At 37.3% G+C, this 49,999-nt stretch carries 23 protein-coding genes (1 of these 23 running past the window's edge); 17 read left to right on the forward strand and 6 right to left on the reverse strand.

Going from position 1 to position 49,999, the window contains the following annotated elements; translation table 11 throughout:
- The 3 genes in view from Q0486_RS13705 to Q0486_RS13715 are tightly spaced (at most 47 nt apart) and all read right to left on the reverse strand, a layout consistent with a single transcriptional unit that may run on beyond the window.
- On the reverse strand, window positions 1-237 hold the beginning of the coding sequence (locus Q0486_RS13705; RefSeq protein ID WP_299234539.1) for a peptidylprolyl isomerase. It extends 582 nt beyond the left edge of the window; the window shows 237 of its 819 coding nt (coding positions 1-237); its start codon is at window positions 235-237; the stop codon falls past the left edge of the window.
- A gap of 47 nt (window positions 238-284) precedes the next feature.
- Window positions 285-2,609, reverse strand: coding sequence for a BamA/TamA family outer membrane protein (locus Q0486_RS13710; protein WP_299234479.1), 2,325 nt, complete (start codon window positions 2,607-2,609; stop codon window positions 285-287).
- Between the two features lie 38 nt (window positions 2,610-2,647).
- The gene (locus Q0486_RS13715; RefSeq protein WP_299234482.1) at window positions 2,648-7,291 is read right to left on the reverse strand and encodes a translocation/assembly module TamB domain-containing protein; all 4,644 of its coding nucleotides are present in this window, start codon (window positions 7,289-7,291) and stop codon (window positions 2,648-2,650) included.
- Between the two features lie 129 nt (window positions 7,292-7,420).
- On the opposite strand from Q0486_RS13715, the gene Q0486_RS13720 reads away from it, so the two are divergent.
- A complete protein-coding gene (locus Q0486_RS13720; RefSeq protein ID WP_299234485.1) occupies window positions 7,421-8,326 on the forward strand; it encodes a nucleotidyltransferase in 906 nt (301 codons plus the stop codon).
- A 60-nt stretch (window positions 8,327-8,386) separates the two neighbouring features.
- Here the strand turns inward: Q0486_RS13720 and Q0486_RS13725 are convergent, their stop codons facing one another.
- The 3 genes from Q0486_RS13725 to Q0486_RS13735 form a co-directional block, all read right to left on the reverse strand.
- Complete coding sequence (locus Q0486_RS13725; protein WP_299234542.1) at window positions 8,387-9,451, reverse strand: choloylglycine hydrolase family protein; 1,065 nt, start codon at window positions 9,449-9,451, stop codon at window positions 8,387-8,389.
- Window positions 9,452-9,591: 140 nt separating this feature from the next.
- A complete protein-coding gene (locus tag Q0486_RS13730) occupies window positions 9,592-10,875 on the reverse strand; it encodes a voltage-gated chloride channel family protein (RefSeq protein ID WP_299234488.1) in 1,284 nt (427 codons plus the stop codon).
- Window positions 10,876-10,967: 92 nt separating this feature from the next.
- Complete coding sequence (locus Q0486_RS13735) at window positions 10,968-14,963, reverse strand: two-component regulator propeller domain-containing protein (protein ID WP_299234491.1); 3,996 nt, start codon at window positions 14,961-14,963, stop codon at window positions 10,968-10,970.
- 428 nt (window positions 14,964-15,391) lie between these two features.
- Between Q0486_RS13735 and Q0486_RS13740 the strand changes: the two genes are divergently transcribed.
- From Q0486_RS13740 to Q0486_RS13815, 16 genes are all read left to right on the forward strand, one after another.
- Complete coding sequence (locus Q0486_RS13740; protein ID WP_299234494.1) at window positions 15,392-16,591, forward strand: L-serine ammonia-lyase, iron-sulfur-dependent, subunit alpha; 1,200 nt, start codon at window positions 15,392-15,394, stop codon at window positions 16,589-16,591.
- A gap of 26 nt (window positions 16,592-16,617) precedes the next feature.
- Window positions 16,618-18,954: a glycosyl hydrolase 115 family protein gene (locus tag Q0486_RS13745; protein WP_299234496.1), complete on the forward strand. Its 2,337-nt coding sequence runs from the start codon at window positions 16,618-16,620 to the stop codon at window positions 18,952-18,954.
- Between the two features lie 13 nt (window positions 18,955-18,967).
- Window positions 18,968-20,269: a DUF6055 domain-containing protein gene (locus Q0486_RS13750; RefSeq protein ID WP_299234499.1), complete on the forward strand. Its 1,302-nt coding sequence runs from the start codon at window positions 18,968-18,970 to the stop codon at window positions 20,267-20,269.
- A gap of 440 nt (window positions 20,270-20,709) precedes the next feature.
- Window positions 20,710-23,898: a TonB-dependent receptor gene (locus tag Q0486_RS13755; protein ID WP_299234545.1), complete on the forward strand. Its 3,189-nt coding sequence runs from the start codon at window positions 20,710-20,712 to the stop codon at window positions 23,896-23,898.
- 11 nt (window positions 23,899-23,909) lie between these two features.
- On the forward strand, window positions 23,910-25,931 hold the full coding sequence (locus tag Q0486_RS13760; protein ID WP_299234502.1) for a RagB/SusD family nutrient uptake outer membrane protein: 2,022 nt from the start codon (window positions 23,910-23,912) through the stop codon (window positions 25,929-25,931).
- A 145-nt stretch (window positions 25,932-26,076) separates the two neighbouring features.
- Complete coding sequence (locus Q0486_RS13765) at window positions 26,077-28,461, forward strand: hypothetical protein (protein ID WP_299234505.1); 2,385 nt, start codon at window positions 26,077-26,079, stop codon at window positions 28,459-28,461.
- A 315-nt stretch (window positions 28,462-28,776) separates the two neighbouring features.
- Complete coding sequence (locus Q0486_RS13770; RefSeq protein ID WP_299234508.1) at window positions 28,777-30,732, forward strand: family 20 glycosylhydrolase; 1,956 nt, start codon at window positions 28,777-28,779, stop codon at window positions 30,730-30,732.
- A gap of 175 nt (window positions 30,733-30,907) precedes the next feature.
- Entirely contained in the window at window positions 30,908-33,529 is a 2,622-nt protein-coding gene (locus Q0486_RS13775; protein ID WP_299234511.1) for a glycoside hydrolase family 3 protein, read from the forward strand.
- 32 nt (window positions 33,530-33,561) lie between these two features.
- Complete coding sequence (locus Q0486_RS13780; protein ID WP_299234514.1) at window positions 33,562-35,874, forward strand: glycoside hydrolase family 3 N-terminal domain-containing protein; 2,313 nt, start codon at window positions 33,562-33,564, stop codon at window positions 35,872-35,874.
- Window positions 35,875-36,000: 126 nt separating this feature from the next.
- On the forward strand, window positions 36,001-38,196 hold the full coding sequence (locus Q0486_RS13785; protein WP_299234517.1) for an alpha-galactosidase: 2,196 nt from the start codon (window positions 36,001-36,003) through the stop codon (window positions 38,194-38,196).
- Window positions 38,197-38,226: 30 nt separating this feature from the next.
- A complete protein-coding gene (locus tag Q0486_RS13790; protein ID WP_299234519.1) occupies window positions 38,227-39,720 on the forward strand; it encodes a trehalase family glycosidase in 1,494 nt (497 codons plus the stop codon).
- 108 nt (window positions 39,721-39,828) lie between these two features.
- Window positions 39,829-40,704, forward strand: coding sequence for a DMT family transporter (locus Q0486_RS13795; RefSeq protein WP_299234524.1), 876 nt, complete (start codon window positions 39,829-39,831; stop codon window positions 40,702-40,704).
- Between the two features lie 25 nt (window positions 40,705-40,729).
- Window positions 40,730-43,537, forward strand: coding sequence for a sugar-binding domain-containing protein (locus tag Q0486_RS13800; protein WP_299234527.1), 2,808 nt, complete (start codon window positions 40,730-40,732; stop codon window positions 43,535-43,537).
- Between the two features lie 264 nt (window positions 43,538-43,801).
- The gene (gene bglX / locus Q0486_RS13805) at window positions 43,802-45,967 is read left to right on the forward strand and encodes a beta-glucosidase BglX (protein ID WP_299234548.1); all 2,166 of its coding nucleotides are present in this window, start codon (window positions 43,802-43,804) and stop codon (window positions 45,965-45,967) included.
- Window positions 45,964-47,031 (forward strand): hypothetical protein, encoded by a 1,068-nt coding sequence (locus Q0486_RS13810; protein ID WP_299234530.1) that lies wholly within the window; start codon window positions 45,964-45,966, stop codon window positions 47,029-47,031. The genes bglX and Q0486_RS13810 overlap by 4 nt, the downstream gene beginning before the upstream one ends.
- 12 nt (window positions 47,032-47,043) lie before the next feature.
- Window positions 47,044-49,047 (forward strand): glycoside hydrolase family 97 protein, encoded by a 2,004-nt coding sequence (locus Q0486_RS13815; protein ID WP_299234533.1) that lies wholly within the window; start codon window positions 47,044-47,046, stop codon window positions 49,045-49,047.
- Window positions 49,048-49,999: the final 952 nt, after the last annotated feature.

The raw sequence follows: 49,999 nt of genomic DNA on the forward strand, positions 1-49,999 counted from the left end.
GCCTGCCTGAATCATGAAGTTTTTTATGACACGGTGGAATAGAGTACTGTCGTATGCACCTTCTTTTACTAGTTTGATGAAGTTTTCCTTGTGCTTAGGTGTCTCGTCATACAGTTTCACTGTGATGTTGCCCATAGTTGTTTCCAGGCGTACCAATGTTCCTTTTACATTTTCCATATTGATTATTTTTTCTGATTTGCTGTTTCCTGTACATGCCATAATGATTATGGCGGTCATTAATGTAATAAAAGTTTTTTTCATGGCTTTCACTGTTTCTTGTGTTTTTAAAACGGATATCCTATGGCAAAATGCAATCCCATTCCGTCTTTGAAGCGCGGGATATTATAGTAACCTTTCTTTCCGGTATCGTACGGTACATGAAGGGCAATACCCAAGTCAAGACGAAGAACAAGAAACTCCAGGTCATAACGTATTCCGGCTCCCGTTCCGAGAGCTATACTATCGAAAAAACGGTTGAATGTGAATTGTGCGTCAGGGCGTGCAGGATCTTCTCTGAGAAGCCATACATTTCCGGCATCCAGGAAGACTGCTCCATTCAGATTTCCGCCTGCAAATTTAGACAATATTCTGAAACGATACTCCATGTTGGCCTCAAGTTTTATATCTCCTGTCTGGTCAACGTACGAATAAGTGTTGTCGGCCGATGGCTTATAGCGTCCAGGACCTATGGAACGAATGGTGAAAGCACGTATACTGTTGGCTCCACCCACATAGAATTGTTCAGTATAAGGAGCTATAGTCTTGTTACCGTAAGACCATATAATACCTCCCATAGCTCTGAATGCCAACTGATGCATATCATTGAACCATACGGTATTTCGTACCTCAGATGAATATTTTAGAAATTGAGCGAAAGGAGTACCTAATAGTTTTTTGTCTTTCTCGGTGAATTTCTGTCCGAATGCCGCATACACTAGCGAAGTGATGTTTCCGGCGCTTGTTAACGAGTTTTCCCACCACACACGATTCTTACGCTTTCGGAAAGAATTGTCGAATGTCACGGTGTACGACTGCGAGGGAATAAACTGGTCGTTCAAGCTATAAAAAAGCATAGGGTTCTGTTCCGCTATCTGATTGAACTCCTCAGTCCTGTTCTGCAGCGTGTTGAATGCCAGATTTAGTGGTGTTACGGAATGTTTCATGCTTCTCTTTGGTTGAAAACTGTAAGATACTGTTCCTCCGAATGACAGCATCTTGAAGTACCTGGCACGGTTAATCTGTTCTGCATAAACCTTAAAGTTCGTATTTGACGGGAAACGGAACGGGTCTATTCTGTCTTTAAGCCAAGGCAGGATGATGCGTGGAAATTGCAATGACAGCGCGGCTCCCAGTTCATAAGAATTCATCACCGAACTACGGCCATCTACTGTCGAACTTGTCTGCCATTCATACGAGCCCTTAAGCTCCAGATTAAGCGATGCCCCCATACGCATGAAATTCTTTCTCGAAAGATTGAATTTTGCTCCCGGACCTGTTTGTTTTGTATCTTTAGTAGTAAGATTGAATTCAAGTTCACTGTCGTATGGCAGGTCGAACATGGAGTTTACCTTTATGTCCAAAGTGTCTGATCCGTTTCTTGGAGTATACTGGAATTCATTGAATTTGAATACTCCCAGTCGTGCAAGAGCCTCCTGAGTATAGTTCTGCCTTGTAAGCGAATAAGTTTCTCCGCTCCTGTAAATGAATCTTTTCCTTAGAACCCCATATCTCAGTTCTGGCTTTTTCCCGAAGTAGTGAACCGTGAAGTCCCTTGCACATATAGAATCTTCCGGTTGTTCTCCATTGTGACCAATCAGCCGCACTTCTGTTTTCCCTATAACGTATTGAGTTTTTGCTTCTTTAGGTATACTACTTCCAGGCACTATTTTCAGTTTGACGTATCCCGGTCTCGCAATAGTATCTGCCAAAAAAGAAATATATTCTCCACGGAAGAAATAGTATCCGTTGTCTTTGAAAAGATTTACAAGTCTTTCACGTTCGCTGTTCAGACGAGTTACGTCGAAATTTTCATTACTGTGTATTATTCTTTCGTCAAAATGCTTCATTATAATGTCTTCCGCATTTTCCGGAAAGCCCTCGTACGTCACAGTGTCTATCAGATACGCCCGTCCCATACTGATGTCATAGCTCAGTTTTACAGCCCGTGGATTTTTCGTACTGTCTACGGAATATGTAACGTTTCCGTTGAAATATCCATAATCTTTAAGCAGATTGGATGCAATTTTTGAACGGGTCTCAGGGTTTACAGACGATACTGTTACCGGTTTGGCTGCCAGTCTGCGGAAAATCCATCTGCCAAGTCCTTTCTCATATTTTTGGAAACTGTTGTATATCCACAGTCCGAATGGGAAAGGAATACGATGTTTCGCACTTCCCAGTACAGAGTTGTTCGGAGCCACACTCACTGCAGCTGTAACCTCGTCCAGAGTTTTTTGTCCATGCTCTGATATGTCCTTATCCTCTATATTGATATTTTTTATACCTGTATACAGAGTCTCGCCTTCAGGAAGATTCTTTGTAGTGGAACATCCAGAAAGCAGCATTCCAGTCAGGAGAATGATATATAGTATGTTTTTATATTTGAACATAGGTATCTTTTAGTTGTCCATTTTTAATTATAAATTAATTATTGTTCTTTTTCTTTCTTTTTCTTTTTCCTTTGGAAAATGAACAGATCCTTTATCCGTGCCACTTTCTTTTTCAGCACAATACCAGCTCCGGTTTCAGTCACTTCACCTTCCAGCACATTGGCATATTTCTTGTCGTGGAAAAGCTTTACGTACCTTGTACCGCTGTTATCTAGTCTGTATTCCAGCGATATATTGTCTATGAACGACTCATCCCTTACTGCGGCATTACCTGTAGAAATCTTGCCACCTATAACCACACGTACTCTGTTGTTCCAGAAACGTTTTGCAAACTGGAAATTGTAGTCTGTACGCTGGTCGCCTGTTTCAGTAGCATTTGTTGTCTCCATACCTACACTCAGGTCAATGGTTTTCAAGGCATTTCCAGCTATATTGTTAATTTGTCCCTGCAGATATGAGTTCAGCGCACTGTTTGCGTCCAGTTTGGCTGTCGAACTGTCCGAAATGTACATACCGGTAACCAACATAGTCACTGCCGCCTTGTTTTTCTGAGAAGCAGACATTGCAGCCAGTTCATTTTGCATTGACCCGTCTTCTGGTGCATCAAGGGTAAATGCAAATCCCAAATCACTCAGTCTGTTTGTTATACTTACACCGACATCAAACCCTACCATTCTTGCTGCCTGGCCTTCTTGGGTAACAGATGTTCTTGTTCTTTCGTATGCCTGGATGTTCAGTCGTGGATCCATCACATTACCTGTCCATTCTATGTAGCTACCCTCACGAATACGGAATGTCTTGAGCGGGATGACAGGCATTTCATATTTCATTTCACCACTCATAAGTTGATAGCGTCCATTCAGCAGCATGTTCCCATCCGGTGTGTATTGGAAAGCAAGGTCTCCACCTCCTTCCACACGCATATAGTTTGAGCCGCTTTCGTTTATGTCCACTTTGCACTGCACAGCTTGGTCTATATGAAGGTTTACCAGCATGTCTATACCTCCTGGACGCATTTCTTGAAGAGGCTTTCTCCGTATGGCGGCAGTATCCGCAAAATTAACAAACGTCACAGTTCCTGCCAGTCTGTCCTCAACTGTCAACGGCGATTCCCTCAAAATGTATGTAAAGTCGCTGCTTCCAAGAATATTTGCGTTACCTTTAACAGAAATGGCGTCCGGTGTTCCCTTAATGGATGTATTCAGGTCTATATACATCTTTCCGTATACCAGCGACGTACGGTTCTTCTTAGAGTTGAACACCTCAAAATTTCTGGCGGTCATCATCAGATCCATACGCATGTTTGCCATGTCTGAGAAATCTACGGTTCCGTCTATTATGTATGGATTTTTTCCTTTTGAAAAAATGCTGTATTTGTCAAACAGCAGTTTGTTGCCTTTCACTGTTATAGGCTTGTTTTCAAACCTCAGATTCATCGATGTCATTGGAATGAAAACGTTTACGCTGTCGGTCAGCATATTACCGTTTATCACAGGCGAAGATGTAGACCCACTTACAGAAACTTCTGCGCTGGCATATCCTGATAACGATGCCAGATCTTCCGGTATAAATGCGCCGGCAAGTTTAAGTGGAAAACGTTGCATGTTAAGTTGTGCGTTAATGTTGTCCTGTTCACCTTCTTTTCCCGCAGATTTATATTGTCCGTTTATTTCAGCCAAAGTGTTACCATTGTGTGTTACGAATCCATCTACGTGATGCCCGCCATTATCTGTAGGAAGATATACACCGCTCATGCTCCAGTCTCCAAGAGGCGTTCCCGCGTATGCCAGATTCTCTATTCCTGTCTCAAGTGCAGTCATAAACGATTTTTCGTTTTGTTGCACATAATGAGCTTCTGCATTGATAATACCTTCTACTGGTGGCATATAAGGAATTATTCGCTTGAATTCACCTATATCAAGACGGTTTATAGCAACTGTTATATCCTGTAGTGAGGTTGAATCAGGTACGGAATAAATCTGAAGTCCGGTTCCATTATTGTCCAGCAAGCGCATGTCTGCCAGTATCCTTCCTTGGTCGGCAAGGAAAATGTAATTTTCAGGACTCAGATTAAATTTGCGGTATACTAAAATAGGTTTTTCAGGCAATACGTGCAGACTGATTCCTTTCTTGCGCAGCACAGCCTTCATTCCTATAAGAGCTCCGGTTTCACCTTTTTCATTATCATATCTGGCCATTAGGCTGGCATTGGCTTCGCCGATTTGGCAATTGTTGTCCTGTATACCTCCGTCCAGTGTTATTACGAACGCTTCCTGTTTCTTTGTTTTTCCTGCTTTTATACCTCCTGTCAACACAATTCCAGTGGAATCCTGTATGGCACTGAAGTTTATAGTGTCCAGACTCAAACTGTCTGTATGCAATCCATAGATATATGCTTTACTTTCTATTCCTTTAACTTGAGATGTGGCAAATGACGCATATATTTTATTGATACCAATACCACGCATTTCCAATGTGTTTACAAAAGGATTGTCATCGCCTGCGAATATCCTGAATGTCGTTTCTGGTAACATACCGCGTATAGAATCCAGATTCATTCTTCTGTTTTTCCATTGTTTTTCCACTGCAGAGGCTATTTTTGTTATTTTTTCCGAGATCTTTTCCATTCCGTCGGCTGTTCTAAGGAGCATGGTCATATCGCCAGAGTTAATGTAACTTCTCAGAGAGTCCTTCGTCATAGTAGCCCCAAAGTTAATGTCTTTTGTACTGAAAGTCTTTTTCGGAGTAATCAGCTTTATGTCACTTATCCTGACTTTTGCATTGTGTCTTTGGTTCATGTCTGTCTGTGCTTCAATATTTATAGTCCCGGCAGTTTTAAACGGTTCAGGCGAAATTCCCATGGCATACAGATCAAGTCTTTTAATATTAGTATTTATGCCTGCTACGATTTCCTTTGGAGAGATATTCGCATTGTGTTTACCAATTTTACAATTCAGCGTAGACGAAATATCCATCATATTATCATTGATGGATATCAAAGCGTTCATTTCGCTGTTCTCCAAGTCGGCATTCATATTTATGCCGGACAGTGTGTATTTTGCATATTCCAGGTTAGATATGCCTGCTTTTGCTTTCAATACGCATTGTGGCGACATAAAATCGAACCCGCTTCCGGCAGCTTTCATTGTTGCGGTTATTCTGAACAAGGAATCTTCCGGCATGAAATTATGCATGTTCATGTCTTTGATGTCTATTCCTGCAAAATATCCCTCATCTTTCGGCATATATCCAGCCTTAAGTTCCATACTTCCTTCTCCTTGAAGCAGTTTTACTGATGTAGTAATACTGTCGCTTTTCATATCTACCACTCCGCTCAAGGTCATGTCTGTTGGAATTATTGTCGTACCTAGTAATGATTTTGTAAACATCATATTGGGGAAATCGGCCTTTACATCTATATGCGCACACATTTTTGTACTGTCCAACATGTCATTTGCATATCCTTCGGCGACAAGGCTGATATGTTCCGGAATTTCAGCGCTTATCGAGGTTATTTGTATTTCATTCACACTTCCGTTTATTCCCGCTCTGATTTGTAGTGGAACAGAAGGAAAGTCTCTTTTGAGATCTTCAGACATACCTGTCACGAAGCGGAACAGGTCGTTCTTACCTATGTCGGCCAACAGTCTGGCAGAAATACTTCCGTCATTTCCTATTTGGCTTTGCCGATTTATCAATTCAGGCATATTAATCCCTGCAGCTGCCTGCATCGCTATGTAGGAGTCTGTAGTTTTCATCTCAAGTCCTGAGATGTTCATACCTCTATCGTCCATTCTAATTTTTCCTCCGGCTGAAAGAATTTCCATACCACAACTCTCCTTCATCCTTATGTCTTTGATATCGGCTTTGATGTTGTTACCACAATAATAGATAGAATCCACTCCTACATTAATGCCTGAAAGTGATATTCTGGAAGGGTTGAATCCTTCTGTTATTATGGAATCAGTACTTACGGTTGTATATTCGGCTGTAGAGTTTCCTATAGAGAAAGTCTCAATGGAATATTCTTCCTTATGCAGGTCTATTATACCTCCAGCCAGTAACGCCGAACCAAGTTTGAGTTTCATGTTCATGCTATCAAGTGGCATTTTCAGTCGTAATGCCACATTATCAATTTCAGCTTTATGTAGCATTATTTTCCAATATAGTGGCTCGCTTGCTGTTGTGTCTGTTGCCGCAGTATCCGCGAGGCATACGTCTAAGTCTGTATCCTTTATTCTGATTTCGTTAATAATGGCTGTTTCCGGACTTAGTGCTATACCGTGCGATTCCAGATACAACTCTCCTAACTGTCCCTTCAATGTCAGTCCCTCTATCATGTTTTTGGTATTGAGGCTGATATCCTCAAGTCCGAATGCGTCAATTTCTACCTGCTTTCTCAAAAGAGGACGCATCTGTATCTTCAGGGTTATTTGTCCCGCACTCAATATTGTGTCGTTATGCTCAACAGCAGATACATTATGTATGTTCAGGTTGAGTGGAAATGAAAGTGTTATTTTACCTACACTTATATCCATACCAGTGGCTTCGGAAGCTATGGAAGCAGCTTTCTTGACAGCAAAATTCTGTATCGGTGGAATGTATATCAGTATTGATAATATTATGAGTAAGGCGAATGGAATAGATATTATTATTCCGGCCCATTTTAAAAACTTTTTCATGTCCTGTGTTACTTTATGTTTGCGAATATACTAAAAAAATAACTACAATTGAATATAAATTGTTCAAGAAGTCTTTCATTAATAATATAATGTCTATCTTTGCATAGTTACTAACTAAAATTAAAACTTATGAAACCAACATTATTTGTATTGGCAGCCGGTATGGGAAGCCGTTACGGTGGCCTTAAACAGCTTGACGGACTTGGTCCAAATGGTGAAACAATCATGGATTATTCTATTTTTGACGCTATTCGTGGCGGTTTTGGTAAAATAGTATTTGTAATCCGTAAGGACTTCGAAGAAGATTTCCGTAAGATTGTTCTTAGCAAATATGAAAACCATATTCCTGTAGAAGTAGTGTTTCAGGCATTGGATAATCTTCCTGCCGGATATACATGCCCTGAAGGCCGCGTTAAACCATGGGGTACAAACCATGCTGTATTGATGGGTAAGGATGTTATTAAAGAACCGTTTGCAGTAATCAATGCTGACGATTTCTATGGTAGAGATAGTTTTGCTGTTCTTGGCAAATATCTTTCAGAGCTTCCTGAAGGTTCTAAGAACGATTATTGTATGGTAGGTTTCCGTGTAGGTAATACATTGTCTGAAAGTGGTTCTGTTGCACGTGGTGTTTGCTCTGCCAACGAAGAAGGTAACTTGACAACAGTAGTAGAACGTACTGAAATTATGCGTGTAGACGGAGTTGTTAGCTATAAGGATGAGAAAGGTGAATGGGTTGGAATAGAAGATAATACTCCTGTTTCTATGAATATGTGGGGATTCACTCCTGACTATTTCAAATATTCAGAAGACTATTTCACAGAATTCCTTGATGCAAATAAGGAAAATCTTAAGGCTGAATATTTTATTCCATTGATGGTAAATAAACTTATCAACGAAAAGACAGCTAATGTTAAGGTCCTTGACACTACTTCAAAGTGGTTCGGTGTTACATACGCTGCTGACCGTCAGAGTGTGGTTGACAAAATTCAGGCATTGGTTGATGCTGGTGAATATCCTTCAAAATTGTTCTGATAAGCAATTTAAAAATATATATAAAAACGGATTGTCCCGAAAGAGACAATCCGTTTTTCTTTATTTTACTTTGATATTGTATACAGGCTGCTGTTTTTGGGTATCCATCGGTACGGTACGATACTTCACTTTCTTGAAATCAATTTCCTTTAGGTCAATACTTCTTATAGCACTATTATACATTGTACGGAAGTATATTTTCAGGTTATTCATGTCGGTAGCTGAAGTCCATTGTGTGGCACTTGGTATGTTTACAGGAACTTGTCCGCGCGAAAATTCAATACCTACGGGTATATCGAAATTATTCAGAATCTGGAATCCCTGAAGTACAGTTTCTTCCGATGTGTTCTGTACTGGTGCTGTTGCCTGATAGAATGCAGCTCTTACAAATCGGGAAGGGGGAGTGACATCACCCGGAATACCTAGGAATCCGCTACCTGCTCCAAACTGTGAAAGCTCAGTCTCTCCAAGTTTTTGTGACGGAGCTGATCCTGGGAAGAGATTTACATAATTGTTCAGGTTAATCATCTGCCAGTTGAAATCTGGAGAATTTGTTAATACACCGAGTTTATTTTCATAGAATACAGGTTTTCCGTCAATTATTTCCAGTACAATCTGTCTTCCGGTTGTGTCAGCAAATCTCCAATGTACGGTTGATGCTCGTGGGTCTATGGCTATTACGTGGACTTTATCAATTAGATTTTTAACCTCTTCCACATTTTTGCATTCTCCTAGGATCATCGATACAAGTTGTAAATCGGCTATGCTGTTTTCCTTGTTTGCTGCATTGTAATCTTCATATTTGCCATATTTGGGGAAATAGAATAATCCGGCAGATAGTCCTTTTTCGTTAAGTCCTTCGGCAATGAATTCCTTTTGTTCAACAGCCAACCCTACATATCCATATTTCGAAGTAAACTTCATACCGTCCACACCTCCTGGTATATACGATTGTACTGTATGTCCTCTTGGAACAATCACGTATTGGCTGTTAAGGTCGCTTCCTCCCCATTCTATAGTTCTGGCCAGAATTTTTGTACTGTCTTTGGCTGTAAGTGTTATGCCAGTGCAGGCATTTGCTGTGTTGGTGCCTGTCACTGTCATTGCTGTGGCCAGACACATCATAAGAATCTGTTTTTTCATAAAATGAGAATGTCTTTGTTCTTTTACGATACTAAACAACAGAAGTTCCAGTTTTGTTGCTTATATCCTCAAAATTAAAGACTTTGTTGATAAAAATCAAGAAATTCTTTGAAAAAACAGTTTTAGTCAAGCATTTTGCCTTTTTTCTTTTTCCAGAAGATTATATGTTTCGGACTTCCTATCACCTGTGATGTGTAAATACCGGTGTGACCGGAAAACATGTATGCCGTAACGCATGCTATACCGATATAAACAGCCGCATCTGCACCAAACAGTTCTATGCCCATTAGTGTGCATGCGATAGGTGTGTTCGTGGCACCTGCAAATACTGCCACGAAACCTAATCCTGCCAGTAATGATACGTGTAAAGGAAGTATGGCAGACAAGGCACTGCCTAAAGTTGCACCAACGAAAAACAAAGGAGTAACCTCTCCTCCTTTAAAACCTACACCGATAGTAAATGTTGTGAGAAGTATTTTTAAAAGGAAGTCATACCACATTTGAACCTCACTGAATGATGCTACTATAGTAGGAACTCCAAGACCTATATATTTGGTAGTACCAAGTATATATACACTTAGTGCGATGAAAATACCACCTATAAAAGGACGTAGCGGTGGGTAGCATATATATCTTTTAGCCAGATTACTCCATATCTCAATAAAACGTGAGAATACCATTGCTGCGAATCCGAAAATTATACTTGCAGCCAGAACTATAAGCAAAGTCTGCATGTCTATTACCGGTGTATAGCTTATACTGTAATGAGTGTGTGCTATTCCCCATGCATGGCAGGTAAGGTTGGCAAAGAAAGCTGATAGGAAAACTGGCAATATGGCATCATATCTCAATCGCCCAACGATGATTACTTCTAGGGCGAAAACCGCACCGGCAAGTGGAGTTCCAAAAATAGATGCGAATCCTGCTCCTATACCTATCTGTATCATTATTTTTCTGTCGTACGGATGCATTTTGAATAAACGCGACATAAAGTCAGCAATTGCACCCCCCATCTGTACTCCGGTACCTTCGCGTCCGGCAGAACCTCCGAACAAATGTGTCAGTACCGTACCGATATAAACCAGTGGTGCCATCTTGAAAGGAATAATATTTCGTGAAGAGCGTATTTCCTCTATCAGAAAATTATTTCCCTTTGCTGCTGTTCCCGCCAGATAATGGTACATCAGTCCTATAGCAAGACCTCCTAATGGAAGTAGCGCTATAATCCAGAGGTGGCTTTCACGATAGTTTGTAGCCCAGTTAAGTGATGCCAATAGTAATGCTGATGCTGAGCCTATAAATGCTCCAGCCGCTGCGCCTATGATTGTCCATTTTATCAGATACCATAATATGGGCAGCTGTTCCGTTTTGTAGCCAATTTTAGTGATGTTTCTGTCAAGTCTCATTTTTTGCGAAAATAAATTGCACTGCAAAGTTAATTCAATTGAACCAAAGGGCAGCGAAGATAATTATTAATTTATTATTCGCATAAAGATGATTATTCATTACTCTTCAAATTTTTCACAAAATCAGTAGGTAGTATGCCAAATTGCTTTTGGAAACATTTGGCAAAATATGATGATGAACTGAATCCCACAATGTATGTTATTTCGGAAATTCTGTATTTACCTTCAGTTAGCAGTTTGGCTGCTGTTTTAAGTTTTGTTACCTTGATGAAATCATTAGGAGTCATTCCTAATATTCCTTTAATTTTGGTAAATACAGATGTTCGGCTCATGTTCAGTTCTTGGGCAAGAGCGCTTATTGAGAATTCCGTATTGTCAAGGTTATCCAATATTATTTTTGTGCATAGCTCAATAAACTCTTCATCCAATTTGTTTTGGCTCACTGCGTGAACCTCTGACAGTGGATTATTGGCAAATGCTCTTTGATATTCTTCTTTTTTCTTCAACAAGTTGTCTATCTGCGCTATCAGATGGCTAGCTGCAAAAGGTTTTTCAATGTAAGCGTCAGCACCTGCTTCCAGTCCTTCTACTTTACTCTCAGTGTCGGTCTTTGCGGTAAGCAAAATTACCGGTATATGCGAAATATTAATATTGCGTTTTATTCTTTTGCAAACTTCAAATCCGTCAATACCTTCCATCATTACGTCGCTCACTATAATGTCCGGCTTATTACTCTCAAGTAATGCCAGCCCCTCCTCTCCGTTTCCTGCTGTTATTATGAAATATCTGTTGCTCAGTACTTTATCAAGGAAATCCAAGATGTCCGGATTGTCGTCAATTATTACAACTTTTTTCTTGCCGGTTTTTTCCTCTATGTCATCTTCAATTTTTTCATCCTGTATTATTTCTTTATTCTCGTTATTGTTATCTCCGTTTGATATGGTTTTATTGTCCTTCTCTTCTTCTATTTCTACAATAGGTAGTGAAACAGTAAAACATACCCCTTTCACACCGTCCTTTCTGTTGTCAACAGTGATGTTTCCGTCCATCATCTGTGCCACGGTATTTGCAATATGCAATCCTATACCTATTCCCGGTGTCTGGCTGTCACTGTTTCTCCTTATTTGATAGAAAGCCTCAAATATTTTCTTTTTTTCATTTTCTTCTATTCCAGGACCATCGTCAGTGACTGTTATTATAATGTTGTTGTTCTGTCTTCCGGCCGATATGCTTATAGTTTTTTGGGAATATTTTATGGCATTACTTATCAGGTTGCTCATTATCTTTATGAAAGATTCCTCATCCGTGGTTATTTCATAATTATCTTCTATTCTTGAGATGTCTATTTGCAGATTCTTTTGTTTGATAGTCAATTCAAATACGGTGTATGTTTTTTTTATCAGTTCTTTAAGATTATATTTGTGGTAAGTAAATTCCAATACCCCAGAATCCACTTTCCTGAAATCCAAAAGCTGATTTACGAGTGTATATAATCTTTTATAGTTATGTTCAATAATATTCAGATAGTCACCGTATTTGTCGTTTATGTCTGTGGTTTTCATCAGATGATCCAAAGGACCTATGATGAGGCTTAGCGGAGTTCTTATTTCGTGCGCAATGTTGGTGAAGAATTCTATTTTTGAATTATATAGTTCCTTTTCTTTTTCCCTTGTCAGTCTCATCAGGTTCTTTTTCTGTTTTTTATGACTCCTTATGATGTAATATCTTATTGAGAGGAAACAAATACAAAGGAATGCAATGACATAAATAGAGTATGCCACATTACTCTTTAAGAAATGTGGTTTAACTTCTATATTAAGTCTGATTTCGTTCTTACAATCTATTCCGTCGCAGTTCTGACCTTTGATTTTCAGAATATATTTTCCTGCTGGCAGTTTATTGTATGAAATATGGTTGTTTTCTCCTCTTGCTTTTATCCAGTCATTATCCAGTCCCTCAAGCATATATTGATATGAATTGTCTTTAGGCGATGTATAACTCAAAACCGAGAAATCCAATCCAATCATCGATTGGTCGTAGCTGACCGATAGTTTGTCAATTACGTTGTCAATGTTATTTCCCATTATAGTCACGTTAGTCAGTTTAAGTGGAGCATTATATGAATTCTCTCTTAAACCTTGTGGCTGGAAAATACAGAAACCGTTTACTGTTCCAAGCATAATTTCTCCTTCTTCTGTTATGAGGGATGCTCCTGTGGTGAACTGTTCGTTTATCAGTCCGCTTGATTTGGAATATGATTTTATTATGTTTTTTCCCGGATTGAAGTTACTAATTCCTTTGTTGGTGGATATCCATAGATTATCGCCGTATGCAATAATTGAAGCTACTATGTTGTTTGGCAACTCGGCACCCGGATATCTTACGAATTCGTCTTTTTCGCTATCATAAAGGCATAGGCCTTTTCCTAAAAGTCCTACCCAAAGTTTTTTACTGTTGTCAAGACACAATGCAGAGATAGCATTTTGCGGTATAGAATTTGAGTTGCTGTCATGCCTGTAAATTTTACATTTGTTGTTCTTTACATCATAACGCATAAGTCCGTTTGTCTTACTTCCTGCCCATATCATTCCGTTGTTATCTTCCGTTATAGCTTGTACTATACCTTTAAGTTCGCCTACTCTTATAAATTCCCCAGTAGATTTTTTATAATAACATAATCCGTCGGCAGTACCTATATATATTCTTCCGTCGCTTGCTTTCATCAGTTTGAATATCTTTGATGAATGTATTGTAGTACTGTCCTTTGGATCGTTCAGATAGGATGTAATTTGTCCTGTTTTAAGATTTGTAACTTCCAGTCCTCTTTCGTATGTTGCGGCATACATAAGGTTGCCGTCAATTAATATATCGTGAATACAATAGTAGGTTGAGTTTATATCCTTAGCTGTTCTGTAGGGTATTGTTATTTTGTTTATAGGGTCGAACTTGTATATTCCGTCATCATCAGTTCCTACAAAATATCCTCCATTATTATCTTTAGTGATACAGTTTACTACTTTTCCTGAATTGTTTTCTGTACATTTAAAATATTTGAAGTTACTTTGGTATGGCGAGAAGAATTGTATTCCTGCGAAATAAGATCCTAACCATAAACTTTGTTCTTTGTCTATAAAAATGGAATAGATAAATTTCTCAGGATTGAATCTGAATTTTATTGAGCTGTCATCGGCTCTCTTTATTTTCATATTGTCCGTTGTAAAATAGCATACACCGTTGTCTCCTGCAATAAGTAGGTTGCCAGGGCTGAATTCTTTTATGTCGTGTATGTGGTATAAAAGGTTGTCCGGTGAGTTATCTTTATAGTTTGTGAATGTTTCGGTTTCGTAATCAAATTTGTCCATACCGTTTTGGAATGTACCTATCCATAGATTACCGTGAGAGTCTTCAAATATTTTGTGTATGGTGTTATCCGACAGGCTGTTTTTCTTTCCGTTGGCTTTATATTGCGTAATTTTACCGTTATTTTTGTTGTATCTGTACAGACCGTCTGAATATGTTCCAAACCATATATTGTTTTTACTGTCTTCACATATAGTCATAACCATTTTGCTGGTTACATTTTTGTTACCGGAATAATTGAAAGAAGTCAGTCTTTCTTTCTCGGCAAGATTGAATTTGAAGACTCCTTGACCTTCTGTTCCAATCCATACATCTCCATTCCTGTCTTCTACAATATCTAGTATTGGTGATGTTATCTTTATGCTATCCTTTGTTAATGCATTAAAAGCCTTGAAGTTGTTGTTTATATAGTCAAACACTGTAATTCCACTGTTTGTTCCAATCCACATCAAATTTCTTGAGTCAATAAATAAATGTGTAATATAATTACTTGCATTTTCACTGATATAATTGGACAGTATGTATGTCTTGAATTTTATACCGTCAAATCTGCATAATCCGTCATCGGTTCCAAACCACATGAAACCGTTCTTGTCTTGTGTAATGGCATTTACTCTATTATTGGCTAGTCCGTTGTCCATATTATAAATTGTAGAGAAAATGCTTTGGCTTTTTGCCGACCATGCAAATACCAGAAGTAAGATGAAAACATAAATTCTTTTATTCATAACCTATACATTGTTTAGAGGTTACAATAATATAAACAAAAAACTATAAAATGAAATTTTAAAAGTGGTATTATTGCCTGAAAAACAACTTTTTATTTTCAATGAAAATAATGTTCGAAAATAGGATAAAATAGTACAGTAAAAACGCCTAGGCGTTTGTATTAAAATGACAGGGCGTTTAAAATGAAATGACCTGTCATTTTTTTTATTTTTTCTGACATGGCTGTTTCTTATGTATTATATTGTTGTTTTTTGGAATTTTTGTTTTGTTCGTTTTTTGAATATACATCTACTTTTGCATCAAACAAATTTTGGTAACTCTTTTGTGAGTTATATTATTATAGGAAACAAAAGGTGTTATTATCTCTCTTTGCTATTATATAGGTATTAAGATTGTTTTTGGGTTAACTCTTTATTATTTAGTTACGATGAAATCATTGACAGAACTTTACAGGATTGGTGTAGGACCTTCCAGTAGTCATACTATGGGACCACGCAATGCGGCACAGATGTTTCTGGAAAGAAATATAAGTGCCTATCGTTTTATTGTTACACTCTATGGAAGTCTGGCCGCTACAGGTAAAGGACACATGACAGATTGGGCTATAAAAGAAGTTCTATCTCCGCATTCTCCTGTTGAAATAATATGGAAACCGGATGTTTTTCTTGAGTATCATCCTAATGGAATGAAATTTCAGGCATACGATGATAAAGGAAAACTTATGGACGACTGGTTGGTATTCAGTGTAGGAGGTGGAGCCATCTCTGCTCCTGGAATGGATTGTACTTCCTCTTCCGATGTTTACGACCTCACAACAATGACCGACATATATACATGGTGTAAAGATAACGGATTGAGTTATTGGGAATACGTTAATCTTTGCGAAGGTGATGGTATCTGGGATTATCTCCGAAAAGTGTGGGACGTGATGAAAGCATCAGTAGAACGAGGTCTGGAGACGGAAGGCGTGCTACCAGGCTCATTACATCTTCAGAGAAAATCATCTTCATATTATATAAAGGCTATGGGATATAAGGATTCTCTAAAGTCACGTGGCCTGATTTTTTCATACGCACTTGCTGTGAGTGAGGAAAATGCGTCCGGAGGGCTTATTGTAACGGCTCCTACATGCGGTTCATGTGGTGTCCTTCCTGCTGTGCTTTATCATCTTTGGAAATCACGTAATTTTTCTGATGGCAGAATCCTCAAGGCACTGGCAACTGCAGGTCTGTTTGGTAATATTGTGAAACATAATGGTTCAATTTCTGGAGCTGAGGTCGGTTGTCAGGGTGAAGTAGGAGTGGCATGCGCTATGGCGTCTGCTGCAGCATGTCAACTTTTTGGAGGAAGTCTGTCTCAGATTGAATATGCAGCAGAGATGGGACTTGAACATCATTTGGGAATGACTTGTGACCCTGTTTGTGGTTTGGTACAGATACCATGTATAGAGCGTAATGCCCATGCAGCAGCTCGTGCTTTCGATGCCAATATATATTCATCTTTTTCCGATGGTTTACATTCCGTATCATTTGACAAGGTAGTAGCTGTTATGAAACAGACTGGTTATGATTTGCCTTCGGTGTATAAGGAAACAAGCGAAGGAGGATTGGCAAAGTATTACAGATAAGTATTTTTAAATCTAATATTTTAAGTATGAACAGATTATTTTTATTATCAGTATTTTTAGTATTATTTGCTTTAAGTGCTTTACCATCATCATTTAATTTGATAAGAAAGCATAGTATAGTTTTTGATCAGTCGGAAGAACAAGTTGTATATACAGCTGTTGATATATTCAAATCCGATTTGGAGAAAGTCTCAGAACAGGATGTATCTTCAGGGAAATCACAGCTTATAATTGGAACAATTGGTAAGAGTAAGACTGTAGATAGTTTGATAAAAAATAGACATATATCTGTAAAAGATATAAAGGGAAAATGGGAAGCATTCAAGATTATTTGTCTTGACGATAATCGTCTGGTCGTTGCTGGAAGCGATTCAAGAGGTACAGCATACGGAATTTTGGAACTGTCGCGTATGATGGGAGTATCACCGTGGGAATGGTGGGCAGACGTCACACCGGAGAAGAAGTCTGAAGTTCTTGTAAATAAAGGTGTAGTGACAGTTCAGTCGCCTTCCGTACAGTATCGTGGTATTTTCCTCAATGATGAGGACTGGGCTTTGGTGCCGTGGAGCAGTAAGAATTATGAGCCTGTAGGTCTCTCTGGACATATCGGTCCTAAGACGTATTCAAAGATATTCGAACTTCTGCTTCGTCTGAGGGCAAATACTCTATGGCCTGCCATGCACGAACCTACTACTCCTTTTTATACAGTTGAAGGAAACAAGGAGGCTGCTCAGAAATATGGAATAGTAATAGGTACGTCACATTGCGAACCAATGATGCGTAATAATGCAGGAGAATGGTATAAAGCAAATATTGGAAGATATAACTTCAAGACCAACCGTGACAACATCATTAACTATTGGGCAGAACGCTTGAAATACGTATCCGGAACAGAAACATTCATGACTGTCGGCATGCGCGGTGTGCACGACGGACGTATGGAAGGAATAAAGACTACTGAAGAATATAGGGATGCTCTTCACGAAGTGCTTGATGTACAGACAGATTTATTGAAGAAGTATATAAATCCTGATGTGAAAAAGATTCCACAGACAATAGTTCTTTACAAGGAAGTGCTTAATGTTTACAGGTCAGGTCTTGAAGTACCGGATTATGTCACACTTATGTGGACGGATGATAACCACGGCCATATAGCTAACCTGAGCAATAAGGAAGAACAGAAACGCAAGGGTGGTTCAGGAATATATTATCATATATCATATTGGGGTTCACCGCACGACTATCTTTGGTTGTGTACCACATCTCCTGCTCTAATCAATATGCAGATGCGTAGAGCTTGGGATTATAATGCCCGTAAAATATGGATTCTTAACGTAGGTGATATAAAACCGGCAGAATATGATACAGAGCTGTTCATGGATATGGCATGGAATATCAACTCTATTGACAACAGCAACCTCTCTGACCATCTCAGAAACTGGGCTTCACGTGAATTTGGTGAAAAGAATGCCGACGAGATTGTAAGCATAATGAATGAATACTACCGTCTGGCTGCAATCCGTCGCCCTGAGCACATGGGATTTAATATGGTAGAGATATGGGGTTATCCGAGAGGGGGGCTCATGCCTAATAGTATTCCTGATTTTACAGAAGGAGAGGCAAATCAGAGAATAGAGGATTATGACAGAATAGAGAAGGCTGTAATTAAACTTTCTTCTTCCATACCGGCAAATCGTAAGGATGCATTCTTCCAGTTGGTGGAATATCCTGTGCGTGCAGCATCTCAGATGAATAAGAAATTTCTTAAGACCGGACAGGATGCATTGAACGCATACAATGAGATAGTTAAACTTACGGATTATTATAATAAAAAGATGTCAGGTGGAAAATGGAACTACTTTATGGATATGAAACCGAGAGACTTACCTGTTTTTGAACCTGCTATTTATACTCACAAGGATGATAAGTTGTTTAAAGACGATCCTGTATTCAAGAAAGTTATTGACGGAAGCAACTTCGTTTCAAACAATGGAGAATATACAGTTTATAAAGGCCTTGGGCACAGTTCCAATGCCACAATGATAGATAAAGGTGCTTCACTTGAATATAACTTTAATGTTAATAAATCTGCAAAATATAAACTGAATATCGGTTTCGTTCCAATGCAACCAGCTAATGGTGGTGACTTGCGTGTAGAGGTCTCATTTAATGGAAAAGTATTGGGTACGTTCTCTATACATGAAGATCCTTTTACACAAAATTGGAGAGAGAATATTCTTCGAAATCAGGCTTATGTTACATTACAGATGGAACTTGAAAATGCAAAAAATAATGTTCTGACAGTTAAAGCTTTGGATGATGATATAATAATAGATCATATAAAAATCACTTCGGATATTTAATTAACGAACTCTTATGAAAAATATTTTTTATTCAGTTTTGTTGACTTTGTTTTTAGCAGGTAATGTATCCCTTAAGGCAGAGGAAAAGAAAGTACTTTTTATTCCAGAGCAAGATATAAAGAAACATGGTTTGGATAGTACAGACGGAAATTTCGGATACGATTATAAGGCTGAGTCAGAAAATATAGTTTTGCTATGGGACAAGTCTTTCGGTAAGAACCCTGAAATAAATCCGATAATTGAGAAAAGATTCTATCCGGATGAAATTCTTGCTGAGGCTGAGAATAACTACAAGTTTTTTGTAGATAAAATGAAGTTTGTGATAAAAGGAAAAAGCTATATTGACAAGTACAAACTCATTATATGGATGTACAACGATGATGAGAGAACAGTGTATGGTGGTGCTCACGATAATGTGGGAATGACATGGTTCCGTCCGTGTCGAATAAATTCTTATCCATATTGTGCACTTGTTCATGAAATGGGACATTCGTTCCAGTTTATAACGATGGCAGATGGGAATAACGGTTTTGATTCTGCCATGATGGAATATACATCACAGTGGATGCTATGGCAATTATATCCTGATTGGTTGACAATAGAAAACTATCATTTGAATGATTATATGAAACAGACTCATCTTGCCATGTTTCATCAGGATAACATGTATCATGCACCACAGTTTATGGAGTACTGGTCGGAAAAGCACGGTCTGAGAATAATTGGTGAACTTTGGCGAAAATCAAAGAAAGATGAGGATCCTGTTTCCACATATATGAGAGTGACAGGTATTGATATAAATAAATTTAACGATGAAGTTTATGATGCGGCATCACGTTTCATTACATGGGATTTGCCTAGAATCAAAACAATAGCTTCTTCATACTCTAATGAACATAAATGCAAATTGGAAAAAGTAAATGATGGGTGGTATAAGATAGCAAAATCAAATTGTCCTCAGAGTTATGGCTACAATGCGATAAGGCTTAAAGTACCTCGTGGAGGAACAGAAATAAAACTTGACTTCAAAGGTATAGCCGGTGAGAGCGGTTTTGTTTCTAAAGAAACAGATAAGGCAGGATGGATTTACGGTTTTGTAGCCGTTAAACAGAATGGAAAAAGGGTATATGGAAAACCGAATAAGGCTGTGAATGGAAATAACGATACTGTAAGTTTTACAGTTCCTGAAGGTACTCTGTTCCTTTGGCTTGTCGTGACAGGAGCACCTAATTCACATGTAATGTATAAAAAGGATATGAAGGAGGTTCCAGAGTGGCCTTATATGGTAAAAGTGAATGGTACAACATTATTATAATTAAAAATTTCATTTATAATCTTTAGAAAGATATAATAATATAGTACAAATATATTTATAAAAAATGGCAATAATAAGTTAATCTGAAAATTTTATGAGTCGTGTATTTTATTATTGCTCTTTTGTACGGAATTGTCCAATGATCTATATCGCAAAACCTACTTTTGCTATTGAAAATAAAACAATTATTCTCTTTATGTTTAAATCTAAAAAATATTTGTATAATGATTTCTATTCATTTGATAACAATCTTACAATTGATAAGATTGTTATCTAACCTTAAAAACAAGAATATAGAAAGTAGTAACATTGATTTTATAAACATTTAAATCTTAAAATTTTTTATGATGAAAAAAACTGGTTTTATGAATAAATCTATAATCTGGATTTATTTATGTATTCTAATTATCTGTAATACAGATTTTATCTTTGCCCAGTCAATGCAAAGAATTACAGTGACAGGTACTGTAACAGATTATTCTGGTGAGGCTATTATCGGTGCAAATGTTTTAGAAAAAGGAACTTCAAATGGTACAATAACAGATTTTGAAGGTAAGTTTTTATTAGAGGTCTCAAGTGAGAAATCTAAACTGCAGATTTCTTATATTGGATTTGATACTCAAGAGTTTACCGTTGGAAATCGTAAAGATATTACAATTAAACTGTCAGAAAACTCACAAGCCTTAAGTGAGGTCGTTGTTGTTGGCTTTGGTACTCAGAAGAAAGTAAATCTTACAGGAGCTGTAGATGTTATTGACAGTAAACAATTACAGGAACGTCCTGTATCTAATGCAGCTCAAGCTTTGCAAGGTATAGTACCAGGCTTACAGATATCTCAAGGAAGTGGTAGTGTAGAATCTCGTCCAAGTATAAATATACGTGGTACTGCGACTATTGGTGAAGGTACTTCTGGAAGTCCATTGGTATTAATAGATGGTATGGAGGCTGATTTAAATTCAATTAACCCACAGGATATTGAGAGTATTTCTGTGCTTAAAGATGCTGCCGCTTCATCTATTTATGGATCTCGTGCCCCATTTGGAGTCATTTTGGTTACTACAAAAAGTGGAAAAGACGGAAAAGTTTCTATTAATTATAATAATAATTTCCGCTTTAATACTCCTGTTCGTATGAATCACATGATGAACTCTGTTGATTTTGCAACTTGGGTAAATGATACCCATATAAATAATGGTGACAGTAAATATTTTGGTATAAAAGCAGATGGTGACTCAAATGATCGTTTTACACAAATTCTTGATTATTATTATGCCAAACCATACAGTCCTGGTGTTAGAATAAAAGAAGATGGAACTTTCATATATGCACATCCTAGTTATAATAATGCCGGTCAGTGGAATGGTGGATTCTCAAATGGTATTGACGATGTTGATTGGTATGAGATGCTTTATAAAGATTGGTCATTCTCTCAGGAACATAATTTTAGTGCAAGTGGTGGGTCAAAAAAATTTAATTATTATGCATCTGGAAGCTTTTTTGATCAGAATGGTTTTCTAAAATTAGGCGCTGAAGATTTACAGCGCTATACAGCAACTGTCAAGATAAATTCTGAACTTACTAACTGGTTGAAATTCCGTTATACGATGCGTTTTACCAGAGAAGATTACAATAGACCAGCGGCATTAACAGACTGGTTATATGAAAGTCTTGCATATAAGGCATGGCCAGTTCTACCTGCCTATGATCGTAATGGTAATCCTTTCTATAGCGATAATACTTCAGTGTGGGCATTGGAATACGGTGGTTCGGATCGAACTCAAACTGATAATACTTATCATCAATTTGGATTGACTTTTGAACCAATTAAAAACTGGTTGACAAATATTGATTTTAACTATAGAATAAAAGCAGCCAATAGACATTGGGACAAACAGCCATATATAAATTATGATATAAATGGTGCACCTTATTTTCGTGATCCTAAATCAAATGTTCATGAAGATTTCCTAAAAAATAATTATTATAATTTTAATGCTCGTACTGAATATTCTTTTTCTATTTCTGAAAAACATAATTTTCATGTACTAGCTGGTATGCAGATAGAAGATTTAAAACAAACAAAATTTGGCCTGCAGCGTAGTGGTATTATGATATATGATAAACCAGAAGTAAACATTACATCTGGTTTGGAAAATGGTGAGATGGTTCCTCCTTCAGTAAATGGTGAACGTAATGAATGGGCAACTGTTGGTGTTTTTGGACGATTGAATTATGATTATATGGGAAAGTATCTTTTAGAAGCAAATGTTCGCGGTGATGGCTCTTCCAGATTCCGTAAAGGAAATCAATGGAAGGTATTCCCTTCATTATCATTAGGCTGGAATATTGCTCAAGAAGATTTCTTTGATAAGGCTCGTGATATAATGAATACATTTAAAATTCGTCTGTCATACGGTTCTTTAGGAAACCAAAATACAGATAACTGGTATTATACATATCAAACTATATCTGCTACTCCAGCAAGTGGAAGTTGGTTACAAAACGGTTCAAAACCGAATTTAGCTTCTGCTCCGGGACTTGTTTCAGAAACATTAACTTGGGAAACAATTGAAACTTATAATATAGGTTTGGATTGGGGATTTTTGAATAACCGTTTGACGGGTTCGTTTAACTGGTATATACGTAATACAAAAGATATGGTTGGTAAAGCTCCAGCGTTGCCTGATATCTTGGGAACTGCTGTACCTAGTACTAACAATACTGACCTATCGACAAAAGGTTGGGAGTTAAATATAGGTTGGAGAGATCGTTTAAGTAATGGTTTGTCTTATGGCGCTAATTTTATGCTTTATGATTCTCGTACTAAGATTACACGATACCCAAATAACCCAACAAACTCTATTGATACTTATATTGAAGGTAGTTATATTGATGAGATTTGGGGATATGAAACTATTGGCATAGCAAAGACTAAAGAAGAAATGGAAAATCATCTCGCTACTCTACCTAATGGTGGTCAAGAATCTTTAGGCTCAAGTTGGGATGCAGGTGACATTATGTATAAAGATTTGAACGGTGATGGTAAAATATCAGGTGGTGCTGGTACAATCAATGATCCGGGTGATCGCAAGATAATAGGAAATAGAACTCCTCGTTTCCAGTTTGGACTTGATTTAAACGCAGCTTGGAAAGGATTTGATGTACGTCTGTTTTTCCAAGGAGTAATGAAAAGAGATTATTGGCAAGGTAGTGGATATTTGTTTGGTGTTACAAATAGTGACATGTGGGTTGCATGTGGATTGGATAACGTTAATGATTATTTCCGTGATGAAAATACATGGTCAGTTCAAGAAGGATATCGTAATGTCAACTTGAATTCATATTTACCTCGTCCAGTATACGATGATAAAAATGTACAATGTCAGACTAGATATTTGCAGAATGCTGCATATATTCGTTTGAAGAATCTTTCTATAGGTTATACTTTATCTCCTGAGTTAACAGCTAAATTAGGAGTTCAAAAGATTAGAGTTTATTTTTCAGGAGAAAATTTATGGACAGGTACAAGTTTGGCTAAACAATTTGATCCTGAAACAATCGGAACAAATAAGGGAAATGCTTACCCATTATCAAAAACATTGTCTTGCGGTTTAAGTTTAACATTCTAAAAACTATAATTATGAAACAGAGTATAAAATTAATATCTTTGTTGGTTTGCCTAGGAGGTACTTTTGTATCGTGTGAGGATTTATTGGATCAACAACCACCTTCATACATTGTTCCTGAAGATTATTATAGATCTGAAGATCAAGTAGAAGCATGTGCTAACAAATTCTATTCTGATGTATTACCTTCTCACAGTGGAAGTTATGGTATATACGGTTGGGATAGTGGAACTGATAATCAATCTGGAATGAATGCTGATAATAAATATGCAGTAGGACAATGGAAAGTTGGTATGACAAATGGTGAATGGGCATGGGGGACAATACGTGATATAAACTATCAGTTGAACGCCATATTGAATTTGTATAATCAGGGACTAATATCAGGAACAGACAAGAATATAAGGCAATATATAGGGGAAATGTACTTCTTCCGTGCTTACAGGTATTTTGGATTATTACAAAAATGGGGGGATCTTCCTATTCTGACTCAAGCCTTACCTGATAATGAAGCTGTGTTAGTTGCTGCAAATAAACGTAGGCCGCGTAATGAAGTTGCTAGATTTATTGTTAATAATTTGGATACAGCATTAGTCTACATGAGTGAGGATTTTGATAAACGCCGTACTCGTGTTTTACCAGATGTCGCAAAATTGGTAAAATCTCGTGTAGCTTTGTTTGAAGCTTCTTGGTTGAAGAATTTTAAAGGAACTCCGTTTGTTCCAAACGGTGAAGGTTGGCCTGGTAAGAGTAAGGATTATAATTCGGATTATGAATATCCTACAGGGAATATTGATAATGAGATAGACTTTTTCTTGAAGCTTGCTGTTGAAGCTTCTGAAAGTGTTGCTGAAAAGTACAAAAATCAATTGGTGCAGAATACAGGTACAATACCTCAGAGCGAAACAGATCCTATAAATCCATATTTTGATATGTTTGGAACTATAGATATGTCTGGTTATCCTGAAATACTTTTGTGGAGAGAGTATAGTGAGGCATTGGGGATCACAAATGGTGTTGAAGTCGCAATTCAGCGTGGTAATTATGGAATGGGAGTAACACGTAGTATGGTGGAAGGTTTTCTAATGGCTGATGGTAAACCTATTTATGCTCAACATGATGGTTATGTTTATGATGATAACTCTATTGCAAAAGTACGACAGAATCGTGATCCACGTTTAACTATTTTTTTGAAGGAACCAGGGCAAATTAATACATTTAAAAATATGGATAATCCTGCTACAATGTATATCCCTGTTGAGCCAAATCCTGATATTACACATGGTTCGTTGGATAGAATTTATAAGACAGGATATGCACTGCGTAAAGGTGGAACATTTGACCGTGCTCTATGCGAAAATTCAAGAAGTTATAATGCTGCTGCTTGTTTTCGTGCAACAGAGGCTTTGCTGAATTATATTGAGGCTCAATATCTGTTGTCAGGAGATATTAATTCAGGAAGAATTTTGGAATATTGGAAAATAATTAGAGAAAAAGCTGGATTTAAAGGTAATGCAATAGATCCTTTTACAACTATTAATGCAACAGTCATGTCTAATGAAGTATTGGATTGGGGGGCTTATACGGCAGGTGCTTTATTGACAGATCCTATACTTTATAATATTCGTCGTGAACGTCGTTGCGAGTTAATGGCAGAAGGTTTACGTTGGATGGACTTGATACGTTGGCGTTCATTGGATCAGATGATAACAGAGAACTATCATGTTGAAGGTTTTCATTTGTGGAACTCTGATATGACTGAGTGGTATGATTTTAATTCTAACAGTTATGATGGAAGTGGAAGTGCTGTCGTGTCAAGTCCTGAATTGAGTGAATATTTAAGACCTTATGAAAAAAATATGACTTCAGGTAATTTGTTCCGTGATGGTTATACTTGGTCTATGGCACACTATTTACAACCTCTGCCTATCAAACAGTTCCAATTGACATCAAGTGACCATTCTTCAGTTGATTTGTCGCCATTATATCAGAATCCATATTGGCCTACTGTTGCTGATATGCCAGCAGAACAATAAGTGTGATTGTTAATAATATCGGGATTATGAATTTCATAGTCCCGATTCTAATTCTTATAATATGTATCAGAGATATAAAGTACTATTATAGGAAATGCACAACATCTTGTACAACCTTTCGATTTAATATTTTTGATTACACAATATGAGAAAATTATTTTTTCTAGGGATGTTTTTTTGTTCCTTTTTTTCTTTTGCAAAAAAAGATATATCTTATTCTGTAGATTCTGTAGGATTAATATCATCATTAAATTTTTATGGCAGAAAAGAAATTTGTTTTAGAAAAGATGAATTTAGTGGTCCTTCTCTATGGCTTAACGGTAAACGTTTATCAATAAAAGAATTAGAGCAATCAAATGGTATTTATGGATTTAATGATTCTATATCTTATAAAATAGTCTATAATATTGAAGATGAAAAATTCAAGATTGATGTGACATGTAAAAATCTTTTACAGGAAGAATTAAAAAATGTTCAGTTGTCTTTAAGACTTGGAATAAATACAGAAATGTTGTCTTATCCTGATTGGCATGATGTATTTTTTCCTACTTTAATGCGTTGCGAAAAAACGCATTTCTGGGGATATATGATGACTCCTCTTGGGCGTATTCTTACGATAACAAGTCCTGATGCGATAGCATCATATCATTTACATTATAACAACTCTAAAAATAAGATAAGCTTTGCAAATGGGCATCGTATTCGTACAATATCTTTGGATTTGCTTAATCCTGGACCTTTGCCGGACAGACATACACAGAATTTGTCTTTGAAAGTCGGTGAATCACGTTCATGGACTATATATCTGGAAGAGGTTGAAAAATTGAAGGATATACCCACTGCAGTATCAGTAAATAGCAGAGCTCCAATGTTTCAGGCTGATTATTATACATTACCTGTTAATCGGAAATCTTCAGTTCTTATTTATTCTAATACATCTCCAAGGTTGGATATAACATTACCTAACGGAGTTAAAATCCCAAAACTTGTGAAAAAAGTAGGAAGAGATATCTATGAGACTGAGATTTATATGGATATGGAGGGTATTTATACTCTAACATCTATCAATAAAGATGGTAAACAGACAGAAATGAAACTTTCATGTATAAGTGAAAGATATTCAGATTACATAAAAGCGGCACGTGTGGCTTCATTGAGATATCAGCAAAAGACAAACACTAACGCTGAGTGTTGGTATGGACTTTTCTCTGCTTTTATAGCTCGTGAACATTTTCCAAATGAGGACCTTGATTTGAAAATTGAAAAGGTGTTTAATCAAATTAATAAAATTACTTTTAATCAGGAAACACATTTGCCGTTGAATAATCCAATGCGTATTCAGGATACGGCATTGAAAGCAGCTCTTTGGGCCCAATTCTATAGGGCGACTGGTAATATATCTTACTTGAGGTGGGCCTCTGATCTTGCAGATTTTGTTATGACAACTCAACTTAGGTGGGAATGGGATACAGTATTGAGAAATTTAGAAACAGATGGTGCATATCGTTCTGGAAAGACTCATTATACTTCTGTTATTTATATAGCAAAAGCAATAATGGAAGTTATGAGAGAGGAAAAGATTCTTATATCTTCTGATATTACAGGCGAGTGGGAGCATAGGTATAATCGTCATTATGCTTCTGTAAAAATGGCTATGGATGAACTGGCCAGAAATTTGGATAATATACAGACTGAAGGTGAGATGACGTTTGAAGATGGTATGATTTCGTGTTCATACACTCAATTGTCTGAATTTGCATTACTTCATCCAGAAGGCTCTTTGGAAAGGAAATATTATACTGAGGCTGCAGAGAAAATGGCAAATATGCATCGTTGTTTATCGCAGATTATAGTTCCAGATTCTAGAATGAATGGTGGCTCTTTAAGATTTTGGGAATCGCAGTATGATATTCTAACTATGCCTAATATGATGACTTCTCCTCACGGTTGGTCTGCATGGCGCATATATGGTTTGAGAAATCTTTATTTGCTTACCGGTAAATATGAGTATTTGAAACAAATGATAAACTCAATAGGTACTTGCATTCAATTAATTAATCCACTGACAGCAGAACTTAATTGGGCTTTTGTTCAGGATCCGTATTTAAGAGTGCGGAGGTTTGTCCCTGATGAATCTAGACCGGGTAAAGGTAAACATGTAGAGCAGATAGTAGGTGAGCAATATATGCCAATGATTAGTGACTGGTATAAAGCTGATACGACAAAAATGGTCTCGTCATTTGGAAAATTTGATGGTGGATGTTGTGATAATGATGTGCATGAGATTTTCAAATGCCTTGGAGAAGTTTTGCTGACATCTGCTTATGTTTATGAAAATGATAAGGGAGAAATCATTTGTCATAATTGTAATTTGCATAAAGTAAATGGGGAATATATTGTCATGCCTAATGAGGATTGTATAAACAAAATACATTTCAATTTGCGGAATAAAAATAGCGTAAAGATAGTTTATAAGGACAAATCTAAAACTATATTTGATTTTATTCATGGTTGGATTTTATTGAAGTAATAGGATAAAATTCAGATCCGTTATTTTGTTGATTTGTGGCTTTTCGTGATTAGTATAGCTGTTTATTAATAGTTAGAGTGAATGTTGAATTAATATAAGCTTATAATTTTTATTAGAATGTTTTATTGATAAATGAAATGATATATGGTTCGTTTTTTTGTAATTAATATTTTAGGCTTTTTGCTCATTAGTTGTATTTCGAATAGAGAATATAGAATAAATGTTATTCCAAACCCCATAGAATGTAATATCAATACTAATAGGGTATTAAAAGTTGATTCAACCTTAGTTTTTACTGATAGAATAGATAGTATCTTGTCGGTTTATAAGGATACTTCATTTGTTGATTTTGGTCCTGAAGGTTATGGTTTGGAAGTGAATGATAAAGGAGTATTTGTTTATACACAATCAGATGCCGGTCTTTTTTATGCTAAAAATACTCTTAGACAATTGTTTCATAATGGAGAAATTCCTTTTGTGGAGATAAAAGATAAACCAAGATTTCCTTATCGAGGACTAATGCTTGATGTGTCAAGGCATTTTTTTACAAAGGAAGAAATAAAAAATCTTCTTGACATAATGTCTTTTTATAAATTGAATACTTTCCATTGGCATTTGACTGATGATGGCGGATGGAGAATAGAAATAGAAAGTTATCCCAAATTGACGGAACAGGCCTCGTACAGAACAGCTTGGGAATGGAAACAATGGTGGAGAGAAGGTGGAAGATTCGTATCTGTTAATGAAGAGAAGAAATTTGGAGGTTTTTATACTAAAAGTGATATAAGAGAAATTGTAGATTATGCTTCTGAGAGAAATATTACAATAATACCTGAAATAGAATTTCCCGGACATTCAAGGGAAGTTTTTGCTGCATATCCTGAATTATGTTGTTCCAAGAAACCTTATATACAGAATACCTTTTGTGTCGGTAACGATTCTACATATATATTTATGGAGAAAGTGTTGAATGAGGTTATGGACTTGTTCCCTTCAAAATATATCCATATAGGTGGAGATGAGACAAATACAAAATATTGGAAGTCTTGCCCTATGTGTCAGAAACTGATGATGAAGGAAGGGTTTGATGATATTCACTCTTTACACAAATATATTATTGGAAAGGCTGAGGATATTATCAATAATAGAGGGAAAAGGTTGATAGGCTGGGATGAAATAGCAGATGAAGGTCTTGACAAATCTTCTGTAATTATGTCGTGGAGAGGAGAACAGGCAGGACTGAAAGCCGCAGAAAATGGTTATGATGTGATTCTTTCTCCTTTACATTATTTATATCTTGATTATTTTCAGTCTTCTCCAGATAAAGAACCTTTGGCACATGATGGATATACTCCTTTGAAAAAGGTTTTCACATATACTCCATTGCCGGATAGTCTTGATAATATAGTCAGTACTCATATATTGGGTGTACAGGGAAATTTATGGACTGAGTGGATATCAGATAAAAGACATCTGGAATATATGGCTTTCCCACGTGCATTGGCTGTAGCCGAATTGGGTTGGAGTTATGGAAATATGAGAACATGGGAGGAGTTTAGAGATTGTGTTGATACGCATATTGTCATGTTGAGGAATAAGGGTATAAATTCTTATAGACTTTCCGGTAATATTAGTTCAAGAATTATTTATGATGATAATAGAATGCTTTTGGAATTGGAATGTGAACGTGGAGATGTGGATATAAGATATTCTTTGGAAGGTGATACTTTATTTAATGGAGCAAATGAGTATATTGAACCAATAGAAATCAAAGATTCTCTTAAGATTCGTGCAGCTGCGTTTAAGGATAGAAATCGTATAGGTGATGTTTATTATGATGTCATTTATAAAAATAAAGCTCATAATAAAAGTGTTTCAACTTCTTTGCACTGGAGTAATGAAAAAATACTCACTGATGGATATTTAGGTAGTAAAACTTATCTTGATGGCAGTTGGTTTAATTTTTCAGGAAATCAAGAGTTTATAGTTGATTTGGGTGAATCTTTTTTGATTAGTAAAATATCTACTCGTTGGATGCAATTGTGTGCTGGGGCTAGAAGATATTTGCCTGAGAATGTGGAATTTTATATTTCAGAGGATGGTAAAAACTATCAATTCGTGGGGGAGGTCAATAAAGATAATTTAAAAGAAATTCCTGCATTACAATTTCAAAAGTTTGAGGTTAATGGAAATTGGAAATGTCGTTTTGTAAAAATGGTAGTAAAAAGTAATGGTGGTGGAATGTCTATAGATGAAATTTTAATAATTTGAGAACGTTTATATCCTTTTATTTAATAAAATATTATCACTTTGATATGACACTGTTAAGGTTTGTGGAAATTGAAGGTATTTAGTAAGTAAATATCTTTTATATTTGTCATATAAAGAGTATAATGTATTGGTTTATGATTAAAAAGACTATAACTGTGATATATATAATATATTTATGAAACATATAGTATTATTCTGCTTTGTTGTATTATGTAGTTTTACATTGAAAGGACAACAATATCCTTTCAACGATAAATCTTTGTCGATAGAACAAAGAGTGACAGATTTGTTGAATAGAATGACTTTGGAAGAAAAGATAGATTTATTAGCTGGGTATAACGATTTTTACCTTCATCCTTGTGAAAGGCTTGGTATACCAGCTTTTAAAATGGCAGACGGCCCGCTTGGATTGTCATCGTGGGGATTATGGGGTAGAGCTACAGCTTTTCCTTCTGCTATTGCTGTTGCATCTTCCTGGAATAGGGAATTGTCTTTTCAATTGGGCGAAATGTATGCGCAGGAATGGAGGGCAAGAGGTATTCATTTCCTTTTGGCTCCAGGGGTTAATATCTATAGAGCATCAAAGGGAGCACGTAATTTTGAATATTATGGTGAAGATCCTTATTTGACATCTAATATGGTTGTCCCGTTTATTAAGGCCGTCCAGGAAGGTGGTGTTATTGCAACTATAAAACATTTTGCAGGTAATGATCAGGAGTATGACAGATATACAGTCAGTACAGAAGTTTCTGATAGGGCTTTGCATGAGATATATTTGGCCCCATTTAAGGCTGCAGTTCAAAAAGCAAATGTAAAGGCAGTAATGACAGGTTATAATCCGTTAAGAGGTATCTATTGTACTGAGAATAAGTTTTTGATAGATATTCTTAAAAAAGACTGGGGATTCACAGGTATATTAATGTCTGATTGGGCATGTACATACTCTGCCGATAAAGCGGCAAATAATGGATTGGATCTTGAAATGGGAAGCAAAAGCTGGTTTAATAAAGAAAAACTGTTGCCTTTGATAGAACAGGGGCTTGTTTCAGAAGAGGTAATAAATGACAAAGTAAGGCGTATTTATGGGACCTGTATGGAAATGGGCTTCTTTGACAGAGCACAGAAAGTTGATAGTATTCCTGTTTATAATCAAAAGGCTAATAAGTTGTCTCTTAAAGCAGCAGAGGAGGGTATCGTTCTTTTGAAAAACTCCGGAATATTACCTTTGAATTCACCTAAATCAATAGCTGTAATAGGACCTACTGCAAATCCTCCTGTAATAAACGACAGGGTATTCTCAACCAATGGAATTGTTTATGGTGGTGGCGGTAGTTCAAGAGTACATCCGTGGTATGTTGTTAATGATCTTCAAGGAATAGAGAATGAATTTAAAAACTCACGAATATATTATCACGAAGGCATTTCCAATCAGTTTAAACGTAGGATATTTAGAAATAGTGTATTTAGAACAGAAAACGGTAAACGAGGATTAAAAGCACGTTATTACTCTGCTGTTAGTAATTCTGATGGTCGGGTTTCTTCCGATTTGATTAAAGAACAAGCGAAGGCTGCTGGAAGAGTCGTTAATTTTTTTGAGTCTTCTTCTGAAGAATGTGTGGACAGTGCAATAATAAGCAGAATTGATAGAAATGTTGATTTTGAATGGTGGGGAACTCCAGATAATAATAAGAATTTCGGTTCTGATTATGAAATTGAGTGGGAAGGATATATTGATGTACTAAAGGATGATACTGTTCGTTTCTTTGTTGATGCTCAGGGAGCTTATCAGTTGTTTGTAGATGGCAGACTTTTGGCTGATGCTTCAGAATCACAGTCGTTTCACGTAAGTTCAAAAGCTGTTTATGCTATGAAAGGTTCAGTAAAGCATGTAAAATTGAAATACTGGAATCAGCGTTCTACACCATCAGAGATAAGAATGGGTTATTGTTATAATAGTGATATCGATTTTTCGGAGGTTGTAAATCTGGCTTCTAAGGTTGATGCAGTTATTTTTTGTGCCGGTTTGGATGGTAGTATAGAACTTGAGGGAAGAGACAGGCCTTTCGATTTACCATACGGTCAGGATATACTTATAAGAAAAATATCAGAGGTAAATCCTAATACTATTGTTGTAATGCACGCTGGTGGTGGAGTAAATATGTCTTCGTGGATAAATAATGTTGCTGCTGTTCTACATGCTTTTTATCTCGGACAGGAAGGAGGAAATGCTTTAGCAAGAATTATTTCCGGTAAGGTAACTCCTTCAGCAAAATTACCATTTACAATAGAAAAGAACTGGAATGATTCACCTGCAGCCGGGAACTATGATGAAACAAGAAAGGAAAAGAAAGTTTACTATAATGAAGGCATATTTACTGGATATAGGGGGTATGAAAAGAGAGGTGTGAAACCTTTATTTCCATTTGGATTCGGATTATCTTATACATCGTTTAAATATGAAAATCTATCAGTAGAGATAGTTGATAAAAAGAATAATCTTATAGAAGTAAAATTTGATATTACCAATACAGGAAATATGGCTGGAGCAGAGATTGTACAGTTGTATGTTACAGATGTTAAATCTAAGGAAGAACGACCTTTGAAAGAACTTAAAGGATTTGAGAAAGTTTCATTAAAACCCAATGAAACCAAATCGGTCAGTATAATACTATCTGAAGAAGATTTTCAATATTATAGTGAGAAAAGCAAAAAATGGATTCTTGAAAAAGGAGAGTTTATAATAAAAGTTGGTGCTTCATCACAAGATATAAGAATGGAGAAAAAAATCAGATTTTAAATGTATTTATACGTTTATAAATAGTTTGTATTATGAAATTACAAAGATTTTTTATATTGGGTATCTGTATAGGCCTTTATTCATGTGAATCAAAAACTAATATAGTAGACACTTCCATATACTTAGACCCTGACCGTCCTATAGATGAACGTGTTGAGGCCTTATTATCACAAATGACAATAGAAGAAAAAATAGCCCAAATGGATATGGTTTCAGAGTGGGATCAGGATAGTGTTATGAATGCGGGTTATTATGATTTTGGTGCTTGGATTGCAGGACAAGAACCTGAGGAGACAAACATACTTCAGGCTTTATCAGAAAAAACACGTTTAAAAATTCCATATTTGATAGGTATGGATGCAGCGCATGGATATGGAACACTTCAGGGCCGAACAATATTTCCTACATCAATAAGTATGGCAGCTACATTTAATCGTGATTTGGTTAGAATAGTTTCACAGAAAGCTGCAGAAGAAATTCGTTCTGCCGGAACTCACTGGACATTTGCTCCATGTGTAGATATAGTATATGATGCCCGTTGGGGACGTACTGGTGAAACTTATGGTGAAGATCCTTTTTTGGCGAGTGAACTTGTTAGATATTCAATATATGGTTTACAGGGAAATGCAGTTCCAGAAAAGAAGGTTGCGGTATCTGTAAAGCATCTGGCGGGTGGAGGAGCATCTGTCGGTGGAGTCAATCATGCATCTGCAGATATATCTGAACGTTCTTTACGATCAAATATATTACCACCATTTAAAGCTGCCATTGAGGCTGGATGTATGACTATTATGCCTGGTCATAATGATATAGGTGGTGTGCCATGCCATTCTTCTAAATGGTTATTGACAGATGTAATAAAAAAAGAATATGGTTTTCGTGGTTTTTTCATCAGTGATATGATGGATATGGATAATCTGAAAAAATTACATTATACAGCTCATAATCAAAAAGAGGCTTTAGAAAAAAGTGTAAATGCAGGAATGGATATGCACATGTATTCGCCAGATAGTTTACAATTTTTTGTTCCAGTGAAACAATTAGTAAAGGAAGGAAAAATCTCAATTGATAGAATAGATGATGCAGTTCGCCGTATACTTAGAGTTAAATTTGAGTTAGGCTTATTTGAAAATCGTTATGTTGATCCGGCAAAAGATGTTTATGCAACACCGGAAAACCGTTCGGTAGCTTTGGATGCTGCACGTGAATGTATTGTTTTACTAAAGAATGAAGGAAAAATTCTTCCTTTAAACAGAAAGAAGTATAAGCGTGTTCTGGTTACAGGTCCTAATGCTGATAATCAATCTATTTTGGGAGATTGGAGTTTCTTTCAGCCGGAAGAAAATGTGATTACTGTTTTAGAGGGTATTCGTATGATGTCTGATGAAATTGAGATAATATATAGTAACAGTGGTAGAATCAGATTTAAATTGTCTCATGACAAAACTAATACAACAGATCCTGAACTCCAAGAAAAAATGTTGGCAGAGGGTGGAGGTATTTCTGATTACACTATTTCTGATGCTGTACATAAAGCAAAGAACTGTGATTTGATAGTTGTAGTAATTGGCGGATATGGTATACGCTCAGACTGGGGATTAAGAACATACGGAGAATCAGCAGATCGTCCTTCTATAGATTTCTATGGTCGTCAGGTTGAACTTGTTCAGGCTTTACAGAAGACAGGAAAACCTGTTGTTGTACTAATAGTAAATGGTAAGCCTCTCAACAATGAATGGATATCAGATAATATTCCTGTAATAATAGATATGTGGGAGCCAGGTTTGTATGGTGGGCAAGCTGTTGCCGAAGTTTTGTTTGGGAGAGTTAACCCATCCGGAAAACTTCCTATAACAATACCAAAACATGCAGGACAGATTCCTATGTATTATTATCAGGATTCTTCGAGATACTGGACTGGTTATGGTCTTGGTAGCTCACGTTCGGATGATAAGCCAGCTTTTTGTTTTGGTCATGGTCTTAGCTATACTACTTTTGAGTACAGTGATTTGCATATAGATTCAGTATTTTCTTCTGGTAATGATATTTCTCTATCTTTTAAACTTAAGAATACAGGAAATATGTCAGGAAAGGAAGTCCCATTAGTTTTTATTAATGATGAGGTTTCGAGTGTAGTAACACCTGTTATGATGCTAAAAGGATTTGACAAAATAGAATTATATCCAAATGAGGAAAAGATTGTAAATATAGTTATACCATATAAGCAGTTAGGATTGTGGAATGAGGATATGAAATATGTTGTTGAACCAGGACAATTTTCTGTTATGGTAGGACGTTCTGTTGATGATATTAGATTGAAAAAAAAATTCAGAATGATAAAATAAAGTTTTAAATAACATTTGCTATTTATAATATAGAATTGTATCCTATTATTGTCAAATTGTATTCTTTTGTCAAATTATATATTACATATTTCATACCTTTGCCATTAATAATTAAGATTTGATAATATGAAAAATTATTTAGTAAGTAAGAAGAACATTTTTTTGATGTTCCTGTTGGTTTCTTCGGCATCTTCTTTTGGTAAGGATTATTTAATATCAACTCCAAAAACATCTTTATTACTATCTGCAGAAAAAGGGAAGAAATCTAAAGTACAGTATTATGGAACCCGTATAAACGATGTAAATGATGTTTACAATTCTGGCTTGAATATGAATTATGAGAGTTATCCGGCGTTTGGACTTGACTGTATTAAGGAAAAGGCTATTGCAATCACTCACAGTGATGGAAACCAGTCTTTGGACTTGTATGTCGATGATGTCATAACAGAGAATAGAGAGGGATGTGAAATCACTAAGATTATAATGAATGATAATGTGTATCCTGTTGAGGTAGTACAGTGTTTTAAGAATTATGAGGGGACAGATGTTATATCTACTTGGGTAGAAATAAATAATCAAGGTAAGAAACCTGTAACTTTATATCAGTTCGCATCTGCATATATGTCTATGCCAAGAGGTGATAACTGGATTAATCATTTACATGGGGACTGGGCTTCTGAACACACAATGGAGGAAGAAAAACTTACTAACGGACAGAAGTGTATTGTGAATAGATATGCTTTGGATAATACGACAACAAGTAATCCTTCGTTTATGGTCAGTATGGATGGTCAGTTGAAGGAAAATACAGGACTTGTTATGGGAGGAGTTCTTTCATGGACTGGTAATTATAAGATTCAGTTCAATGCACAGAACAGTTACTTGAATATTATAGCGGGAATCAGTGAGGACAATTCTTATTATATATTGGACGGAAAGCAAACTTTTATAACTCCGGAATTTGCAATGACTTATAGTGTTGATGGGAAAGGTGGGGTAAGTCGAACTTTCCATAAATGGGCAAGAAAATATAAACTGAACAGAGGTGGAGAAACACGTGATATTCTGCTGAATAGTTGGGAAGGTGTATATTTCAAAGTCAATCAGGAGGCCATGGAGCAAATGATGAACGATTTTTCAGAAATGGGAGGTGAATTGTTTGTAATGGATGATGGTTGGTTTGGAAATAAGTATCCAAGAAATAATGGAACTTCATCTTTGGGTGACTGGAATGTGTGTAAGGAGAAATTACCTCAGGGAATACAGGGGCTTATAGATTATGCCAAATCCAAGAATATAAAATTCGGAATATGGATAGAGCCTGAGATGACTAACACTAAGAGTGAACTTTTTGAGAAACATCCGGACTGGGTGTTACAGGTTAAAGGACGTGATTTGACAAAAGGAAGAGGAGGCAGTCAGGTCGTGTTGGATCTGACTAATCCTGAAGTACAGGATTTTGTGTTTAGTGTAGTTGATAATCTTATGACAAACTATCCTGAAATAGCATACATGAAATGGGATGATAATAGTAGTCTTATGGATTATGGGTCTTGTTATTTACCGAAAAATAAACAATCAAACTTGTATGTAGATTATCAGATTGGATTGGAAAATGTGTTGAAGCGTATCAGAGCGAAATATCCAGATCTTGTAATGCAGGCATGTGCCGGAGGGGGTGGTAGAGTGAATTATGGAATGCTTCCATATTTTGATGAGTTCTGGACAAGTGACAATACTGATGCATTACAGAGGATATATATGCAGTGGGGAATTTCTGGTTATTATCCGGCAATAGCAATGGCTTCGCATGTCAGTGCGGACAAGAATCATCAGACAGGTAGGATTACGCCTTTGAAATTCAGGTTTGATGTCGCTATGTCAGGTCGTTTGGGTATGGAAATCCAGCCTAAAGATATGTCTGATAAAGATAAGGCTTTTGCAAAAAGAGCAATTGCTGCTTATAAGGATATACGTGAAATTGTTCAGTTCGGTGATTTGTACAGACTTGTTTCTCCGTACGATGATCGAGGTTTGGCATCGTTAATGTATGTATGTGAGGATAAGGCTGAAGCTGTCTTTTATGCATATAAGTTGGAGCATTTTAAAAATATGAATATTCCAAATGTGCGAATGAATGGTCTGGACCCGAATAAAAAGTACCGATTGAAAGATTTAACACCTGTTAATGAGAATAAGCCTTGTTGGCTTAATGACAGAATTATTAGTGGAAAAGTGTTGATAGAGCAGGGATTACCATTGAGAAGTCTTTTAGGCAGTGAATATTCAAGTCTTGTGTTGGAACTAAATGAAGTAGAATGAGAAATAAAAATAATTTGATAGATAATGATTATGGGTTTCAGAATTCTGTTTTATATATTAGTAGTATGTGGTTGCAATTTAGTATTTGCTAAAGGAAGTCTTGATAGGGATTTACTTCCTCAACCTATATTCTCAGAAAAACCAGAGTTTGTTGATTTGTACTGGAATACATGGGAACTTGCCTGGGGTAGAGTGAAATATCAGGATGGTGTGTTCCAATCTCCATATATGGATGAGAATCTTTGGGACGACACTATCTGGATATGGGATACGGAGTTTATGGTATTATTCTGTCGATATGCTCCGTCTGTATTTCCGGGAATACAAAGTTTGGATAATTTTTATGAGTCTATTCTTAATAAGAAACCTTCTTCTTTGAGAATACAGCATCCGGATAATCCCCCTTTCTATCCTTGGGTGGAATATGAATATTATAAAATGACTGGTGATAGGGAGCGTATAAAGAAGGTTCTCCTTGAAGATAAATTCTTGCAGCGTCATTATAACTGGTTTGAAAATCTGAAACGGGGAACGAAACTTCATTTCAGGCATGCCTGGATTGCTTTGGAAAAAAGAGATTTGGGATATAGATGGGGATGGGTTCAGAGCGGTATGGACAATACTCCAAGAGGAAGAGGACGAAAAGGGGAATTGCTCTGGATGGATGCTGTGGCACAGCAGGCACTGGCGGCTTTATATATTGAACGTTTAGCAAAGGAACTGGGAGATAAGGATATAGCTAAGGAATATAAGAAATTATATAAGGAACACAAGGAACTTCTTAATGAATATTACTGGGATGAAGAGGATGGATTTTATTATGATCTTTCTGAAGAAGATATATCGTTTGTAAAGGTAAGGACTCCTGCTGTATATTGGTCTATGCTTGCTGAAATACCTGATAAAAAACAGGCGGAAAGATTAGTGAAATATGCTGTAGACCCGTTGGAGTTTGGAGGTAAGTATCCATGGCCTTCTGTTTCACGACGTGATAAGGATTATAATAATGAAATAGGTGATTACTGGAAAGGGGCTGTCTGGCTTCCATTGGCATATATGGCAACAAAGGCTCTTGAAACATATGGGTATTATGATATTGCGCATGAAAACTCTTATAGGCTGCTGGAGCAAATGAGCGAAACTTATAATAAATTCACTCCGGCAACTGTCTGGGAATGTTATTCACCTTCTGCTCCACGTCCTTCTGAAAGACAGTATAAGGATAGAAGAGAACTGGTTAGACATGACTTTTGCGGATGGTCTGCTTTGGGACCAATCTCATTGTTCATAGAGAATGTATTGGGATTTTATAATATTGACGCAAATAAAAGGCTTGTGGAATGGCATAAGAATGGAGATGGCGAACAAGGGTTGCGTAACCTGAGATTCGGGGATATAATAACTGATATTGTGGCGAACGGAAAGAATGTCAATGTGAATAGTAATGAACCTTATACACTGATAATCAATGGTAAGAAATATAAAGTGAAACGAGGTAGCCAGACTCTTGTTTTGAAACGGTAGGTGTTGCTTGAAAAAAGTCTTTCTAATGTTGTTGTCTTGTATTTATATCCTGTAATTTTATGTCGGATTTGAATTTATAAGGATAGTAAATTTAGAAAACGTAAATATATGAAAGAGGCATTTATAAAACTTCATCTGTCTGTCCTGTTGGCTGGAGGAACGGGAGTATTTGGAAAACTGATAACGTTGAATGAGTTTATGCTGGTGTGGTACCGGTTATTATTGGCCGCAATATTATTTTATTTTGTGCTTAAGATATCCGGTAGTATTAAGAAAGTAAGTAGAAAGGATATTCTTAAGATTGGACTGGTAGGAACTTTGTTGGCATTGCACTGGGTGTTCTTTTATGCCAGTATCAAGTTCTCGAATGTTTCTATCGGAGTGGTGTGTCTGTCGCTGATGAGTTTTTTCACTGCGATTTTCGAACCGTTCATAAACAGGAAACGTATCTCTGTAAAGGAGATAGCTTTCAGTCTGATTGCTGTGGCGGGAATAGTTCTGATATTCCACTTCGATACTAGATATAGGACAGGGGTTCTGTTGGGGATAATATCATCGGCTTTGGCTTCATTGTTTACCATAATGAACAAGAAGGTGTCTGTAAATTATTCTTCAGGAACTATGTTGCTATATGAAATGTGTGGAGGATTTGTCGGGCTTACGGTTTTAATGCCACTGTACAGTTATTGTTTCAATACGGATTTTGTAATACCTGGTACTACGGACTTCTGTTACCTGTTGGCATTGGCATCTGTATGTACGGTATGCCTGTATATTTTACAGATTCAGGTTCTGAAAGTTATATCGGCTTTTACGGTTAATCTCAGTTATAATCTTGAACCTATCTATAGTATTATATTAGCCATGATGTTGTTTGATGAGGGGCATTATCTGGATAGCAGCTTCTATATGGGACTGCTGCTGATTTTGTTTTCCGTAGTCTTACAGTCGATAGATGCCTTTATAAGGAACAGGGCTTCGTGAATTTATAAAATGTAAAGATTGTGTTATGAGAAAATTTTATCTGATTTTTTTATTTGGTGTTATTTCTGTTTGTGGCTTTGCCACACATTCGGGATATACTGAGATAATTGATTTGAAAGGGAAATGGAATTTCTCGTTTGATAATAAGACGTATAATGATGAGGTGATTCTTCCCGGGACTACTGATACGAACAGGAAGGGAAAGATGAATGAAAACAGAAATGAAACGACTTTCCTGTCAAGATATTATAAGTTTGAAGGTAAGGCATGGTATAGTAAGGAGGTCATGATACCTGAAAACTGGGACGGTAAGGTCATCAGACTGTTTATGGAAAGAACCCGTCCTACAAAGGTGTGGGTCGATGATAAATATGTGGGTAATAACAGTTATCTATCGACTCCTCATGTGTATGATTTATCCGGATTTATCGCTCCGGGAAAGCATCGTATAACTGTTATGGTGGACAATGGTGACGGTATTCCTTCTCAAATACGTTCAAGCTCGCACTCCTGTACGGAATCTACACAGACAAACTGGAACGGTATAATTGGGCGTATTGAATTGCAGGCTTTGAACAAACTGCATATAAAATCGGTACAGGTGTATCCTGATGCTGAAAAACGTCAGGCAAAAGTGAGGATAGATATATCTACGGATAAAGGTATAGCCGGCGAAAAGGTTGTAATGTCTGCTGAGGCTTTCAATACTGAGAACAAACATAGTGTAAAACCGTTGGAGATTCTGCTTGAAGACGGTAAGACTGTCTATGAACTGGATTATGATTTTGGAAAAAAGGCTTTGCTCTGGAGTGATGCGGATCCGGCATTGTATAGACTGGATGTCGCTATCGTGGGTAAGGATGAGAAGTCGGTGAATTTCGGATTGAGGAATTTTGAAGTTGACGGAATGCTTTTCTCCATAAACGGTAACAAGACTTTTCTGCGTGGAAAACATGATGCATGTGTTTTCCCTCTTACCGGATATACGGCAATGGATGTGGAGGAATGGAGGCGTTACTTCAGAATATGCAAGGAGTATGGTATAAATCATTGCAGATTTCATTCCTGGTGTCCGCCGAAGGCTTGTTTCGATGCTGCCGATTTGGAAGGTATTTTCCTTCAGCCGGAATTGCCTATATGGGGAAGTTTCAAGAAAGAGTCGAAAGAGTTGATGGACTTCCTGATGAATGACGGTATGGCTATACAGAGTGAATATAGCAATCATGCTTCGTTCGTGATGTTCGCTTTGGGTAACGAGCTTAGTGGCGACATAAATGTGATGAAGGATTTTGTCAATAAATTTCGCGATGTTGAGAAAAGACATCTTTATGCATACGGCTCTAATATTTTCCTTGGAACAAAAGGATATATGCCTGGTGAGGACTTCCTTGTTACATGCAGGGTAGGATGGGCAAAAGATTATTCCACTCATGCGCGTGCTTCTTTCTCGTTTGCTGATGCAGAGGAAGGTGGATATCTGAATAATACTTATCCTAACCTAGTTATGAATTTTGATTCTGCGTTGGTGAAATCGAAAGTGCCTGTTATCGGGCATGAAACGGGACAGTTTCAGACTTATCCTAATTTTGAGGAGATGAAGAAATATACGGGGGTACTTGCTCCTTGGAACTTTGAGGTTTTCAAGAGCAGGTTGGAAAAGGCCGGTATGGCTGATAGGGCTAAAGATTTCTTCAGAGCGTCCGGTGCATGGTCGGTAGAACTTTACAGGGCTGATATAGAAATGAATCTTCGCTCCAAATATATGTCTGGATTTCAGTTGCTTGATTTGCAGGATTATCCTGGACAGGGTTCTGCGTATGTGGGTATTCTGGATGCTTTTATGGATAGCAAGGGACTGGTTAAGCCGGAAAAATGGAGGGAGTTCTGTTCTGAGGTAGTGCCTTTGTTGGTTACAGAAAAATATACATGGACCGGAAGGGAAAACTTTAAAGCTGAGATGAAAGTGGCTAACTACGGATATTCTTCCTTGAAAGGGAAAACTTTGTCGTGGAGTCTGAAGGATGGAGGAAAGGTCCTGAGTGGTGGAAAACTTCGTTTGGGTGACGGACAGGGACTATTGGATGCCGGAAAAGTGGAAATGCAATTGCCTGATGTGAGAAAGGCTTGCAAGGTGGAACTGACACTGTCGGTAAATGGAACTTTTTATAGAAATTCTTATCCTCTGTGGATTTATCCGGCAGAAAAGAAGTTGGTGAAAGGTGATGTGGAAGTGGTGAGAAAACTGGATGAGAGGACACTGGCTTTGCTGGCAGAAGGTGCTAAGGTGTTGTTTATTCCTGAGAAAATGGACTGCGGAGAGGTTACTGTTGGTGGATTGTTCCAGACTGACTACTGGAACTACAGAATGTTCAAGAGTATTTGTGACAGAATAAAGAAACCTGCATCGCCGGGAACATTGGGAATACTGACTGATCCGGAGCATCCTGTGTTCGGAGATTTCCCTACAGAGGAACATACTAACTGGCAATGGTATCCGGTTATAAAAAACAGTTATCCTATAATAATGGACAGTATGCCTAAAGATTATTATCCGATAGTACAGGTGATAGATAATGTGGAGCGTAACCATAAACTTGGACTGATTTTTGAAATGAAGGTTGGGAAAGGAAAATTGTTGGTATGCATGGCCGACCTTGAAGTGGCTAGGAATACTCCTGAGGGCTTCCAACTTTATGCAAGTATTCTTGATTATATGAATTCTGCGGGCTTTAATCCTGAAAGGACTTTTACTGCTGATGCTCTGAAGAATCTTTTTAATGGTGTCAAGGCAGGTAGCGACATTAAAGTCTTGGAAAATATATCTTATAATTGATTAAATAATCATTGTATGTTTTGTTAATATCTGAGGGAAGTGTGATAAATAAATCATTTTGCTCTGAAAGGATAATTCAAAATACGGTAAAAACGTACTTTGTCTTATCCTTTTTGTCGTTTTATACTATTTTATTGTAGTTCTGTATTATTCTTTTGCTGATAGAGAATATTATTGTGCTATTTTGCATTACGAAAATTAAAACTTTAAAATAAGAATATCATGAATAAACGAACTTTGCTTTTAAACGCATTGGGGAGCGTGATGCTTTTAGCATCGTGCGGCAGTAATATTACTTCTGAAGATAGGGAAATGGATTGGTTCGTATCTGAACTGATGAGTAAAATGACCATTGAGGAGAAGATTGGTCAGCTCTGTCAGTGCTCAGGCGGATTTGCAACAGGACCTAATAATACAAAAATAGACAGAACTGAGGATATAAGCAAGGGATTGCTTGGCTCTATGCTTAATGTATCAGGTGCTGCCAATACACGGAAGTATCAGGAGGCTGCAATGAAGTCGCGTCTGCAGATTCCGTTGATTTTCGGACTTGATGTGATACATGGCTTCAGAACCGGTTTCCCTCTTCCATTGGCTGAGGCTGCAAGTTTTGACCTTGAAGCTATAGAAATGAGTGCAAGATGCTCGGCACGTGAAGCGGCTGCCGCAGGACTTCACTGGACTTTTGCTCCTATGGTTGATATAGGCTGGGATGCGCGTTGGGGGCGTGTGATGGAAGGTGCCGGCGAAGACCCTTATTATGGTGCTAAGGTTGCAAAAGCAAGAGTACATGGACTGCAGGGCGATGACTTGTCTGATGAATCTACTATAATGGCTTGTATAAAGCACTTTGCCGGATATGGCGCTCCTATTGCCGGAAAGGATTATAACAGTGTGGATATGTCGATGGGACATTTTGCCAATTTCTATATGCCTCCTTATAAGGCTGGTGCTGAAGCAGGAGCGGCTACTTTTATGAGTGCATTCAACGATTTCAATAATGAGCCTTGTACTGGAAATGAATTTCTGCTACGCGATTTATTGAAAAACAAATGGGGCTTTGACGGCTTTGTGGTATCCGACTGGGGCTCTGTTGGTGAAATGATTAATCACCGATATGCTGCCGACGAAAAGGAAGCTGCCCTAAAAGGTATTACTGCCGGTCTTGACATGGAAATGGTGAGTGAATGTTACTCTAAGAATCTGAAGGATTTGGTGGAAGAAGGAAAGGTTGACGAAAAACTGGTGGATGATGCAGTCAGAAGAATTCTTGAACAGAAATATAAACTCGGACTGTTTGAAGATCCTTTTAAATACTGTAACGAAGAGAGAGAAAAGTCGGTTATCGGTTCTAAGCAGTCAAGAGAGGAAGCTTGTTATGTCGCTGAAAGATCTATTGTCCTTTTGAAGAATGAGAAGAATATACTACCTCTGTCAAAGGACGTGAAACGTATATCGTTGGTTGGTGCTTTGGCTAAGTCGCAGAAAGATATGTGCGGTGCATGGTCGTGTGCTGATGTCAGTAAGGTTGTAACTCTTTATGATGCAATGTGCGAGAGAGGTTATAATGTGGATTACGTTGAGGGATATAACCTTGAAAATAATAAGATTGTTGATTTGAACAGGAGTCTTTCTTCTGCAAGAAACTCGGATGTGGTGATTGTCGCTATGGGTGAACGTGCATGGCAAAGTGGCGAGATGCGCTCAAAGGGTGATATCTCCATTGCTGAAGAGCAGCAGAAGTTGGTTTCAGAACTTGTGAAGACAGGCAAGCCAGTGGTGGTACTGATGATGTGTGGACGTCCAGTTATCTTTAATGAGGTACGTAAGGATGCTCCTGTTATTCTGTGTACATGGTGGCTTAGCAGTGAGGCGGGTAATGCAATCTGTAATGTGTTGTGGGGTGATTACAATCCGTCCGGAAAATTACCTATGACTTTCCCTCAGCATAATGGACAGATTCCTTTGAATTATCAGTATAAGAGTACAGGTCGTCCAACTGCAAATGGAGGATGGTGTGCAAAGTATATTGATATTCCTACAGAACCTGCATATCCTTTCGGTTTCGGACTGTCATATACTACATTCGAATATTCTGATTTGAAGGTAAATGATTCTGTAAATGGTGATGTTTATGCCAATGTATCAATAAATGTCAAGAATACAGGAAAATATAAAGGTGAGGAAGTTGTTCAGCTGTATGTAAGGGATGAGGTGGCTTCTGTCACACGTCCGATAAAGGAACTGAAGGGATTTGAAAAGATTTCTTTGGAACCGGGAGAAACAAAGACTGTTACTTTCGATATCACTGATGAACAATTGGGATTCTATAATAACAATATGGATTATGTAGTGGAAAAAGGTGATTTTACTTTCATGGTAGGTGCTAACAGTAAGGATGTACAGTCAATCAAATATACTTTGAAATGAAAAATATAACTAAGGCAATATTGGGGTTGATTTTAGGGGCTTCATGTAGCTTGCTGCCTGAGGGCATGCAAGCTGCTGGGAGGCTTGACACTATTGATTACAGGGTTTTTATAGCTGTTGACAGACCTGCAATAGAACATTGGGGTGGTGAAGCGGCTTATCGTGAGAAGCTTGATGAGTTCTTTGGAAAGGTTAACAAATTCTGGAACGAGGCAGGACAGGGAAGATTTAAATATTATTTCAGATATCTTCCTGATTTACAGATGATATATAATGGCAGTTCGGATGTGGTGGAAAAAGCATTCAGGTCGTCGACCTGTTATCCGGAACATGATGTGCTGATGATAATTGATTCTAAAGCTGACCATGATGATGAGCATCCGGGATGGTATTGTGGTGGAGCGAGTGACGGGCTGAGTCTTGTGGTTTGCAGGGGAAGAAGTAAGACTGAGCCGGAAGACTTGTTTGGAAAAGATTATTTTTACAGGGGTGTGGCTCACGAACTAGGACACTATCGGGGAGTGACAGACTTGTATGCTGACAGAATTCGTGCGAAGAATAATCCTGTAAACGGTTTGGAGTATGAACCGGAGGCTTGTGTGATGAACTCACATTATACTGCCACAAGATGGAGTGACTATGCTGCTGATATTATAAACTATACGGCATTATACAAGAGGCCTGGAAAGGAATGTCCGGGATTCTTCCATAATATGTTCCCTCAGAATTTTGATATAAAGGTTACAGCGAAAGGTAAACCGAAGAAAGGCGTGAAAATCAATCTTTATGGTTCAAGGGCAAAGTTCAATGATCTGATTTCTGTTCCTTACAGGAGTTATGTTACCGGAAAAGACGGAAGGGTGTTTGTAACAGGTGTTCCTGATTTGTATGACCGGCCTGAAAGACCTGTAAATACTGACGAACTTCCTTATAACCGTTGGTTTACTTTCCTGCTTGAGACGGAATATAACGGTGAGAAGAAGTATGTGTGGTTGCCGGAGTATGAAGTGCAGCGTGCATTCTTTAAAGGTGAGAAAACTTATAGTGTTGATGTGAAATTTTAAATTCTTATATATATGAAATCTGTATTTTTTAAAACTATACCTTTTTCTGTGTTTATGATGTTGGGGGTAAACGCATATTCGCAAAAGGTTTATGAACTTAGTGATCTGTCGGGGAGTGTTAATGTTACAGTCAGTGTGGACGAAGGAAATGTTGCCTATTCTGTATCGAAGGACGGTGAGGTGATGATAAGAAAATCACCTGTATCCATGTCTATATCGAATGGTGACGTGTGGGGAAAGGACGCAAAGGTGAAGCGTGTGAAAAGAAGAAGCGTTGACGAGGATATATTTCCTCCTGTCTATCGTAAAGATAAGATAGAAAATGAGTATAACGAGATGACCATCAGCTTTAGGGATGGTTATAGTCTGGTATTCAGAGCATTTGAGGATGGTTTCGCCTATAGATTTGCTTCTGATATTTCAAAACCTTTCAACGTGTTGTCTGAAGAGGCTTCATTTAATCTGCCGGACGACAGCAAGGTTTATGCAGCATTCCCGAAAGGAAGAATGAATGAGGGAAAGGAAGATCCGTTCTACAGCAGTTTCCAGAATACGTATGAATACATGTCGCTTGAAGAATGGAATAACGGAAAATTTGCGATGACTCCTTTGTTGGTTGAAACGAAATCCGGTAAGAAAATGTGTATTACTGAGGCTGACTTGCTGAATTATCCGGGTATGTATCTGCAGAATAATGAGACCAAAGATGGTTTGAAAGGTGTTTTTGCTCCATATCCTAAGAAGATTGTTCCTGAAGTGAGAGGACTGAAAGGTGTGGTGAAAGAACGTGAGAACTTCATTGCGAAATATGACGGAAAGACAACTTTCCCGTGGAGGGCTGTCATTATTGCTGATGAGGATAAGGAATTGCTTGATAATGATATGGTCTATAAGTTGGCTACTCCAGCTACGTTCGAGGATTATTCGTGGATAAAGCCTGGAAAGGTGGCTTGGGACTGGTGGAATAACTGGAGTCTGTATAATGTGGACTTCCGTGCGGGAATCAATACTGAAACTTATAAGTATTATATTGATTTTGCGTCTAAGAATGGTATAGAGTATGTTATACTTGATGAAGGTTGGGCTGTTCCAGGTGCGGCTGACTTGATGAAAGTGGTGCCTGAAATAGATTTGAAGGAGATTATTTCTCATGCTGAAAGTAAAAATGTAGGAATAATCCTTTGGGCAGGCTATCTGGCTTTCGATAAGGATATGGATAATGTATGTAAGCATTATGCGGCTATGGGGGTGAAAGGTTTCAAGATTGACTTTATGGACAGAGATGACCAGATAGCTGTTGACTTTAATAAAAGGGCTGCGGAAACCGGTGCGAAGTATAAACTTCTTATCGACCTGCACGGAACATTCAAACCTACAGGATTGCAGAGAACATATCCTAACACTATCAACTTTGAGGGCGTTCATGGTCTGGAAGAATTGAAATGGGCTAAGGAAGGTACCGATCAGGTGACATACGATGTGACTTTCCCGTTTATCAGAATGGTAGCAGGACCAGTTGACTATACTCAGGGTGCTATGGTAAATGCCAACAAAGAGAATTTCAGGGCTATCTATACTGAACCTATGAGTCAGGGTACAAGATGCCGACAGTTGGCTGAATATGTTATATTTGAATCTCCACTGAATATGTTGTGCGACTCTCCTACTAACTATGAGAAAGAACAGGAATGCACATCATTCATTGCGGAAGTACCGACTGTATGGAATGAAACTCGTCCTTTACAGGCAAATATTGGCGAGTATATAGTCATGGCACGTAGGAATGGCGATGTGTGGTATGTTGGTGGTCTTACTAACTGGAAAGAACGTGAAGTGAAAGTTGATTTTTCTTTCCTCGGTGAAGGTGAGTACAATGTGGTGTTGTTTAGGGATGGAATAAATGCGGATCTGGTTGCTAAAGACTACAAAAAAGAAACTATGAAAGTTACCAACAAATCTGTAGTTGATGTGAAAATGTATAGTGGTGGTGGTTTTATAATGAGAATAGTTAAATAATAAATTTGAAGTCTTTTTATGTAAAGTTTATCTGGAAGAACGAAGTAATGATGTGACCCTTTTTAGAAATGAATCAATAAATTTGTAAAGTAAATTCAGTTACGGTCATATAATAAAACAAGTTTATCTCCGCACGCCTGTGTCAAGATCTCGACACGCTCGTGCGGAGTTCTCCACACGTTCGTGTCGAGTACTCCACACGCCCGTGTGGAGATAATTTTGTTTGGCCTTTCTCCTGTACGCCTTTAATTCTTAAAAAAAATAATAATTCCAAGCAGTTTATAACTGTGCTTTTTATTTTGATTCCTCAAAAAAATATCGATTTGTAATTTTTATTTTTGGAAATTTCCTTCTGTATCAGTCAGCGAAAAGCATTTTTTATTCCCATCATAATAATCTTAAAGTAATAATTTTGCAGTCATATTATCCGCTTTTCGGCATTTATTACAATGATTTTCATCGGAATCAGTATTTTTTCATGACATTTTTACATAATAGATTCTCTATATATTATTAATATAATGTATGAAAAATCCTTACATAAGCTTCCATATAATACTTATGTGAAAAAGTTCCTTTCATTTTTCATTGATTAACAGTGAGTTATGTATATAGTTATAATTTTTTTGAAAAAAAAGTTGTCAAATGTATTGCAGGAATTAAAAAAGGTTGTACTTTTGCATCCGCTTTCGAGAGTGAAAGTGATTAAGTGATGACATGATGTAAAATTGGTAGTGATATTCGGATTGTATAAGTATCTTACCTTGTTATACTGCAAGGGAGCGAGAACGACGGTCCGAGATTTTTCCGAAAACTTTTTTGAAAAAAAACTTTGAAAAAAGTTTGGTGGTTAAAAATAAATCGCTTACCTTTGCATCCGCTTTCGCTTCCAAACGAAAGAAGTTCTTTGAAAGATTTTAAATAAACAAACAGAATGTAGTACAAGCGTCAC

The organism is uncultured Bacteroides sp. (assembly GCF_937912035.1).
GTDB lineage: Bacteria > Bacteroidota > Bacteroidia > Bacteroidales > Bacteroidaceae > Phocaeicola.

Coding starts and splice junctions, on each gene's coding strand:
- Q0486_RS13755 (WP_299234545.1), top strand. CDS start 20,710: ATGCAAAGAATTACAGTGACAGGTACTGTAACAGATTATTCTGGTGAG.
- Q0486_RS13780 (WP_299234514.1), top strand. CDS start 33,562: ATGAAATTACAAAGATTTTTTATATTGGGTATCTGTATAGGCCTTTAT.
- Q0486_RS13730 (WP_299234488.1), bottom strand. CDS start 10,875: ATGAGACTTGACAGAAACATCACTAAAATTGGCTACAAAACGGAACAG.
- Q0486_RS13815 (WP_299234533.1), top strand. CDS start 47,044: ATGAAATCTGTATTTTTTAAAACTATACCTTTTTCTGTGTTTATGATG.
- Q0486_RS13800 (WP_299234527.1), top strand. CDS start 40,730: ATGAGAAAATTTTATCTGATTTTTTTATTTGGTGTTATTTCTGTTTGT.
- Q0486_RS13775 (WP_299234511.1), top strand. CDS start 30,908: ATGAAACATATAGTATTATTCTGCTTTGTTGTATTATGTAGTTTTACA.
- bglX (WP_299234548.1), top strand. CDS start 43,802: ATGCTTTTAGCATCGTGCGGCAGTAATATTACTTCTGAAGATAGGGAA.
- Q0486_RS13710 (WP_299234479.1), bottom strand. CDS start 2,609: ATGTTCAAATATAAAAACATACTATATATCATTCTCCTGACTGGAATG.
- Q0486_RS13725 (WP_299234542.1), bottom strand. CDS start 9,451: ATGATGTGTCTGGCCACAGCAATGACAGTGACAGGCACCAACACAGCA.
- Q0486_RS13750 (WP_299234499.1), top strand. CDS start 18,968: ATGAAAAATATTTTTTATTCAGTTTTGTTGACTTTGTTTTTAGCAGGT.
- Q0486_RS13740 (WP_299234494.1), top strand. CDS start 15,392: ATGAAATCATTGACAGAACTTTACAGGATTGGTGTAGGACCTTCCAGT.
- Q0486_RS13795 (WP_299234524.1), top strand. CDS start 39,829: ATGAAAGAGGCATTTATAAAACTTCATCTGTCTGTCCTGTTGGCTGGA.
- Q0486_RS13810 (WP_299234530.1), top strand. CDS start 45,964: ATGAAAAATATAACTAAGGCAATATTGGGGTTGATTTTAGGGGCTTCA.
- Q0486_RS13785 (WP_299234517.1), top strand. CDS start 36,001: ATGAAAAATTATTTAGTAAGTAAGAAGAACATTTTTTTGATGTTCCTG.
- Q0486_RS13765 (WP_299234505.1), top strand. CDS start 26,077: ATGAGAAAATTATTTTTTCTAGGGATGTTTTTTTGTTCCTTTTTTTCT.
- Q0486_RS13735 (WP_299234491.1), bottom strand. CDS start 14,963: ATGAATAAAAGAATTTATGTTTTCATCTTACTTCTGGTATTTGCATGG.
- Q0486_RS13790 (WP_299234519.1), top strand. CDS start 38,227: ATGGGTTTCAGAATTCTGTTTTATATATTAGTAGTATGTGGTTGCAAT.
- Q0486_RS13715 (WP_299234482.1), bottom strand. CDS start 7,291: ATGAAAAAGTTTTTAAAATGGGCCGGAATAATAATATCTATTCCATTC.
- Q0486_RS13760 (WP_299234502.1), top strand. CDS start 23,910: ATGAAACAGAGTATAAAATTAATATCTTTGTTGGTTTGCCTAGGAGGT.
- Q0486_RS13745 (WP_299234496.1), top strand. CDS start 16,618: ATGAACAGATTATTTTTATTATCAGTATTTTTAGTATTATTTGCTTTA.
- Q0486_RS13720 (WP_299234485.1), top strand. CDS start 7,421: ATGAAACCAACATTATTTGTATTGGCAGCCGGTATGGGAAGCCGTTAC.